Source organism: Vibrio sp. Isolate25 (assembly GCF_022398025.1).
In the GTDB taxonomy this organism is placed as follows: Bacteria; Pseudomonadota; Gammaproteobacteria; order Enterobacterales; family Vibrionaceae; genus Vibrio; species Vibrio coralliilyticus_A.
Window position 1 is genome coordinate 1 of the sequence record NZ_JAKEUT010000021.1, and the last position, 53,151, is coordinate 53,151.

57 protein-coding genes and 1 pseudogene are annotated in these 53,151 nt (G+C 43.5%); 50 read left to right on the top strand and 8 right to left on the bottom strand.

Annotation, left to right across the window (positions count from 1 at the left end; all coding sequences use genetic code 11):
* The 4 genes and pseudogenes from L1D15_RS20805 to L1D15_RS20820 form a co-directional block, all read right to left on the bottom strand.
* A pseudogene (locus L1D15_RS20805) lies at positions 1 to 143 on the bottom strand (IS4 family transposase); the annotation flags it as partial.
* A 123-nt stretch (positions 144 to 266) separates the two neighbouring features.
* Entirely contained in the window at positions 267 to 1,628 is a 1,362-nt protein-coding gene (locus tag L1D15_RS20810; RefSeq protein WP_019276100.1) for an L-serine ammonia-lyase, read from the bottom strand.
* Between the two features lie 94 nt (positions 1,629 to 1,722).
* The gene (locus tag L1D15_RS20815; RefSeq protein ID WP_239876901.1) at positions 1,723 to 2,976 is read right to left on the bottom strand and encodes an aromatic amino acid transport family protein; all 1,254 of its coding nucleotides are present in this window, start codon (positions 2,974 to 2,976) and stop codon (positions 1,723 to 1,725) included.
* Positions 2,977 to 3,266: 290 nt separating this feature from the next.
* Positions 3,267 to 3,920: a CoA pyrophosphatase gene (locus tag L1D15_RS20820; RefSeq protein WP_239868472.1), complete on the bottom strand. Its 654-nt coding sequence runs from the start codon at positions 3,918 to 3,920 to the stop codon at positions 3,267 to 3,269.
* 38 nt (positions 3,921 to 3,958) lie between these two features.
* Between L1D15_RS20820 and L1D15_RS20825 the strand changes: the two genes are divergently transcribed.
* Together L1D15_RS20825 and L1D15_RS20830 are read left to right on the top strand one after the other, a co-directional pair.
* Complete coding sequence (locus L1D15_RS20825; RefSeq protein ID WP_239876902.1) at positions 3,959 to 4,501, top strand: heme NO-binding domain-containing protein; 543 nt, start codon at positions 3,959 to 3,961, stop codon at positions 4,499 to 4,501.
* Between the two features lie 6 nt (positions 4,502 to 4,507).
* Entirely contained in the window at positions 4,508 to 6,202 is a 1,695-nt protein-coding gene (locus L1D15_RS20830) for an ATP-binding protein (protein ID WP_239836587.1), read from the top strand.
* Here the strand turns inward: L1D15_RS20830 and pabB are convergent.
* Positions 6,199 to 7,566 carry an aminodeoxychorismate synthase component I gene (gene pabB, locus L1D15_RS20835; RefSeq protein WP_239876903.1) on the bottom strand — a complete coding sequence of 456 codons (1,368 nt, stop codon included), beginning with the start codon at positions 7,564 to 7,566 and terminating at the stop codon, positions 6,199 to 6,201. The two genes, L1D15_RS20830 and pabB, sit on opposite strands and share 4 nt — an antisense overlap.
* A gap of 205 nt (positions 7,567 to 7,771) precedes the next feature.
* Here pabB and L1D15_RS20840 point away from each other — a divergent pair, with 205 nt between their 5' ends.
* The 8 genes from L1D15_RS20840 to L1D15_RS20875 all read left to right on the top strand — a co-directional run bounded on the left by L1D15_RS20840 (position 7,772) and on the right by L1D15_RS20875 (position 15,453).
* Entirely contained in the window at positions 7,772 to 9,295 is a 1,524-nt protein-coding gene (locus L1D15_RS20840) for a fumarate hydratase (RefSeq protein WP_239836585.1), read from the top strand.
* 111 nt (positions 9,296 to 9,406) lie between these two features.
* On the top strand, positions 9,407 to 9,592 hold the full coding sequence (locus L1D15_RS20845) for a hypothetical protein (RefSeq protein WP_239868477.1): 186 nt from the start codon (positions 9,407 to 9,409) through the stop codon (positions 9,590 to 9,592).
* 123 nt (positions 9,593 to 9,715) lie between these two features.
* Positions 9,716 to 11,092, top strand: a complete 1,377-nt coding sequence (locus L1D15_RS20850) for a YcjX family protein (RefSeq protein ID WP_239876904.1) — start codon at positions 9,716 to 9,718, stop codon at positions 11,090 to 11,092.
* On the top strand, positions 11,089 to 12,138 hold the full coding sequence (locus L1D15_RS20855) for a TIGR01620 family protein (RefSeq protein ID WP_239876905.1): 1,050 nt from the start codon (positions 11,089 to 11,091) through the stop codon (positions 12,136 to 12,138). Before L1D15_RS20850 ends, L1D15_RS20855 begins: the two co-directional genes overlap by 4 nt.
* A gap of 102 nt (positions 12,139 to 12,240) precedes the next feature.
* Positions 12,241 to 13,785 carry a transcriptional regulator TyrR gene (tyrR, locus tag L1D15_RS20860; protein WP_239836580.1) on the top strand — a complete coding sequence of 515 codons (1,545 nt, stop codon included), beginning with the start codon at positions 12,241 to 12,243 and terminating at the stop codon, positions 13,783 to 13,785.
* Positions 13,786 to 14,364 (top strand): ribosomal protein S5-alanine N-acetyltransferase, encoded by a 579-nt coding sequence (gene rimJ / locus L1D15_RS20865; protein ID WP_239876906.1) that lies wholly within the window; start codon positions 13,786 to 13,788, stop codon positions 14,362 to 14,364.
* Positions 14,365 to 14,366: 2 nt separating this feature from the next.
* Positions 14,367 to 14,954, top strand: a complete 588-nt coding sequence (locus tag L1D15_RS20870; RefSeq protein WP_239868489.1) for an HD domain-containing protein — start codon at positions 14,367 to 14,369, stop codon at positions 14,952 to 14,954.
* A 25-nt stretch (positions 14,955 to 14,979) separates the two neighbouring features.
* Complete coding sequence (locus L1D15_RS20875) at positions 14,980 to 15,453, top strand: DUF2947 domain-containing protein (protein WP_239836577.1); 474 nt, start codon at positions 14,980 to 14,982, stop codon at positions 15,451 to 15,453.
* A gap of 35 nt (positions 15,454 to 15,488) precedes the next feature.
* On the opposite strand, the gene L1D15_RS20880 is transcribed toward L1D15_RS20875, so the two are convergent.
* Positions 15,489 to 15,908: a BLUF domain-containing protein gene (locus tag L1D15_RS20880; RefSeq protein WP_239868492.1), complete on the bottom strand. Its 420-nt coding sequence runs from the start codon at positions 15,906 to 15,908 to the stop codon at positions 15,489 to 15,491.
* 121 nt (positions 15,909 to 16,029) lie between these two features.
* Between L1D15_RS20880 and L1D15_RS20885 the strand changes: the two genes are divergently transcribed.
* From L1D15_RS20885 to L1D15_RS20930, 10 genes are all read left to right on the top strand, one after another.
* Positions 16,030 to 17,001 (top strand): GGDEF domain-containing protein, encoded by a 972-nt coding sequence (locus L1D15_RS20885; protein WP_239876907.1) that lies wholly within the window; start codon positions 16,030 to 16,032, stop codon positions 16,999 to 17,001.
* Positions 17,002 to 17,185: 184 nt separating this feature from the next.
* A complete protein-coding gene (locus tag L1D15_RS20890; RefSeq protein ID WP_239836574.1) occupies positions 17,186 to 17,362 on the top strand; it encodes a hypothetical protein in 177 nt (58 codons plus the stop codon).
* Between the two features lie 160 nt (positions 17,363 to 17,522).
* A complete protein-coding gene (gene ribA / locus L1D15_RS20895) occupies positions 17,523 to 18,161 on the top strand; it encodes a GTP cyclohydrolase II (RefSeq protein WP_239876908.1) in 639 nt (212 codons plus the stop codon).
* A gap of 167 nt (positions 18,162 to 18,328) precedes the next feature.
* Positions 18,329 to 19,591: an imelysin family protein gene (locus L1D15_RS20900; protein WP_239876909.1), complete on the top strand. Its 1,263-nt coding sequence runs from the start codon at positions 18,329 to 18,331 to the stop codon at positions 19,589 to 19,591.
* Between the two features lie 115 nt (positions 19,592 to 19,706).
* Positions 19,707 to 21,095 carry a di-heme oxidoredictase family protein gene (locus tag L1D15_RS20905; RefSeq protein ID WP_239876910.1) on the top strand — a complete coding sequence of 463 codons (1,389 nt, stop codon included), beginning with the start codon at positions 19,707 to 19,709 and terminating at the stop codon, positions 21,093 to 21,095.
* Positions 21,096 to 21,104: 9 nt separating this feature from the next.
* Positions 21,105 to 22,136, top strand: coding sequence for an imelysin family protein (locus tag L1D15_RS20910; protein WP_239876911.1), 1,032 nt, complete (start codon positions 21,105 to 21,107; stop codon positions 22,134 to 22,136).
* The gene (locus L1D15_RS20915; protein ID WP_239876912.1) at positions 22,126 to 23,208 is read left to right on the top strand and encodes a DUF1513 domain-containing protein; all 1,083 of its coding nucleotides are present in this window, start codon (positions 22,126 to 22,128) and stop codon (positions 23,206 to 23,208) included. The genes L1D15_RS20910 and L1D15_RS20915 overlap by 11 nt, the downstream gene beginning before the upstream one ends.
* A gap of 109 nt (positions 23,209 to 23,317) precedes the next feature.
* On the top strand, positions 23,318 to 24,871 hold the full coding sequence (locus L1D15_RS20920) for a L,D-transpeptidase family protein (protein WP_239876913.1): 1,554 nt from the start codon (positions 23,318 to 23,320) through the stop codon (positions 24,869 to 24,871).
* Between the two features lie 184 nt (positions 24,872 to 25,055).
* Positions 25,056 to 25,595, top strand: a complete 540-nt coding sequence (locus L1D15_RS20925; RefSeq protein ID WP_239876914.1) for a DUF882 domain-containing protein — start codon at positions 25,056 to 25,058, stop codon at positions 25,593 to 25,595.
* A gap of 82 nt (positions 25,596 to 25,677) precedes the next feature.
* A complete protein-coding gene (locus L1D15_RS20930) occupies positions 25,678 to 26,334 on the top strand; it encodes an MBL fold metallo-hydrolase (protein WP_239868521.1) in 657 nt (218 codons plus the stop codon).
* A 38-nt stretch (positions 26,335 to 26,372) separates the two neighbouring features.
* Here L1D15_RS20930 and L1D15_RS20935 read toward each other — a convergent pair whose 3' ends face one another.
* On the bottom strand, positions 26,373 to 27,044 hold the full coding sequence (locus tag L1D15_RS20935) for a DUF2982 domain-containing protein (protein ID WP_239836565.1): 672 nt from the start codon (positions 27,042 to 27,044) through the stop codon (positions 26,373 to 26,375).
* Positions 27,045 to 27,265: 221 nt separating this feature from the next.
* On the opposite strand from L1D15_RS20935, the gene L1D15_RS20940 reads away from it, so the two are divergent.
* The 10 genes from L1D15_RS20940 to L1D15_RS20985 all read left to right on the top strand — a co-directional run bounded on the left by L1D15_RS20940 (position 27,266) and on the right by L1D15_RS20985 (position 36,523).
* A complete protein-coding gene (locus L1D15_RS20940; RefSeq protein ID WP_239871780.1) occupies positions 27,266 to 27,637 on the top strand; it encodes a MarR family transcriptional regulator in 372 nt (123 codons plus the stop codon).
* Positions 27,638 to 28,070: 433 nt separating this feature from the next.
* Positions 28,071 to 29,162, top strand: a complete 1,092-nt coding sequence (locus tag L1D15_RS20945; protein WP_239836563.1) for a TRAP transporter substrate-binding protein — start codon at positions 28,071 to 28,073, stop codon at positions 29,160 to 29,162.
* A gap of 138 nt (positions 29,163 to 29,300) precedes the next feature.
* Positions 29,301 to 29,840: a TRAP transporter small permease subunit gene (locus L1D15_RS20950; protein WP_006958854.1), complete on the top strand. Its 540-nt coding sequence runs from the start codon at positions 29,301 to 29,303 to the stop codon at positions 29,838 to 29,840.
* 10 nt (positions 29,841 to 29,850) lie between these two features.
* Complete coding sequence (locus L1D15_RS20955; protein WP_239876915.1) at positions 29,851 to 31,134, top strand: TRAP transporter large permease subunit; 1,284 nt, start codon at positions 29,851 to 29,853, stop codon at positions 31,132 to 31,134.
* A 79-nt stretch (positions 31,135 to 31,213) separates the two neighbouring features.
* Positions 31,214 to 32,569, top strand: a complete 1,356-nt coding sequence (locus L1D15_RS20960) for a cache domain-containing protein (protein ID WP_239871786.1) — start codon at positions 31,214 to 31,216, stop codon at positions 32,567 to 32,569.
* The gene (locus tag L1D15_RS20965) at positions 32,562 to 33,200 is read left to right on the top strand and encodes a response regulator transcription factor (protein WP_239876916.1); all 639 of its coding nucleotides are present in this window, start codon (positions 32,562 to 32,564) and stop codon (positions 33,198 to 33,200) included. Before L1D15_RS20960 ends, L1D15_RS20965 begins: the two co-directional genes overlap by 8 nt.
* A gap of 77 nt (positions 33,201 to 33,277) precedes the next feature.
* Positions 33,278 to 33,616 (top strand): DOPA 4,5-dioxygenase family protein, encoded by a 339-nt coding sequence (locus L1D15_RS20970; RefSeq protein WP_239876917.1) that lies wholly within the window; start codon positions 33,278 to 33,280, stop codon positions 33,614 to 33,616.
* A 369-nt stretch (positions 33,617 to 33,985) separates the two neighbouring features.
* The gene (locus tag L1D15_RS20975) at positions 33,986 to 34,462 is read left to right on the top strand and encodes a Dps family protein (protein ID WP_239876918.1); all 477 of its coding nucleotides are present in this window, start codon (positions 33,986 to 33,988) and stop codon (positions 34,460 to 34,462) included.
* A gap of 86 nt (positions 34,463 to 34,548) precedes the next feature.
* Positions 34,549 to 34,773 carry a hypothetical protein gene (locus tag L1D15_RS20980; protein WP_239836558.1) on the top strand — a complete coding sequence of 75 codons (225 nt, stop codon included), beginning with the start codon at positions 34,549 to 34,551 and terminating at the stop codon, positions 34,771 to 34,773.
* A 331-nt stretch (positions 34,774 to 35,104) separates the two neighbouring features.
* Entirely contained in the window at positions 35,105 to 36,523 is a 1,419-nt protein-coding gene (locus tag L1D15_RS20985) for a basic amino acid/polyamine antiporter (protein ID WP_239876919.1), read from the top strand.
* Positions 36,524 to 36,545: 22 nt separating this feature from the next.
* On the opposite strand, the gene rarD is transcribed toward L1D15_RS20985, so the two are convergent.
* Positions 36,546 to 37,436 carry an EamA family transporter RarD gene (rarD, locus tag L1D15_RS20990; RefSeq protein ID WP_239876920.1) on the bottom strand — a complete coding sequence of 297 codons (891 nt, stop codon included), beginning with the start codon at positions 37,434 to 37,436 and terminating at the stop codon, positions 36,546 to 36,548.
* A 298-nt stretch (positions 37,437 to 37,734) separates the two neighbouring features.
* On the opposite strand from rarD, the gene L1D15_RS20995 reads away from it, so the two are divergent.
* From L1D15_RS20995 to L1D15_RS21105, 20 genes are all read left to right on the top strand, one after another.
* The gene (locus L1D15_RS20995; RefSeq protein WP_239876921.1) at positions 37,735 to 38,091 is read left to right on the top strand and encodes a PilZ domain-containing protein; all 357 of its coding nucleotides are present in this window, start codon (positions 37,735 to 37,737) and stop codon (positions 38,089 to 38,091) included.
* A gap of 666 nt (positions 38,092 to 38,757) precedes the next feature.
* Positions 38,758 to 39,009 (top strand): hypothetical protein, encoded by a 252-nt coding sequence (locus tag L1D15_RS21000; RefSeq protein WP_239876922.1) that lies wholly within the window; start codon positions 38,758 to 38,760, stop codon positions 39,007 to 39,009.
* 702 nt (positions 39,010 to 39,711) lie between these two features.
* A complete protein-coding gene (locus tag L1D15_RS21010) occupies positions 39,712 to 39,891 on the top strand; it encodes a hypothetical protein (protein ID WP_239876923.1) in 180 nt (59 codons plus the stop codon).
* Positions 39,892 to 40,656: 765 nt separating this feature from the next.
* Entirely contained in the window at positions 40,657 to 40,899 is a 243-nt protein-coding gene (locus tag L1D15_RS21015; protein WP_239876924.1) for a hypothetical protein, read from the top strand.
* Positions 40,856 to 41,638, top strand: a complete 783-nt coding sequence (locus L1D15_RS21020; RefSeq protein ID WP_239876925.1) for a hypothetical protein — start codon at positions 40,856 to 40,858, stop codon at positions 41,636 to 41,638. The genes L1D15_RS21015 and L1D15_RS21020 overlap by 44 nt, the downstream gene beginning before the upstream one ends.
* 117 nt (positions 41,639 to 41,755) lie before the next feature.
* Entirely contained in the window at positions 41,756 to 42,169 is a 414-nt protein-coding gene (locus L1D15_RS21025; protein WP_239876926.1) for a hypothetical protein, read from the top strand.
* Between the two features lie 397 nt (positions 42,170 to 42,566).
* Positions 42,567 to 42,719: a hypothetical protein gene (locus L1D15_RS21030; RefSeq protein ID WP_239876927.1), complete on the top strand. Its 153-nt coding sequence runs from the start codon at positions 42,567 to 42,569 to the stop codon at positions 42,717 to 42,719.
* A 15-nt stretch (positions 42,720 to 42,734) separates the two neighbouring features.
* A complete protein-coding gene (locus tag L1D15_RS21035) occupies positions 42,735 to 43,472 on the top strand; it encodes an SDR family oxidoreductase (protein ID WP_239876928.1) in 738 nt (245 codons plus the stop codon).
* Positions 43,473 to 43,626: 154 nt separating this feature from the next.
* Positions 43,627 to 44,136, top strand: coding sequence for an SMI1/KNR4 family protein (locus L1D15_RS21045; protein WP_239876930.1), 510 nt, complete (start codon positions 43,627 to 43,629; stop codon positions 44,134 to 44,136).
* 809 nt (positions 44,137 to 44,945) lie between these two features.
* On the top strand, positions 44,946 to 45,215 hold the full coding sequence (locus tag L1D15_RS21050) for a hypothetical protein (protein WP_065780673.1): 270 nt from the start codon (positions 44,946 to 44,948) through the stop codon (positions 45,213 to 45,215).
* Positions 45,216 to 45,508: 293 nt separating this feature from the next.
* Positions 45,509 to 45,736, top strand: coding sequence for a hypothetical protein (locus L1D15_RS21060; RefSeq protein ID WP_065780675.1), 228 nt, complete (start codon positions 45,509 to 45,511; stop codon positions 45,734 to 45,736).
* 659 nt (positions 45,737 to 46,395) lie between these two features.
* Complete coding sequence (locus L1D15_RS21065; protein WP_039952315.1) at positions 46,396 to 46,671, top strand: hypothetical protein; 276 nt, start codon at positions 46,396 to 46,398, stop codon at positions 46,669 to 46,671.
* Between the two features lie 440 nt (positions 46,672 to 47,111).
* Positions 47,112 to 47,270 (top strand): hypothetical protein, encoded by a 159-nt coding sequence (locus tag L1D15_RS21070; RefSeq protein WP_239876932.1) that lies wholly within the window; start codon positions 47,112 to 47,114, stop codon positions 47,268 to 47,270.
* An 8-nt stretch (positions 47,271 to 47,278) separates the two neighbouring features.
* The gene (locus L1D15_RS21075; RefSeq protein ID WP_239876933.1) at positions 47,279 to 47,998 is read left to right on the top strand and encodes an ETEC_3214 domain-containing protein; all 720 of its coding nucleotides are present in this window, start codon (positions 47,279 to 47,281) and stop codon (positions 47,996 to 47,998) included.
* A 608-nt stretch (positions 47,999 to 48,606) separates the two neighbouring features.
* Entirely contained in the window at positions 48,607 to 49,224 is a 618-nt protein-coding gene (locus tag L1D15_RS21080) for a hypothetical protein (protein ID WP_239876934.1), read from the top strand.
* Between the two features lie 126 nt (positions 49,225 to 49,350).
* Positions 49,351 to 49,647, top strand: a complete 297-nt coding sequence (locus tag L1D15_RS21085; RefSeq protein ID WP_239876935.1) for an antibiotic biosynthesis monooxygenase — start codon at positions 49,351 to 49,353, stop codon at positions 49,645 to 49,647.
* Positions 49,648 to 50,758: 1,111 nt separating this feature from the next.
* Entirely contained in the window at positions 50,759 to 51,205 is a 447-nt protein-coding gene (locus L1D15_RS21090; RefSeq protein ID WP_239866743.1) for a hypothetical protein, read from the top strand.
* A 143-nt stretch (positions 51,206 to 51,348) separates the two neighbouring features.
* Complete coding sequence (locus tag L1D15_RS21095; RefSeq protein WP_239876936.1) at positions 51,349 to 51,753, top strand: DUF1801 domain-containing protein; 405 nt, start codon at positions 51,349 to 51,351, stop codon at positions 51,751 to 51,753.
* A 158-nt stretch (positions 51,754 to 51,911) separates the two neighbouring features.
* The gene (locus tag L1D15_RS21100; RefSeq protein ID WP_239876937.1) at positions 51,912 to 52,331 is read left to right on the top strand and encodes a hypothetical protein; all 420 of its coding nucleotides are present in this window, start codon (positions 51,912 to 51,914) and stop codon (positions 52,329 to 52,331) included.
* Between the two features lie 153 nt (positions 52,332 to 52,484).
* Positions 52,485 to 52,880, top strand: coding sequence for a hypothetical protein (locus L1D15_RS21105; RefSeq protein ID WP_239876938.1), 396 nt, complete (start codon positions 52,485 to 52,487; stop codon positions 52,878 to 52,880).
* The last annotated feature ends 271 nt before the right edge of the window (positions 52,881 to 53,151 follow it).

Sequence of the window (53,151 nt, forward strand, 5' to 3'; positions counted from 1 at the left end):
CGTCGACGGATAGTCGCTTTATCGGACAGTGAGGCTGCTTTAGCTACCCACGCATCGGGAATGTGTTCAGAAAAGGTGGTGAGYTGGGCAACATCAACAGGGTTTTCTTCAAGGAAGTCGGCAAAGAAGTGTTGAATAGACATAAAAAATCGGAAACCTATAAACAGATTTCCGATTGTCTCTCATCAGAAGGATCGGTCAACCGATCCTTATCTGATCTACATTGCGGTGAAATACCGGGCTTTGAAATTGGATAAAGAGGCAAATTAGCAAATAACTTTAACGGCTAAACCACCCTGAGACGTTTCGCGGTATTTTGCGTTCATGTCTTTACCTGTTTCTAGCATGGTTTCGATAACCTTATCCAGAGATACAGTCGGAGCCGATGAACGGCGTAGAGCCATACGAGAGGAGTTGATCGATTTCACGGCGGCAATACCGTTACGCTCGATACATGGAACCTGCACCTGACCTGCGACAGGGTCACATGTGAGGCCTAGGTTGTGCTCCATCGCGATTTCAGCAGCCATACAGACTTGCTCAGGGCTACCACCCATAAGCTCAGCAAGACCTGCTGCAGCCATAGAACAAGCAACGCCAACTTCACCCTGACAGCCAACTTCCGCACCTGAAATTGACGCGTTACGCTTGTAAAGGCCACCAATCGCGCCAGAAGCGGCGAAGTAGCGGATGTAATCTTTCTCAGTGACGGTTTGGATAAACTTGTCATAGTAAGCCAATACCGCTGGGATAATGCCACATGCACCGTTCGTTGGAGCCGTAACCACACGGCCACCTGCTGCGTTTTCTTCATTGACGGCGAAAGCAAACATGTTGACCCAGTCTACAACAGCCATTGGGTCGTTCGTCGTTTTCTCAGAAGTCATCAACTGCTGACGAAGAGCCGCAGCACGACGAGGCACGCGCAGTGGACCAGGCAGAATGCCTTCTGTGTTCATACCGCGATCCATACACTCACGCATGGTTTTCCAGATGTTAGCAAAGTAAGTGCGAGACTCTTCTTCAGAGTGCAGTGCGGCCTGGTTCTTCATCACTAGTGTACTGATGGAGAGGCCGCTTTCTTTACACTGGTTTACCAACTCTTCAGCGGTTGTGAATTCGTAAGGTGCTTTAATCGGGTTTTCTTCTTCTTTGCCGAAGTTTTCTTCGTCAACGATGAAACCACCACCGATTGAGTAATAGGTTTTTGAGTACACTTTCTCGTTGTCGATCCAAGCGTGGATCTGCATACCATTTTCGTGCAACTCAAGGTTAGTAGTATGGAAGTTCATACCGCCATCTTTCGGGAACGATACTGTGTGACAGTGCATGCCAACAGGTAGGCGCTCCGTTTCCTCTACACGAGCGATAAAGCCCGGAATAGAGTCGATATCGACTTTCTCAGGAGTATTGCCTGCAAGACCCATGATGATAGCGATATCTGTGTGGTGACCTTTCCCTGTCAGTGATAGCGATCCATAAACGTCAACGGTGATTTTAGTGATGTCGCGCAATTTTCCCATTGAACGTAAATCATCAATAAACTCTTTGCCCGCCTTCATTGGGCCTACAGTGTGCGAACTTGAAGGACCAACACCGATTTTATAGATGTCAAAAACACTAATCATATCGATTTCCTCAAAATAAAGCCTCCCAAGGGGGAGCGGGAGGCTTATTATTATCGTTATATTTTTTGTTTAACCACTTAATTCACTAGTGTGATTAAAGTGCTCCGTAGATTACAGAACTAATTGCCGCAAGACCACAGATAGTTGTGAAAATCTGTACAGGTGCAGAAGTTTTGTACTTCGCCATTGCTGGGACTTTCTGCATTGCGAATACAGGCATTAAGAATAAGATGGCCGCAATCATTGGCGCGCCCATGGTTTCGATCATGCCAAGGATGCTTGGGTTAACAATAGCCACAATCCAAGTGGTGATAACGATGAATAGTAGAGAAGCTTTTTCAATCTTGCTCTTCGGTGCTTCAGAGCGAGATTTGATTAGACCAACAAGACCTTCATGCGCTCCTAGGAAGTGACCAAAGTAGCTAGATGTAATTGCCGCGAATGCTACTAGTGGGCCCATGTAAGAGATCAGTGGTGACTCATGAACGTTTGCTAGGTAAGACAGTACAGAGATGTTTTGTTCTTGCGCCATTGCTAGCTGCTCTGGAGATAGAGACAACACAACAGAGAATACAAAGAACATCACAAAGCCCATCAGCATCATAGCTGCGCCGCCGGTGATAGCATCTGTTTTCTGAACAGCATTTTCACCATATACACGACGTTGCTCTTTAGAGAACTGAGAGATGATTGGGCTGTGATTGAAAGAGAAAACGATGATTGGGATGGCTAGCCAAACGATAGAAGGCATTGCAGACCAGTCCGGTGCGACTTCAACCATTGAGCTGTTCCAGTCAGGAATCAGGTAGAAAGACAGAGCAAGAAGGATGAATACCAGTGGGTATACCATCGCAGATGTCGCTTTCAACATCAGTTCTTTACCGAATACAACGCCTGCAGTCATTGCTGCAATCAGTGCACCAGACAGCAACCAGCGAGGGATGGATTCCATGCCCATTTGGTTGACGAGAAAAGAATCGACTGTGTTTGTAATACCTACACCATAGATAAGAACAATAGGGTAAATAGCAAAGAAATAAGCAAAAGTGATAAGGTTTGCGCCAGCTTTACCGAAATGTTCTTCCACTGTATCAGTGATATCTGCTTCAGGGTTTTTCGCGGAAAGAACGAAACGAGCCAGAGATTTGTGAGCGAACCAAGTCATTGGAGCGGCGATTAAAGCAAGGATAACTAATGGCCAAAAGCCGCCAGCACCTGCTTTGATTGGAAGGAATAGTACACCAGCACCTACAGCAGTACCGAAAAGTGATAGACACCAAGTGAAGTCCTTGTAAGTAAACTTACTAGACGATTGTGCGGCTGAAACCGCCGAATTTGTAATATTCATTTTGTGATACTCATTTTTGGGAACAGGAAATAAGTCGGGTGCAATTTTGCATAAAAATCTTGCACGAAAAATAGATCTAAATCATGAATTGATACGAGTGATAATATGATATGTCAAAAACAGGTTTTTGCTCACGAAAATGATGTGCTACTGGTGATTTATGCTAATTGTTAAGATTAGAAAAACTAATATTGTTGCGATAATGTTTTATGTATGTCGCAAGAAAACGTTTTCTTTATTGATGAATAGTTTAACTAATGTGAGTGAATGTCGGTTGATATTAAGATTTATTAATATTGGTGCATGATATGCTTCTGCATCGCGTGGATAATTTGCGCAGTCATACCCCAAATAAAGTGCTTTTCATAGGATAAGCCAAATACACGATGTGAATGATTCCGGAATTGGAAACGCTCACTGTGCAAGTGTCGTTTATCAAGGACAATTTCCGCTGGCACTTCGAACACTTCATCGACCTCGTTGGTGTCTATAGTTGCTTGGTAATTGGGGGACACAAAAGCAAGAAATGGTGTCACTGTAAACTTACTAATGGTGATGAGCTCTGGCATTTGGCCAAAAATGGAGATTTCATGCTGTGCAATGCCGACTTCCTCATAAGTCTCTCTCAATGCTGTGTCAGCTAGTGAATTGTCCCAGTGTTCATATTTTCCACCTGGAAAGCTGACTTGCCCAGGGTGGTGCTTTAAGTGTTTGGCTCGCTTAGTGAAAATAATGTTCAGGCCGTCGTCTCTTTCAACAAACCCTATAAGTACCGAGGCTTTACGTAAAGAGGCATGGTTAATATGCGCAACTCGCTTTAACGCTTCATGGTGGTAGTCGACAGTTTGTTGTAGCTGGAACTTCTGAATTAATTGGTTTTTATTGAGTTCTGACAACACGTTAGCTCCGTATGTGTATTTGAAAAACTGAACTTTATGATTCATGCTTGAAAGACCATCATATACCAAGGATAGCTCAATATATGAAAGGAATTATCTTCACAGAATTTATGGACTTAGTCGAAGAGAAGTTTGGTCTTGATGCACTTGACCAACTGCTTTCAGATGTTGGCGATGATGGAATTTACACGGCTGTAGGCAGTTACGACCATAAAGCTTTGGTCGCATTGATTGTTCAATTGAGTAAGCAAACTGGTATTTCTGCGGAGGAATTACAGCGCGTATTTGGTCAGTCTGTTTTTGAAAATCTTTACCAATCGTTACCCGAGAGAAGTAGTCTTCAGGGGTGCAAAAACTCGCTGCAATTTATCCGATTAGTGGAAGATTATATTCATATTGAGGTCAAAAAGCTTTATCAGGACGCCAACCCGCCACGCTTTGAATTCATTTCGGAAACGGAAACTGAGATGGTATTTGATTACAAAAGCGCCCGATGTATGTCCCATGTTTGCTTAGGTTTAATTGAGGGATGTGCCCAGCATTTTGATGAATCATTGAATATAGCCATGGAAAACAACAATAAAAGTGGCAATGATGTTAGGTTCAAGGTGACGGTCGTAGGGTAAATGTAGATGAGTAGTCAGTCTGCGTTAGAGCGGAAACTTGCCAGAGAGATTGCTGCGCGCAAGCAAGCAGAGCTGTTATTGGAACAGAAAAGTCTTGAACTTTATGAAGCCAATGAACACCTGAAACTGGTGCTTACTCAGTTAAAAAGGCAGACGCATAAAGACTTACACAAGCTGGCTTTTGAAGAGCAAATCAACGAGACATTAATTCACTTTGGTCGTGCTTTTTTAAGCCGGACACTGGATGATGGTTTGCTTTCGAGTCTTCTTGAGCGCTTAGACTCTTCCTCCGCGCTGACCAAATCTGGTTTGTATATTGTTCCAGATGTCGTATCAACGGTGCACGACAGTCATTTTGGTTGTGTTCAGCGAGAGCATATCGATGCGATCAAACCCTATGCCTATTGGGAAGACGAAAGAGTGTCACTGCCCTTAGAAGTCGATCATCAAGTGGTTGGGGAACTGTCTGTTCTGACAAAAGATCACGATATAGATGCTGAGTTCATTGTGAGTCAGATGCGCCTGGTTGCGGACTTACTTTGCAGTGCCATCAGCCGACAAATCATGTTAACTAGTAACCAAGAAGCCAGAGCGAGGGCTGAGGAATCAGAGAGATCAACGAAAGAATTTGTTGCGATGATCAATCATGAGTTGAGAACACCGCTCAATGGATTACTGGGTAGTGCTGAATTACTGTCCGACACTTCTCTGGATGACGAGCAACGCACTTTGTTGACTAACCTTTCGCATACCGGTGATTTTTTAAGGCACATCATTAACGACATTCTTGATTTCAGCAAAATGAGCGCGGGTATGATGGATCTTATTCCGTCGACGTTTGCTTGGGTCGATCTCAATGAAATGCTTCAGGGAGTGTTCGTTAATAAGGCGAAAGAAAAAGGGGTGCAATTTTCCATTCACTCCTCCTCAGAAGTGCCTGCTCTACTTATTGGTGACTTTGACCGTATTTGCCAAATTCTGATTAACCTTATTGGTAATGCCATCAAATTTACCTCAGTAGGTTCTGTAACTGTCGAAGTCCTGTGGTCTGAAAATAGCTTAAAAGTATCGGTCAAAGATACCGGAATAGGTATCCCTGAGGCTGCGCAGCCGATTCTTTTTGATCCATTTGTTCAAGCCGACAGAACCGCAAAACGCCACTTTGAAGGGACAGGTTTAGGGTTAGCTATTTGCAAAAACCTGATTGATTTAATGGAAGGTGAGATTAACTTTACTAGTCAAAAAGGGGTGGGTACCGAGTTTAAGGTGTCTATTCCCCTCAAAGTTGCAGAGCAAGAGTCAATACCCAACAAAGCCGAAAGTCATACCAACGCTAAGCCACTTGAAAGCCTATCTATTTTGGTAGTGGATGATATCAGAATGAATCAAGTCATCATCAATCAAATGTTGAAAAAATGGTCGATCACGCCTGACATTGCCAACAATGGTGTGGAAGCGATTCAAGCGGCATTAGGAAGCCGTTATGACCTTATCTTTATGGATTGTCGTATGCCAGAAATGGACGGCTTTGAAGCGACCAGCTACTTGCGCGAGCAAGAATTTAAATTGCCAATTATTGCTTTAACGGCTGGGACAACGTTGGAAGAGCGCGAGAAATGCATCCAATGTGGTATGGATGATATTCTCACCAAACCGTATACCGCCAAAGATCTCAAGCTTATGTTGGAAAAATGGGCCTAGCTCTCCAATATCGGAAGAATACGGCAAAGTTTGTCTAACGTTTCCTGATACTCCGCATCGCAACCACTATCCGCGACTAAGCCGCCGCCAGCCCAAACGTATATTTGATGGTTTTCTGCAATGAGCGTACGAATAGTAATACTAGTATCCATGGCTCCATGTCGGCTGATGTAGCCAATGCTCCCGCAGTAGGCACTGCGCCGATGAGGTTCCAACTCTTCAATAATTTCCATGGCCCGAACTTTAGGGGCCCCAGTGATTGAACCACCGGGAAAGCTGGCACGAAGCAAGTCCGCAGGTGAATACTGAGTATCTAATTCTGCTCGTATTGTACTGACAAGATGATGCACTGCGGGAAAGCTTTCAATATCAAACAGTTTTGGTACATGAACAGACCCCGGTTTCGCCACTCGACCTACATCGTTTCTCAACAAGTCGACAATCATCAGGTTTTCTGCTTGATCTTTCTCTGCTAGTGCGAGTTCTTGTGCTGAAGCAGCATCCAACTCAGCATCTTGATGCCTTGGGCGAGTGCCTTTAATTGGTTTTGTTTCGATGAGGCGATCATGGACTTGCAAAAAACGCTCTGGTGAGACGCTAAGAATTGCACCGTGTTCAGTGCGAACGAAAGCCGAAAATGGTCCTTTATTATACGCTTCCAGTTTTTGATATGCTTGCCACTCGCTCCCTAAATACTCTGCCTTAAAGCGCTGGGCGAGGTTAATTTGATAGCAGTCTCCTGAGCGTAAATACTCTTGGACTTGTTCAAAGCGCGCTTGATAACCTTGTTTTGTCATGTTTGACTGCCAAGGACTGATGAGGGCAAATGGCGGCGACTGTTTAGATGATTGAGATAGAAGCCAATCGTAATGGCGCTCGATATTTTCGCCAACGACGAATGCTTGTTTATCTTTATGATCTATCACTACAGCCCATTCATAAACGCCGACGGCCATATCGGGTGTCGAGAGGTCGTGCTCCGCCATTTGTGGCAGCTTTTCAACTCGGCGGCCTAAATCATAGGCAAAGTACCCTAGTACACCGCCAATGAAAGGTAGTTCACCTTTGTATTCTTGGTTTGGTAGCCATTGACTCTGCTGTTGCTCTAAAAGCATGAAAGGGTCTTGGTCAGACTCAAATTGTCCTTCAGGATTCACTATCTTTGTGATGTCACTACAGGTGGTAAGTGTCACCAGCGGATCAGCGACCAAAATGTCGAATCGACTGTCAATGTGGTTTTCGGATGCAGAACGTAACAACATTGCCCATGGCTTGTCCTCAATATGGCTGAAAAGCTGCTTTGAAAGTTCAGCATGGTAATTAATGGGTTTGATTTCTAAGCAATTTGGTGTGTTGTTATTCATTTGTTTAATTTGTGACAAAGAGATCGTTCACTGCATAGCAAGAGAGGAGAACCAAGAGTATCATATTGCCAACTATCGCCGCTACAGTGACGTTTTATAATAAAAAGATAGTGTCAGTCTTCTAAACTTGTGGTGACAAGCAAGAATATAAAACTGGCGTTTATACGGCGGTGTTAAAGGAAGCATAACTATAACGAGGCATGCAATGACGGTAATTCGCAAGCAAGATGTGATCAGCAGTGTCGCTGATGCACTTCAGTATATTTCTTACTATCACCCTCTAGACTTTGTTCAAGCCCTTGAAGAAGCCTACCACAAAGAAGAGAGCCAAGCGGCCAAAGACGCTATTGCTCAGATTCTTATTAACTCTCGAATGTCGGCAGAAGGTCATCGACCTATCTGTCAAGACACTGGAATCGTCACTTGTTTTGTGAATATCGGTATGGCAGTTCAGTGGGACTCTACTGATATGACGGTGCAACAGATGGTCGATGAAGGCGTCCGTCAGGCATACACTAATCCAGACAACCCGCTACGTGCGTCTGTTCTGCTTGACCCAGCAGGTAAACGAATCAATACCAAGGACAATACACCAGCGGTTGTTCATATCAATATGGTACCGGGCAATACAGTTGAAATTCAGATTGCTGCAAAAGGTGGTGGCTCTGAGAACAAAACCAAGATGGTGATGCTTAACCCATCTGATGACGTTGCAGAATGGGTTGAGAAAACACTGCCAACCATGGGGGCAGGCTGGTGCCCACCGGGAATGTTGGGTATAGGTATTGGCGGGACGGCCGAGAAAGCAGCGGTATTGGCGAAAGAGTCTCTGATGGAGCATATTGATATTCAAGAGTTGATCGAACGTGGTCCAGAAAACGCTGAAGAAGAGTTACGTCTTGATATTTTCAATCGTGTCAACAAACTGGGTATCGGTGCACAAGGCCTTGGCGGTTTAACAACTGTGGTCGATGTGAAGATCAAAACAGCGCCAACACACGCCGCTTCTAAGCCAGTGTGCTTGATTCCAAACTGCGCGGCGACACGCCACGTACACTTTACTCTCGATGGCTCAGGCCCTGCGGATCTCACTCCACCTAAACTTGAAGAGTGGCCGGATATCACTTGGGAAGCGGGGGCAAACACACGCCGTGTGAACTTGGACGAAGTAACTCAGCAAGACGTAGAGCAGTGGAAAACGGGTGAAACCGTTCTACTATCAGGAAAAATTCTGACCGGCCGTGATGCCGCGCACAAGCGTATTCAGACTATGCTGCAAAATGGTGAAGGCCTTCCAGAAGGCGTCGATTTTAAAGGCAAGTTTATCTACTACGTCGGTCCTGTCGATGCCGTGGGTGATGAGGCAGTGGGGCCAGCTGGCCCAACAACGTCCACCCGTATGGATAAGTTCACTGATATGATGCTGGAAGAAACAGGCATTATGGGCATGATAGGTAAAGCTGAGCGTGGCCCAGCGACGGTTGAGTCGATCAAAAAGCACAAAGCGGTTTATCTGATGGCAGTTGGTGGTGCGGCTTACCTTGTTGCAAAAGCCATCAAAAAAGCACGCGTTGTGGCATTTGAAGACCTAGGTATGGAAGCGATTTACGAGTTTGAAGTCGAAGATATGCCTGTCACGGTTGCGGTTGACTCGAATGGTGCCAATGCACACCAAATCGGCCCGGATACTTGGAAAGTGAAAATCCAAGAAATGGAATCTCAAGCCTAAGGCTGATGAGAAATAGCTGAATTACATAGCAAATATTTGATAAAAGGTGCAGAAGATAATGCACCTTTTTTTATATACTGCTTTTTATGTTGGAGAACCTCAGGAGCATTCATGCCTCGATTTATTCAAATCCTACAGCTGGTTATTGCCGCAGTGATCGGTGTATTTGTCGGCTACGATCTTATTCTGCATGGGATCAGCATATTTGATCAGAAGTACGTCACCATTACTTGCGCGTTGTTTGTTTTACTGGAAATAGCTTTATTCGTGATCTACAAGTTGATAGAAGATGACTAAAAGTACCTCCCATCTACGCTGAAAATAACTAAGCCTCTGATTATTATCAGAGGTTTTTTATTCATCTTTCATTAAGATTACAATGATTAGGATGGATATGTGTTCAAAACAAAGAGACTGTCAATGAAGAGCATTACTCAGGAAGTGAATGATTTTATTAATCGAAGCGTTGATTCCCATGTGCGAGTCGCCGTAACGGGCTTATCACGTGCGGGTAAGACTGCATTTATCAGCTCGTTGGTCAATCAGCTGCTGCACACTTCTACTCATGACAACCTTCCGTTAATGGCAGCAGCTCGTGATAAGCGCTTAGTGGGCGCGAAACGAGAGCCTCAAGCAAACATGATGGTACCTCGATTTGCGTATGATGACGCTATGGAACACGTATTTTCTGAACGGCCAAAATGGCCTGAACCGACACGTGATGTAAGTGAGATTCGTCTTGCGGTCAAATACCGACCAACTCGTAAAACGAAAAAACTGTTTGGCAGTACTTCAACGTTGCACATCGATATTATTGACTATCCAGGTGAGTGGTTACTCGATCTTCCATTACTCGACATGGACTTCCATCAATGGTCTCAAACACAATTTGCTGCGCTTAAAGGCCTACGCGGAGAATTAGCGCAAGGTTGGTTAAACCAACTTGACCAACTCAATCTATCGGGCGAGTTGGATGAGAAGCAGCTTGAACAAATCGCTCAAAGCTATACCCAGTATTTGCATGATTGCAAAAATGGGGGATTGCATTGGGTACAGCCGGGAAGATTTGTCTTGCCAGGTGAGCTTGAAGGAGCCCCCGTGCTGCAGTTTTTTCCTTGTCGTTTCGAACAAGAGGACAAAGCCAGCAAAGACTCCAATTTAGCCATGCTAAAAGCGCGGTATCAGGAGTATCAGCAAAAGGTTGTGAAAGCGTTTTACAAGCATCACTTTTCGACATTTGACCGTCAAATTGTATTAGTTGATTGCTTACAACCATTGAACGCCGGTTACGAATCTTTCCATGATATGCGCCATGCAATTGAGCAGATCATGCACAGCTTCCGCTATGGCAGAAGCAATATGTTAAAGAGATTATTTGCCCCGAGAATCGATAAGATATTGTTCGCGGCGACTAAGGCCGATCATGTCACGCCAGAGCAGCATCCAAATCTAGTTTCTTTATTGCAGCAGATGGTACATCCCGCTTGGCAAACGGCGTCTTATGAGAACATCGAAATGAGTTGTATCTCCATGGCGTCTATTCAGGCAACTAAAACAGGTTTCATCAATCGTGGTACTGAATCGGTTCCGGCAATTCAGGGCATAAATCTTGATGAACAACCACTTACAATCTTTCCTGGCGAAGTTCCAAAAAAACTGCCTCAGAAGAGTTTCTGGCAAAACGAAGGATTCGAATTTATTGCTTTCCGGCCACTCCCTAGCTCGGTAGATGATCCTCTGCCCCATATTCGTATTGATAAAGCGCTGGAATACCTGATTGGAGACAAGCTGAAATGACCGATTCTCAAAATGCAAAGCTAAAGCAAAAGCAAGTCTTCACTCAAACATTGGATCAAGAGCCTGTGGGGAGCGACCCAGACTTGACCTCCCAAATGCAGTTTGAAGAACAAGAAACCTTTATACCAACGGCAATCAGCTCAGAAGAAAAACAAAGCGAGGCTGAAGATAAGCTGGAACAGGTGATTCGACCCAAATCAGGACGTCGATGGTTAGCGAGCGGGTTACTTACGGCGTTTTCTGGCTTGGTTGGTTGGCAAGCAATTGACAGTATTATTACGTCTGTTCAAAGTTCTGATTGGCTAGCGCTTGGCTGGGCTGGTTTTATGTCGACCTTGGCAGCGTTAGGAGTCGGGGCAATTGGTAAGGAGCTGTGGAAGCTTAAAACGTTACGTCATCACTTTTCTATTCAAGAGCAGAGTGAAGCCTTGATAGAAGCCAACAGCGTTGGGCAAGGTAAAGCGTTTTGTGAAGACATCGCTAAGCAAAGTGGTATCTGGGCTGAATCTCCGAGCTATGACCGTTGGCTACATAGTGTTAATGACTCCCACAGTGATGCCGAAGTACTGGATATGTATGATGCGATGGTGGTGAGTGAACAAGACAAGAAAGCAACCAAAATCGTCACTCAGCATGCAACGGAATCAGCGGCTTTAGTGGCAATAAGCCCACTGGCTATTGCCGACATGTTGCTGGTGGCATGGCGTAACTTCAAAATGATAGATAACGTGGCTGGGGTGTATGGGGTCGAGCTGGGTTATTGGTCGAGACTAAAGTTGTTTAAAGCGACCTTGATCAATATGGCGGCTGCAGGTGCCAGTGAACTTGCGGTTGACGCCAGTATGGATTTGATGTCGATGGATCTTGCTGGAAAAGTATCGGCCAGAGCAGGTCAGGGGCTGGGCGTTGGTATACTGACAGCAAGATTGGGCATCAAAGCGATGGCGCTGCTGAGACCAACTCCGTGGCACCAAGACAGGAGAGTCAAACTCGGGGCGATAAGAAAGCAGATCGTTGAAAAAATCGCCGCCATTACAATCAAATAGTGTGAATGTGAAGCAAGTGATGTTGGTTTGCTTGACGAGGATCTAGGCTTAGGGGAAACTACTGTCAACTTTTCCTGACACCTCAGACTAGGGATATAATCAGTGCGTTTAGAAGTGACATGTGAAGACAGATTAGGGCTCACTCGTGAGCTACTCGATATTCTGGCTTCTAAAAATATTGATTTACGAGGGATCGAAATCGACATTACAGGCATTATCTACCTGAACTGTCCTGATATTGATTTTGATACTTTTAGTGAACTCATGGCCGAGATACGTCGAATTTCGGGAGTAAGAGACGTACGCAAGATTCAGTTCATGCCTATGGAAAGGCATAACACGGAACTCATTTCTCTATTGAACAACCTTCCTGAGCCAGTTTTGGCGATTGATTTAAAGGGCAATGTTGACATGGCGAACCATGCTGCATTGAGCTTGTTTAGTTGTGAAGAAGAGGAAATGATTGGCCACCAGATAAGCACTCTACTGCCGAGCTTTAACTTTTCTAAATGGGCTGAAGGTAAAATTACTCGCCAACGCGAAAACATTGTGATTAGTGGCCTCGACTACAGCATGGAGATCATGCCGGTCTATATTACCGATGAATCGAATGAGTCGATTCTCGCCAGTACGGTAATGATCATCCGCTCTTCGCAAGAAAAATCCGCCCTAGAAGACTCATTACCTCTGCACAATAATTTGGGGTTCGAGCATTTTGTAGGTGTGTCAAATCGGCACAAGGCTCTGATAAGCCAAGCAAAAAAACTTTCTATGCTTGACCAGCCTTTATTGATTCAAGGGGAGACTGGGACAGGTAAAGAGATGCTGGCCAGAGCGTGTCATAACCGATCACATCGTGCGGCTTCTCCTTTCTTGGTACTAAGCTGTGCCTCTATGCCGGACGATGTGGCAGAAACGGAATTATTTGGTCATGCGCCAGGCTCGTTTAATCATGAACAGGGCCATAAGGGGATTTTTGAGCAAGCTGATGGGGGCACGGTTTTCTTAGATGAAATCGGTGAGATGAGCCCGCATCTGCAAATTAAATTACTACGCCTATTGCAGGATGGTACTTTCCGTCGTGTCGGTGCTGAGCAGGAAATTCATGTTGATGTGCGAGTGATTGCTTCTACTCGACATAACCTTGCGGATCTTGCCGAGTCTAAGTCTTTCCGTGAAGATCTTTTCTACCGTCTTAACGTTTTGACGCTCAATATCCCAGCTCTGCGTGAACGTTCCAATGATATTGGCCCTTTATTGGACTTGTTCGTTGTGAAATACGTTAAACAGCTTGGTATCAAGAAACCAGATATTGATGAAACCTTGGTGGATCAGTTAGTTAACTACCAGTGGCCAGGTAATATGCGTCAGTTAGAGAATATGGTACTTAGAGCGTTGACAGAGCTGGATTCCGACACTCTCACTATTGACCTATTCCACCTTCCTCAGCTTGAAAGCCCAACGGCCAGCGGGCCCACAATCAATTTGGATGGATCGCTGGATGAGATAATGAAAGATTATGAATCTCAGGTTCTTGAGCGCCTTTATCAGTCTTTCCCATCAAGTCGGAAGCTAGCGAAGCGTCTCAATGTTTCTCACACTTCAGTGGCCAACAAATTACGTGAATACGGAATAAGAAAAAACTAAATGGAACGAATCAGCACTCCCCAGCAGGTATTTGAGCAGGATGGGGATATTATCCTGCGTACTGCTGAACCCACTGACGGTCAGCTAATTTCCGATTACTTCATTGCCAATCGAGAGCACCTCAAGCAATGGGAGCCAAGAAGGGAAGAGGCTTTCTTTTCGGAATCAGGTTGGACCCAGCGTTTGATTAAGCTCAATGAGCTGCATCGTATGGGCTTAGGTTATTACCTCATCATCATTGATAGTGAGTCAGGAGCAATGCTCGGTACGGTGTCGTTTAGCAATATTTCACGCTTTCCTTTTCATGCCTGCAATCTTGGTTACTCACTTGGTGAGAGCGCTCAGGGTCGAGGAGTCATGACACGGGCATTGAAGATGGCCGTGAACTACATGTTTAACATCCAGAATATTCATCGGATTATGGCGGGTTACATGCCGCGCAACCATCGTAGCGAGGCAGTGCTTGACCGTCTTGGTTTTAAACGAGAAGGTTTTGCGCAGGATTACCTATTGATTGATGGAAAATGGGAAGACCATAACCTAACCTCTTTGATTAACCCGGATTGGAAAGAAGGCTGAGCATGAGTCGATTAGAGCAACAACTGGCTTTATTGATGGAGCTGGATCAACTGAAATCGGTTTTGAGACGTACTCGAGTCAAAAGTGCGGAGGGGCGTCTTGAAAACAGTGCGGAACATAGCTGGCACGTTGCTTTGATGGCAATTTTAATGGAAGAACATGCTAATGAGCCGGTGAATATTGCGCGCGTCGTTAAGATGCTGTTATTGCACGACATAGTGGAAATTGATGCTGGCGATACTTTTGTATACGACGTTGCGGCATCGCAAGTTCAGCAAGAGAAAGAGCTTGCCGCTGCAAAGCGATTGTTTGCGATGTTACCAAAAGAGCAAGGACAAGAACTGCTTGATCTTTGGCTAGAGTTTGAGCGAGCAGAATCGGCAGATGCCAAATTTGGTAAAGCTTTGGATAGGCTCATTCCTATGCTGCTTAATTACCACAATAATGGTCAGAGCTGGCTTGAACACGGAGTAACCCGTGAACAGGCGCTGACAGTGAATAGAAAAATAGAATATGGCTCAGAAGCTTTATGGGATAAAGCACAGAAAATCATTGAAGAAGCCACCCAAAAAGGCTGGCTCAAAGCTTAAATGAATGCCATTACGAGGAAAATGAATGTCGTATCTCACTTTGGATGAATACCAAAGAAAATGGATTTTCACTCATCAATCTATGCCTGTGCCAGTACAGGACCTAGAGCAAATAAAACCCATGACGCAGGCTCGTGCTGCGCAGCTTTGGAAAGATAATATTAGTGCTCAAAGCCCAGACTCAGAGCGTTTAAGCTCGGGTGATTGGCCAATGAAAGAGTCCAGTTGGAAAGATAATGTGAACTGGATGGCGGCCTGGGAGTCGGATGAAGAAGCATTGCCCGAGGGAGTTGCAGAATTCATTGACTGGCAAGACGATGTTACGGTTTATTTTTGCTACGAAAAGTACAATGTTATTGAAACCAAGTGGAGTGTATTTAAGAAGCACTGGAAAAACTTTTTGTTTTACGATGATGGGCCTATTCTTATTGGCCGTAGACGTAAAGAGGCCTTGTGGTTTGATTCAGAAGGTAATGTAAAACTTGGGCATCGAGACTAGACAAAGCAGCCAATTGGCTGCTTTGTTTTTATTCGCTAAACAACCGTGACTACATTACGTAGATCAAGCAAAAGTTTATGAGCACTGCTGCCAGACAAACTGTATGGTTCAAACTTTGAGTTGGTTGAATACTTAAGGTGGATGGGCATGGTTGCGTTGACTTCTGGGATATACCCCATACTCCATTCACTGCATTCTCGTTCAGTGACTTCGGAGTAGTCCAGCAATAGAATATTCTCATGTCGTGGATCATTAAGGATCTGATGGTAGATTTTATTAACTTGTGCCCTTGAACCCTCAAGACATTGCAAAAAGTAATTGCGATTGAACAAAAGTAAGCCTGTCACATCAATGAGGGAATTGTTTTTCCTTGCCACATCAAGAATGTTTTGAATGTCTGATTCAGTCACTCCCTTAGCGATGGTACTGGTGTAAACCAACCTGACTAGGAACATAGTCTTCTCCTTGTGATTGCGCGTTTGCTTCCTTGAATCTTTATTATATGCAATAAAACTCATTTATTTTTATTAACGTCTATAATGAATTTAATTAATGAAGTCTGGTTAGGTTTGATTGATGGAAGATAAGATTCTGAACTCTGTTGTCGAAATCACTGAGCAAAGAAATTCTTTATCTCTTGGCCACTGCCTCGTTGCCACCTTATTAGAAATGATGCCCATTGAATCAATTCGTCTTGTTCATTATTTATCGAGTACTTCTATTGTGGTTGCGAGTGTTTATCGACATGGTGAGAGTAATGACTACCAATGGGCATATGATCAAGCCCCTGAGCAATGTTATAGCCACGAGCATAGTCATAGTGTGCTGACTATTAACCAACTCAATAACACTCAGTATGTTTGTCAGTGCCCGATCCCTATTTCTGAGCAGAGTTCAGCGTTGTTAGAGATAAAAACCACTTCGGACCCATCTCAATTTGAACTTCTTATCGATGGCTTTTCAAAGATTTATCGCAATTACTTAATTGTATTACATGAGAGTGAGCGGGATAAATTAACTGGGTTACTCAATCGGAAAACATTAGAAGAAAGGTTGTCTCATAGCTTTAATTTGGCCTCTGGCCATGAAGCGGATGAGCAGGCATGGGTTGCGATAATTGATCTTGATCTGTTTAAGTGCATCAACGATACCTACGGGCACATGATTGGAGATGAAGTGCTACTGATGTTCTCTCAACAACTACAGAACTTCTTTTCAGAGCAAGTTCAGTTATTTCGCTTCGGTGGTGAGGAATTTGTCTTACTGCTGCCTCCTCAGGAAAAACAGCAAGTGATCAATGAACTTGATCGCTTTCGTCGACATATAGAGGCATTCCGCTTCCCACGAGTTAATAGTATGACATTCAGCTGCGGTGTATGTGCGATCTCTCGGCATGAGTACTTGCCGACGATTTTAGGTCATGCGGATACTGCATTGTACAGTGCGAAGGAGAATGGGCGTAACCGAATTGAGTGTTATGAAGATCTCATCTTAGGAAGAGCAGGGCCGAATGATGATGATCATTTGGATTACGTAGAGCTCTTTTAAAAGATCAAATTTGATCAAGTAATATGCTGAATTATAAAGATATAGCTAGCAAATAAAATGTGATTTATTACTCAAAATTAGCTCATACCTTTGCGCAATTTATGTAATTTGCTATCATTTTTGAGACAAATGGTTTGAGTCACCAATTTATATCGGTTTATAGAAAGAGACTTAGGGAATAGTAGTGGATACAAATATCTCTCAATTACGCAAAGATTTTTATGCTCAAATAAGCTCATTACAGGCTTACTCTTTGCCGCAGACTAAGCCCACTCTTTCTCTATTGACCGAAGAAGAACTTCAAGTGCTTGAAGCTTTGTGGATTGAACTTTCTGTTTGGAAGAAAAAACAGAATCACTAACGACCCTACTCACCCAGTTTTATAAATAACCTCACGAATGAAATTCGCTGAGGTTTTTTATTGCCTCAAAATTAAATTGTTATATTATAACAAAAAGTGATCTGACCATTGATTTATCGGGTATCAATCCCCATAGTTAGTCACATAAGAGATTTCTAAAATGATAGAAATAGAAGATAGCAAGATTCAAGTGAGTAGGGATATGGCGGAAGTTAGAGCCAGAGTAGATTTTAAAGTCGGTAAAAACAGTGACATAGAAGCTGAGCTTCTTTCGTTTAAAGGACTGAAGACCGACAAGGAACACGTAGCCGTCATTTTCAAACAAGCCGATAAGACCCAGTCCAGCCCTTTAGTTCGCTTACATTCAGAGTGTCTGACAGGCGACGTGTTCCATTCTTCTCGATGTGACTGCGGTGAGCAATTGGATGAAACCATCAATAAGATGGGAGAGTCTGGTGGCATTATTCTTTACCTTCGCCAAGAAGGCCGTGGTATTGGCTTATATAATAAGATTGACGCATATAAGCTACAAAGCCAAGGCATGAACACTTATGAAGCCAATAATCATCTAGGATTTGGTGATGACTTGCGTGATTTCACCGAAGCCGCGCAGATGCTCAAAGCATTAAGCGTTGATAAGATCCGTCTAATCACTAATAACCCGAAAAAGATCCGTGAATTGAAAGAGCACGGCATCGAAATTGAAGACACTGTCAATACTTCAGCGCATGTCAAAGAAGGCAACGAAGGATACCTTCAAGCCAAAGTCTCGCATGGTAAGCACGATCTAAAGCTGTAACCCGTTGAATACCCTATGTTGATAAAAGCCTCACTTTTGTGAGGCTTTTTTGTATAACCCTTGCAAAAAAAATGTAAGTTTGTATTATCTGCGCCTATAAGTGTAAATGAGAATAATTAGCACTTATTATGCAGAATAATTATTAAGCTCAACAAGGATGCTTTTCAATGAATGTAAAATCACTTTTAGCGCGCTCTGTTGCAACTTCTCTCGTTCTTGCTAGCAGTTCTGTTTTTGCAGCGAACGTGACGAAAGAGCAAGTGGTAGAACACTACGCAGATGTTGCTCACGCAGTATTTGCCGATGCACTAACAACTGCTAAGACACTAGACCAATCTATCGAATCTTTCCTTGCTGCTCCATCTGAAGCCAAGCTTGCTGAAGTAAAACAAGCTTGGCTTGACTCTCGCGTACCGTACCAACAGTCTGAAGTATTCCGTTTTGGTAACGCGGTTGTTGATGATTGGGAAGGCCAACTAAACGCATGGCCTCTTGATGAAGGCCTTATCGACTACGTATCTACTGATTACCAGTATGAGCTAGGTAACGAAGGCGCGAGCGCAAATATCGTTGCAAATAAGCAGCTAACGATTGGTGCAACTAAACTTGACGTTGCACAGCTGACTCCAGAAGCGATTGCTGATCTGAACGAGGTGGGCGGCTCTGAAGCTAACGTTGCATCTGGTTACCACGCGATTGAATTCCTGCTATGGGGTCAAGACCTAAACGGTACTAACGCTGGTGCTGGTGAGCGTGCTTACACTGACTTTGTTGTTGGTAAAGGTTGTACTAACGGCAACTGTGACCGTCGTGGTGAGTACCTAAAAGCTGCTGCTGACCTACTGGTTCAAGATTTACAGTGGATGGAGAAACAGTGGTCTTCAGATGTAAAAGGTAACTACCGTGAAGAACTTCTCAACGACTCTGCGGACAACGGCCTTCGCAAAATGCTATTCGGCATGGGTTCTCTATCTCTAGGTGAGCTTGCTGGTGAACGTATGAAAGTCGCTCTAGAAGCAAACTCTACTGAAGATGAGCATGATTGTTTCTCTGACAACACGCATAACTCTCACTACTACAACGAGCAGGGTATCTACAACGTATACACTGGTCTGTATAAACGTGAAGACGGTACGCTTCTATCTGGTCCTAGCATCGCAGATCTTGTAGCGCAGAAAGATAAAGCAGCAGCGGAAGAGATCCAGAAGCAGTTCGACGTAACACTATCTCAAGTAGGTCAACTTGTCACTTCTGCTGAAAAGAACGGTCAGTACTTTGACCAGCTAATTGCAGCAGGTAACGCGCAAGGTAACGCACTAGTAAACGAGACAATCATGTCTCTAGTTGCTCAGACTTCATCTATCGAACGTGCGGCAAAAATCGTTGGTATCAACAGCCTGAACCCTGATACAGCTGACCACGAATTCTAAAAACAATTAATTAATTTTAAGGGCTCTTAGTGAGCCCTTTTGCTGTTTATATAACCACACTTTTAATGAGAATATTTCTTAACAAAGTGTTGGTCTTTACCCGAGAACTATTGGTATGAAGTTGTATAAAAAGTCCATATTAGCCTCTCTAATACTGGTGAGTGCTTCTGTTTCTGGTTATGAAATGAAATCTGGCGGCGGTACCGCGGTTAAGAAAGAGGGTGCCAATGCATACTCTTTGCCGGCTGGAAACCTGCCAATGTCCAAGCGACTGGATTTCAGTGTTGGTAACAGTTTTTTCCGTAACCCATGGGTACAAGCACCGGCTTCTACCGATGCCCGTGACGGCTTAGGGCCTCTTTTTAATACCAATGGTTGTCAAAACTGCCATATTAAAGATGGTCGTGGCCACCCACCAGGAGAAGGGGACATTCATGCCGTTTCCATGCTAGTGCGTTTGAGTATTCCTGCGATGACACCAGAGCAGAAAAAAGCTTTCATCAAAGATGGTGTGATCCCTGAACCAACGTATGGTGGTCAGCTACAAGACTTTTCACTTCAGGATCAAACTCCTGAAGGACAGATCAACATTACATACACAGATGTACCAGTGACCTTTACCGATGGTACAAAAGTGGTGCTACGTAAACCAAACCTCAAAATTATAGATTTAGGTTATGGCGAGATGCACCCAGATACCCAATTTTCTGCACGCGTTGCTCCGCCAATGATTGGCTTGGGGCTATTAGAAAGTATTTCTGATGAAACGCTGCAAACTTGGGCAGATGAAAATGATGCTAATGGCGATGGTATCTCAGGTAAGGTGAACAAAGTTTGGGATGTACAGAAGAATGATTTCTCCATTGGTCGCTTTGGCTGGAAATCTGGGCAACCCACGCTGATGCAACAAAATGCTGCGGCATTTAACGGTGATGTTGGCCTGACCAGCAACCTGTTCCCGAATGAAAACTGCACGTCAAAGCAATCTATTTGTGCTGAATTACCAAACGGTGGAGCTCCCGAAGTAAGCGACAACATTCTCGATTTCGTTGAATTCTATTCTCAGCACTTAGCCGTACCGATTCGTCGTAATATGAATGATCCGCAAGTTAAGCTTGGGCAGAAGTTATTTGCCAAAGCAGGGTGTGATAGCTGCCATAAGAGCGAAGCGAGAACCATGAAGCGAGAAGGCCTACCGGCTTTGTCGAATCAGAAAATTCATCCTTACACCGATTTACTGCTTCATGATATGGGTGAAGGACTTGCAGATAACAGGCCTGAGTATTTGGCGAATGGACGTGAATGGCGAACTGCGCCATTATGGGGCATCGGTTACACCGAAGAAGTCAACGGCCATACTTATTTCCTTCATGATGGCCGAGCACGTAACCTGATGGAAGCGGTGTTGTGGCATGGTGGTGAAGCTGAGCCCGCGAAACAAACCGTTCTCAAGTTCAATCAAAAAGAGCGCGATGCATTGATCGCTTTCTTGAATTCATTGTAAGGAATCACGATGAAGATCTTTTCTTTATCAGCACTGGCTGCCTCGATGATGCTACTGGCTGGCTGTCAGTCAACCAGCAGCACAATGCCAGTCGCCCAGAAAACCTCTCATCTTAGTCAGGGTGTTTACCAAGTTGAGTTTGCCGCTGCGCACACTTTTTCAAATCAAGCTGACAAGCTGGCCGCTCAAATGTCAGCTTATTGTGCGGACGAGACGGAATTGGAGTCACTGAAGTCACAATGGCATCAAACCATGGTTGCTTGGATGGCACTACAAGGGCAGGAAAGGGGGCCTGAAAAGGCGCTTGAGCAGAGCTGGAATATTCAGTTTTGGCCAGACAAGAAAAATACGACGGGTCGCAAGATGACTGCACTTACGGGCCAAAGCAAGACTTGGACGCAAGCGCAAATTTCACAGCAGAGCGTGACGGTTCAAGGTTTAGGCTCGGTAGAATGGCTGTTGTATGACCAAGCCTCTTCTTTGAGTTCATCACAAGCTATCTGCCAAACCGGTATTGCAATCGCAGAGAACATTGCCGCGAATGCTGAGACCATTGCTATGGCATGGGAGACTAACCCTTGGGTTGAGCTGGATGAAAAAGCATGGATGTCCGAGTACATTTCTCTTCTTTCTAATCAGCTTGAATACAGCATGAAAAAGATGAGTCGTCCTTTAGCGAACTTCGGTAAACCAAGACCGTATTTCGCTGAGTCTTGGCGATCAGAAACTTCCATGCAGAATCTCAAAGCTAACATTGAAGCGATGCAGGCGTTGTACTTAGCGGGCGGAAATGGGCTGGATAAACTGCTCCGTGAGCGTGGAAAAGTACAACTTGCTGACAGCATTGCTCAGCAGTTTGATACTGCACTGGAAACGTGGCCGACCGATGAAAGCTTGTTTGACATGCTGCAGACAAAAGAGGGTTATCGCAAAGCCTACGCTCAATACAATAAGCTGGAGCAGTTGAAGTATCTTATCCACGAAGAAGTGGCGATTGAACTTGGTGTCGTAATAGGGTTTAACGCAACTGATGGTGACTGATAACACAAGAAGAAACCTTCTCAAGGCAGCGCTGTTTGGCGCTGCTGCGCCTTTGCTGCCTTTCGGTTGCGCGAGCACGTCCGAGACATTGGGTCAGCCGTCACTGATCGGTTGCTCCTTATATGGTCGAGACAAGTACTCTGCGGTGGTCGCAGATGAGTTTGGTCACCCGATAAGACAAGTTCCTCTTCCTGCAAGAGGGCATGGAGTCGCAACAAACGCGAAACTTAATCATGCGGTGGCGTTTGCTCGTCGTCCAGGTACATTTTTCGTAGTTTTTGACTATGTGACTGGCGAAGTGATCAAATCCTCAGCCGCCCATTCCAATCGTCACTATTATGGTCATGGCGTGTATTCAAACGACGGTAAGTGGCTGTATGCAACAGAAGGTGAGCGTGGTACCAGCCGAGGCATTATTGGTGTTTACGATGTGCTGTCTGGTTATGACAAGGTAGCAGAGTTTACCAATTTTGGCCTTGGGCCTCATGAAGTGATTGCCATGCCAGATGGTACTCTAGCAATTGGTGTTGGCGGTGTTCATACCAATGGCCGACAGCCGCTTAACATTGCAACCATGAAGCCCAGCTTGAGCTACCTTAACTCCAATGGTGAACTGACAGAGCAGGTGGCTTTGCCAGATAACCATTTGAGTATTCGTCATCTCGCACATGATGGTGACAAAACTGTCCTGTGCGGTCAGCAGTACCGTGGTGAGCCTTATGAGTCCCCGTCTCTTTTGGCAATGCATACTCAAGGTGGTCAAATGATCCCGCTGGAAGGGGAACCTGAACAGTGGGCAAGATTTAATCATTACATCGCGAGTATTGCGGCAACCGATGAGTGGATCTTAGCCACATCACCTCGCGGAAACTGCTATGGAATCTGGTCTAAGCAAACCAGAAAAATGGTTGAATTAGCCTCATTGCCAGACGCTTCGGGTGTCGTCGTTCAGAATGGTTTTTTTCGAGTTAGCTCGGGGGCTGGCGGCGTGATCACGCAATATTCACCTGAAGAGAAGAAAAAAATTCAGTCAGGAATTCAATGGGATAACCACTGGTCGATGATTTCTTAGCCTACTTCATTGTAAAGCTTGGGAAAATTAATATTCTCATCAACATTTCATCCTAGCCTCTTATTTCTCTGCCATACTTTGATCTCGGGCGATTAGATTGGAGAGTAAGATGGCTAGACTTAACCCCCTTCTATTACTGCTGATAATTATTCCTATACCAACGTGGGCCAGTAGCTATTTTGAGCGTATTGGGTGGTTGGAGCCTGACAGTCATGTCCTAAGAGTTTTACAGTATTCGAGAGATGTTGAGCAGATTTATCAGAGCAATCACAATCAACTGATTTGGTTTGACCTGCAACAGAGCTCTCGCCTTGAGTTCCAGCTTGAAATCATTACCAGTGCTGGTTTTAGCCCCCTTTTTGCACGCCAGCTAAGATATCTTGAATATTATCGGAAAAGCAATCGTTGGCATGAGTATGACTTGCTTGCCACGGACACCTTACTTCTTTATATCAGTTATGCTGAGCAAGCCAAGCTGCTTGGCTATGACTGGTTTTTCGAGTCTAAGCTGTATAAGCCCTTACCGAGATTGAGCCAGACCAATTTGATCGCTGTCGCAGTGGCGGTCGAACATCAGCAGTTAAGCGAGCTGATCGAAGTGTATACGCCTGATAGTGATGACTACCAGCAGCTGATAGATAGTTACCTGCACGTTGTAAAGTTTGAAGAATTGAACCTCCCTGAATACCACCAGCGAGGATTAAGAGAAATCGGTGATAAGCTTGAAAACCGCGAAGTGTTGTTAGTCAGAATGGAGATGGTCGATGTTGATTTGTCGGGAGTTCGACGTGATGTCGGCTGGTACGATGCTACCTTAGAAGCCGCAGTAAAGCAGTTCCAGCGCCTTCATGGTTTAATCGGTGATGGCATTATCGGCCCCGATACGATTCGCTGGCTTAATACTAGCCCGAGTGAACGCTTATCCATTTTGGCACTCAATGCTGAGCGCAGTCGATTGTGGCCGATTGAGCGTGACACCATCATTGTGGTGAACGTTCCGGGCTTTGAAATGAAATATTGGTACTCAGGTCAAGCTGTGTTTCAGTCCAAAGTCGTTGTAGGGCGTAAAGGCAGACCAACACCGATGATGACGACTAAGCTGGACTCACTGATCCTTAATCCTACTTGGAACGTGCCTTGGAAAATTATGGTTGAAGATATTATTCCTAAGGTAAAAGAAGACCCTGAGTATTTGGTTAAGCAAAATATTAAGATTGTGCCTAAGTGGGGATCAAAAGAGTTGATTAACCCAGAGGATATTGATTGGCAGAATATGCGTCCCAGTGCATTTCCTTATCGAATGACGCAGCTTTCAGGAAACAACAATGCGCTCGGCCTATACAAGTTCAATACCCCTAATCGACGTGCTATCTACCTGCACGATACACCAAGTAAGAATTTGTTTGACGAAGCAAGCCGGGCATTTAGCTCAGGTTGCATTCGGGTTGAGCACGCGGATCAGTTTGCCACTCGGCTACTTGAGACCCAAGGGCTGGATATGTCGACGCTGGACGAAGAAGAGTTGGCGGCAAACAAATCGATTCCACTCAAACAGTGGGTGCCGGTGCATATCATCTACCAAACAGCCTGGTCAGAGGGCGGCAAAGTGCATTACAGGGACGATATATACCGCTGGGATCGTTTCAGTTACGGCAAAGGGTGAACCTGACCAAAAAATCACATTTTCTCCCAACAAACTTTTTTATTAATAAGGTCAAGTACTAAGTAAATTTCGATGCTCAAGATCTCTTCGTGAGCACAGTTTATGCATTTGCACTTCATTTTAGAGTTAGGTAGTGTCGCCGTTCGACACGTTTCCATCAACGATTTTATGAAGGCTGTTCACCGTGGATTTTTCTCGTAGAGATTTTATTAAGTTAGCTGGTAGTGGTTTAATTGTAGCCAGCTGCGCTCCTTCTCTTGCTTTCACCGCTCACCCAGACCAACCTCGCGCTCTGGCATTTAGTAACCTCCATACTGGGGAAGAGCTGGAATCTTGCTACTTCGATGGCCGAGTCTATGTGGCGAATGAGTTGAGTCGAATAGATAATATCTGTCGAGACTTTCGCCGCAATGAAGTCCATAAGATGGATAAGTATCTTTTTGATCAAATCTCGCTGATTCAATCTCAACTTGGAGTCGATGCAGAAGTGCAGATCATTTCTGGCTACCGCTCTCCCGCTACCAACGCTGCGCTGCGCTCTAAGTCAAACGGTGTGGCTAAGAAGAGCTACCACATGTTGGGACAGGCGATTGATTTTCGACTCGATGGCGTCAATTTGAAAAGGGTTCGTGATGCTGCGATTGAGCTTCAAGCGGGTGGAGTCGGTTATTATCCGAGAAGCAACTTTGTGCACATTGATACTGGGCCTGTACGTCGTTGGTAAGTACGTTTGCGTAAGACAAGGTTGTCAAAGACCTTACCAAATGTCATAGTTTCGCCAGTTTAGATATTCGTAAGGTTTCAATATGTCTCTGAAGTACCAAGTCGTTCCCGTTACCTCTTTTTCGCAAAACTGCTCCATCGTATGGTGTGATGAAACTATGCAAGGCGTAGTGGTTGATCCCGGTGGGGATGTAAAGCAATTGGCTGCGTTGATCAAAGAGTTAGGGGTTAAGGTGACAAACTTGGTTCTGACACATGGTCATTTGGATCATGTTGGTGGTACTGAACCTTTGTCCGCTGAACTTGGTGGTGTAGAGATTGTCGGTCCACACAAAGATGACAATTTCTGGCTTCAGGGCTTAGCAGGGCAGAGCCAGATGTTTGGTTTTCCATTGACCGAAGCATTCGAACCGCAAAAGTGGTTGAATGATGGCGATACCGTAGAGTTTGGTAATCAAGTTCTCAATGTCTATCACACACCGGGTCACACACCGGGTCATGTGGTGTTATTCAGTAAAGAAGCTAAATTGGCCTTTGTTGGTGATGTGTTATTTAACGGTTCAGTTGGACGTACGGACTTTCCTAAAGGCGATTTCGATACTCTGATTCACTCGATTAAAACCAAACTTTGGCCTCTAGGTAATGACGTTCGGTTTGTACCTGGCCATGGTCCAGAGTCGACATTTGGCAGAGAACGCGCTTCCAACCCATTTGTGGCTGATGAGATGCCACTTTATTAATCACTGAAAAGGTCGCCTCGCGCGACCTTTTGTTATTCTTAACCTTCTTCAGGCTCTGCAGCCGCAAGATATCGCCTTGCAAGCCCGACAAACTCTTCAGCCGATCGATCCAAGTCATGAGCAGAAATGAATATATCGTAATCAAAGTAGTTTCTCTGGTATCGCATGCGATTAGCGAGCATCGCTTGTAAACCTGAATACTCTTCTCCTGTTGAGTTCTTGTAAGGTTGGGAGTCCAAAACGATGTCTTCAAACTGAATGCCCTGTTGACTTTGCTTGGCACCGAGATACAGCAGCGCTCTTTGGCTGAGAAGGATTTCTGTGGCGATTCGAGGGCAGATGCTATCGAGATAAGGGGAGTAGTGTTTGAGTTTAATGCCAATCCAAGGCAAAGGTTGTTGCCAGCCTTCTTGATCATAGTGGCAGATGCCAATTTTGCTGACGTTATTCCATTTCACTACCCAACCTCCTTTGAACAAGTGCTGCTGAAAATGTGTAGCCGTCAACGTGTAGGAAACTGTGCCTTTAAGAATCATCAGGTAGCCAAAACCAACCAGCGATAAAATTACCACCAGCGTTAAAAGGGCTTGTTGAAAGTCTGGTGAAAACATAACAAGAGAAATCATTATAATAGATGCGATAGTCGCAATGATTTTGGCTAACGGTGAAGAAAGCCGGATAGGTTGATTGGTAAGATGCAACGTCTGCATTTACGACTCCCTAGCAATGACCCAAACCTCTGTTTATATATTCAGTAGTTATGAAAAGGATCATAATCAGCACTGATTAAATTGTAGTCTGATGACAGCATATCACGCATTTTTGCTCGATAAAGCCCCTTATACTCTGTAAATAGCCACAAAATTTTGGTATAAATCGCGCTTCAAATTTTCACCACTGCTCCGTATGCAGTGAAATGGAGAGAAACTCGATGAGACTTGCTCATAAGCGTAAAGTGCAGATGAAATTGCAAAAACGCGTTAAGGCGACAGTTGCAAACGTAGAAGCAACTAAGAAAGCTAAGCCTGTAGTTGAGAAAAAAGTAGCTGTAGCATCAGCAGCGGAGAAAGTTGTTGCGACTAAAGAAGTTAGCGTTGCACTGACTCCTAAACAACAACAAGTGTTAGATATTGTTGTTGCCAATGCAGAAGGCATTAACCCGAAAGGCATTGGTCTTGCCGCGGGCCAAGAAGAAGCCAAAGCTGCTTCATGGGCGACGGGCGCGTTGAAAAAACTGCTAGAAGAAAACCTAGTGGCAAAAGAGCAGCTAGCAGGTAACAAAGTTATCTATAAAGCCCTTTAATTCATACTGTTATAGCGCTCTTTTGAACAGCAGAGCACTCTGTTGTTGAGAACGAATAGAAGTGCCCCGACTTTAATGTCGGGGCGCTGTTATTTTGAGAATAATATCTGGTCAGTTATCGCTATATCTATCAATATTTAACATTTGTCACATTTATAAAAAATCCCCACCTATCCGTATCACGTATCGTTGTCTACGTATTATTGAAATAAACTCATATTTTGCCTCTATGTAATAGATTGATTGTTAATGATTAAAAATCTTTATTGCACTTTGGCCTACGTATAAATACGTAATTAACAAGTCAAATAGCAAACGACATTGTTAATTTTTCTCCGTGTTCACGCTTATTTCTAAAACTGATTAGATGAACCACTCTTTGCTTGAGTAAAAAGTAGCTGGAAAGTTGCTGAATCTAACAAAGGACGTGAACATGAGTCTAATCAGACAATCTTTGAAACGAGTACTGAAAGGTACGGCTATGGCAGCAGTACTAGCTGTTGCTGCGACATCAGTGAATGCTGCTGAAAAAGTGTACCGCTTGAAGCTGGCGGAAACTTGGGGGCCAAACTTCCCAATCTTTGGTGACGCAACCAAAAACATGGCGAAGATGGCGGAAGAAATGTCTAATGGCCGCCTTCAGATTCGAATCGACTCTGCAAATAAGCACAAAGCACCACTGGGCGTGTTTGACATGGTGAAATCGGGCCAGTATGACATGGGGCACTCTGCGTCTTACTACTGGAAAGGTAAAGTGCCTAATACGCTTTATTTCACCTCGATGCCTTTTGGTATGCTGCCGACAGAGCAGTACGCTTGGTTCTATTACGGTGGTGGTATGGAGTTAATGGAGAAAGTCTATTCACCTCATAACCTGATGTCTTTCCCTGGAGGTAACACTGATACTCAGATGGGGGGGTGGTTCCAGAAAGAAATCAACTCGGTTGATGACCTAAAAGGTCTGAAAATGCGTATCCCTGGATTTGCCGGTGAGATTTTGGCGGAGCTGGGTGCAAAACCAACCAACATCGCACCGGGTGAGCTATATACCTCGCTTGAGCGCCGCACTATCGATGCACTTGAGTGGGTAGGGCCATCACTTGACCTACGTATGGGTTTCCACAAGATTGCACCTTACTACTACACAGGTTGGCATGAGCCAGGTACAGAGCTGCAATTCCTGATCAATAAGCGCACTTGGAACCGTCTGCCTGACGATCTGAAAGCGATTCTTCAGGTTGCCATGAAAACTGCGGCTTACGATATGTACACTCAGTCTAAACACGAAAGTGGTAAGAACTGGGCGTCAATCAAGTCCGAATATCCAAATGTGCAGGTGAAAAACTTCCCAGCGGAAGTCATGACAGCACTTCGCGAAGCTAACGAGCGTCTGCTTAAAGAACATGCTGACAAAGATGAAATGGCAAAAGAGATCCAAGCGTCTCAGGCTGCTTACATCGAGCAAGTTCGTCCTTGGTCTGACATCTCGCACCGCGCATACCTGAACAGTCAGGCACAACAATAATCATAAAAATTCGTTGCCAGTTTGATTGAGCTGGCAACGAGAAGCCCAAGAAAACTCTCTTATAATTTGAAGAGTCTATAACAAAGTTCCGCAGGTTTCGGCCAAGCGGAGTTATTTCAAAGTTCCATGGAGTAGGGAATGAGAAATCTAATCTATATAGAGCGCATCTTTAATCGCTTCGGTGATTTCCTAGGATGGCTGTCGAGTATCCTGTTTATCTTATTGCTCGCAAATGTCGTTTACGATGTGGTGATGCGCTACGTGTTTAATGATGTTTCCATTGCATTTCAGGAAATGGAGTGGCACTTGTTCTCTGCCGTATTCCTATTGGGTGTTCCTTATGCCATTAAAGCGGGTGGCCATGTCAGGGTAGACCTTTTTTACGAGCGCTTGTCTCATCGAGCTCAGGCGATCATTGATTTAATCGGTACCATCGTTTTTCTTTTTCCGTTTTGCCTGCTGGTGGCTTGGTACGGCGTTGATTTCGCTAAAGAGAGTTTTGCCCTAGGTGAAACGTCTGGTGATCCCGGTGGCTTACCCTATCGCTGGGTAATTAAAGCCATGATTCCATTGTCGTTTATGTTTATGGCAATAAGTGGTGTTGGATTACTGCTTCATTCTCTCAATAAGATTTTTAACCCGCATTTAATTTACGCCAACTCAACAGAGCAAAAGTAAGGAGACAAAAATGGTCGGTATTGTAATGTTTTTTGTTGCCTTGTTTGCTTTGCTGCTTGGCTTCCCAGTTGCGTTCACCTTTGGTGGTATTGCACTGATCTTCGGCGTCTGGGCCGAAGGCATGGATATGTTTGCTTTCATGCCATATCGTATCCAATCCATCATGGAAAACACGGTATTGATGGCAGTGCCATTGTTCGTTTTCATGGGTTTGGTTCTGCAAAAAACACGTTTAGCGGAACAGCTGCTTGAATCCATGGGTAAGCTGTTTGGTGGTGTGCGCGGTGGTATCGCGATTTCTACCGTTTTAGTGGGCGCTTTGCTGGCGGCTTCTACAGGCGTTGTTGGAGCCTCCGTTGTAGCAATGGGGCTTATCTCTCTGCCGGTTATGCTTAAGTACAACTATGATAAAGGGTTAGCGTGCGGAACGATTTGTGCCTCAGGTACGTTAGGTCAAATCATTCCACCGTCTATCGTGTTAATCCTTCTTGGCGATGTGTTAGGTGTTCCCGTTGGGGATTTGTTTCAGGCAGCGGTTTGGCCGGGTCTCGTTTTAGTTGGCGCTTACGTTCTCTATATTCTGATTTACGCCAAACTCAATCCAGAAGCTGCGCAGCCCATTCCTCGTGATGAATCGGTAAGCCGTAAGCAGGAAGTCATCACTGCGCTTAAAGCTGTGATCCCGCCACTTGCGCTTATCGTAGTGGTACTTGGTTCCATCTTTGCTGGTGTTGCGACGCCAACAGAATCCGCTGCGCTTGGTGGCGCTGGTGCGATAGTTCTGTCTCTGCTTTACAAGCAATTCAGCTGGAACATGGTGTATGAAGCGTCGAAAGAGACGGTCAAAGTAACCGCTATGGTGTTTGCGATTCTGCTCGGTGCCACAGCGTTCTCTATGGCATTTACTTACACGGGTGGTGACTACCTGGTTGAAGAGTGGATGCTACAAATACCGGGCGAGAAATGGGGCTTCCTGATCATCACTATGTTGGTGATTCTGGTTCTGGGCTTCTTCATCGACTTTGTGGAAATCTGTTTTATCATCGTTCCAATCATCGCACCCGTTGCCGAGATTATGGGTATAAACATGACTTGGTTTGCGATCTTGATTGCGATGAACCTGCAGACCTCCTTCTTGACCCCACCATTTGGTTTCAGCCTGTTTTATCTCAAAGGTGTAGCACCGAAAGGGGTGACGACCCGAGATATATATCGAGGTGTGATGCCATTCATCGGTATTCAGATCCTCGTGCTGACGTCACTGTTAGTCTTCCCTGGATTCTATGGAATGTGATCGACTGATTACAGAAATGTAACAACTCTTGCTAAAGTAAAGCTGCTCGTATGGGCAGCTTTTTAGTATGGGAGAAGGAATGCCTCTAAAAGCTAAGTTGATTTTGTTGAGCTTGTTGCCGCTGTTGTTAGTGATGGCGCTGACAAGTTGGATCGCTATCTACCAAACCAAAACGCTGGGTGACAAAGAAGTGAAAATCTTCCATTCCAGCCTCATTAAGTCCAAAGAATCGGCGCTCAAGGATCTGGTTGATTTGGCCTTTGATGCCATTGAGCACATCTATAACGATCCTAATATCGAAGAGCATCAGGCAAAGGAGCAGGTCAAAGCGATCATCAGTCGTCTGCAATATGGAACTGATGGCTACTTCTTTGTTTACGACAAGAACGGGACCAATCTGGTTCACCCAATTATGCCTGAACTGGTGGGTCAAAACCTACTACACATTCAGGATGAAAACGGTAACCACTTAATAGAGTCTTTACTTGCGCAGGCAAAGTCCGGTGGTGGTTTTCATCAGTATTTGTGGCAAAAACCATCGACTGGAGAAAGCGTTCCTAAACTGAGTTACGCGGCTTGGTTAAGCAAGTGGAATTGGATGATCGGTACGGGCTTGTACATTGAAGATGTCACTGAAGAAGTGGCAAACCTCCAATTGGCGGTCAACGATAATATCGAGACGACCTTCTTTTCACTCATTGTGATTGTAGTGGTGACCGTCGCGGTGATTCTGGTTTTGACATTAGCGGTCAATTTACATGAGCATCGACTGGCGGATAAGAGCTTAAAAGAGCTGGCGCATAAAACTGTGATGTTTCAGGAAGATGAGAAAAAGCACCTAGCGAGGGAGCTTCACGATGGTATTAACCAGCTTCTGATCTCAAGCAAATGTCACTTGGAGTTGCTTGGCACCAAACTTGATGACGAAACACAAAAGCAGCATCTAGCTAAGTCGCAGAATTCTCTCATGACAGCGATTAATGAAGTTCGACATATTTCGCATCAGTTAAGGCCTAGTGCGCTGGATGATATCGGCCTTGAGGCTGCGATGACGACTTTGCTGACGGACTTTAAAGCGCATTCTGGCGTCGATGTTGAGGCCTCATTGTCAACCAGTCAGAGCAGGCTAAAATCAGAGGTAGCGACCACGCTTTACCGGGTAGCGCAGGAGTCGCTGACTAATATAGAGAAGCACTCTCAAGCGAAGCAGGTGACGGTAATCCTGCAGCAATTGGGCGATATGCTTCAACTGATCATACGTGATGATGGTGTTGGGTTTGATGTAGGCTCAACGCTAAGAAAGTCGGGCATTGGTTTACGCAATATGCGTGAGCGAGTAGAGTTCTTAGGTGGCGATTTTGAGCTTGAAAGCGAACCAGGGTTTGGTACAGAGATTACCGTACTGTTGAAATTAGATGGACTAGTTTATGGATAAACCGATCACAGTGGTGATAGTCGACGATCATCAGGTCGTCTTAGATGGATTTATCGCTCGGCTCCAACTGGAACCAGAAATTGAGGTGATTGGCTCGGCCAGCAATGGTCTAGAGGCGATTGAAAAGGTTAAGGAGCTAACGCCAGACGTTGTGTTGATGGATGTGAGTATGCCATTAATGAACGGTATCGATGCCACGCGTCTAATCAAGGAAGAGCTGCCAGAGATTAAGGTTTTGATGCTGACCATGCATGATAACCGCGAATACATCATGAAGGTGATGCAGGCTGGCGCGGTTGGTTACATGCTGAAAGAGATTTGTGCCCGTCGGATGGTGCAGGCGATTAAAACGGTCTATCAAGGCTCGACCTATTTTTGCGAATCCGTGACACAGACTTTGTTTTCTCAAGAAGTGATTCCCTCTGCGCAAAAACCTAACCCTCTCAGTCGACGCGAGGAAGCCGTTCTTAAATTGGTTGCGGAAGGAAACAGTAGTAAGAAAATCGCCGCTTTGCTGAGTATTAGTTACCGCACCGTGGAAACCCATCGGCAAAACATCAAGCAGAAGCTAGATATACACAGCACTGCAGAGCTTGCCAAATATGCTGTCGAACAAGGGCTATTGGGTTAGCGACCGCATCAGCATTCACAAGTTAACTAAATAACGTGGCAGGATCGTGTATCCGAACACGTTCAATGAAGATTATTATGACTTATCCAAAAAATATCCATCAAGATTACCATGCACATGTCTATTTTGACGCCAACAGCAACGATTTCGCTTCTGACTTGAGGGATCAAATCAGTCGTGAATTTGACTTGTCTGTCGGGCGATTTAATCAGAAACTGGTTGGCCCTCATACCATGTGGAGCTTTTCTGTGACGTTTACGGCGGATGACTTTGATGTTTTAATCCCTTGGTTAGATAAATCCCGTGGGGAGTTACCGGTTTTGGTTCACGCATTGACGGGTAATGACCTCAAAGATCATACCGAATTTGCTTATTGGTTGGGCAAACCTGTTGAGTTGGATCTCTCTTCGCTTTAGTGGATATACCTTTCATTCAATACCCTAGTACAACAAGCGTGCCGTAAACTCATTGTGTACATTAAGGAACAGAAATGAGAGCTATCATTTCTGTCATTCCTACTATTTCAACTCTCTCGCGGTTAAAGTGCTCTTTTACCCGCACAAGCCCCCATTTAGCAATTATCTTCATATTTGCACTACAGCTTCAGAGTAACGCTAGTTCACTTCTACAGAGAGTAGAGGCTGCTCACTATGAGACTAAGCATTTATAGGAATTACCTATTAAATCTATAGAAACGAACGTTTTTAACTATCTATTAGGAGTGAGTATAGTTAAATCATTGAAAGGCAACAGCCAAAAACATTGATTGTGATGAGGAATGTACTATGACAAACCAAGTTAACTTAATTGGCCTAAACAACGAAAAATCACAAGTACTGGCGACCGAGTTGAATGCGTTGTTAGCGCACTATCAAGTGCTTTATATGAACACCCGCGGTTATCACTGGAACATCAAAGGTCAGCAATTCTTTGAACTGCATTTGAAATTTGAAGAGATCTACACCGATCTTCAAACCAAAATTGATGAGCTAGCAGAGCGTATTCTGACTATTGGCTCAGCGCCAGACCACAGTTTTAGCCAGTATTTAGCAAAGAGTGGCATTGAAGAACACCAAAATGCGACAACAGGTAAAGAATGTGTGAGAGGTCTTGTTCATGGTTTTAGCACGTTACTGACTCAGCAACGCGCGATTTTAAACCAAGCAGAAGAAGCAGAAGATGAAGGTACGGCAGCCCTGATGGGAGACTATATTCGAGAGCAAGAAAAGCTGATGTGGATGCTTAACGCCTATTTGCAGTAAAATAACTGTTCAAATAGACAGTGTTTTCTTGAGATATTAGTGAGGTTATCTATACTGTATATAAACACAGAGTCTGGAGGTGAGTTATGTTGTGGGAAACCCTTGAACGTGTTAATCGCCTGCGTCAGGAGGCGCTTAACAACCCAGAATTTATTCGATCGGCAAAAGCACATGAAAAGGCTTTGGAGTCACAGGATGTACACCACACAGGGACTTCAAGGAGTTCGACTAAGTCTAAGAAAGAAAAGGCTTTGTCGGACATTTACCAGCAGTCAGACTTCGGATTTGACCCGTCCGGCTCGCATCACTAACCCAGTATAAAGCAGGGCTCTTTAGGTCCTGCTTTTGTCTTCTTTTATTCCCCAAGCGACCTTTTCTTTTTAAAGTGCAATTTGCTATTTTTCGGACCTTTTATTGAGGTTGTGGGCTGTTTTATTGCTATTTTTGTGGTTTTAAATTCTAATTATATTTTAATTACTGGAATTAAATATTAAGATTTGGATTTGGTTTGATCGGCAGCAATGAAGTGTCTGATTATTCGCTTTTCTTTGCGATAGAAGTCACAACCACTCTGCCTCTTATTGCAGTTTCTCCGTAATATGACCATTTCCGAAACCATTGAATTTATAATCCGGAACAACAATGAATAACAAACTTGGGTTGAGCTCTCTCACTGCGATCGTCATTGGTTCAATGATCGGTGCAGGCGTATTTAGCTTGCCACAAAACATGGCTTCTGTTGCAAGCCCTGCGGCAGTCATGATTGGCTGGGCGATTACTGGTATTGGCATGGTCTTTCTTGCATTCTCATTCCAAAAGCTGGCTTCTCATAAACCTCAGATTGAAAGCGGGGTGTTTGGTTATGCAAAAGAAGGCTTTGGAGATTTTGTCGGCTTCTGCTCTGCATGGGGTTACTGGCTAAGTGCGATGTTGGCCAACGTTTCTTATCTGGTTATTGTGTTTAGTACCTTAGGCATGCTGTTTGACACACCTGACAACATGATCTTTGGCCAGGGTAATACTTGGGTATCTATTTTAGGTGCATCCATGCTTTTGTGGATGGTACATGCATTAGTCCTACGTGGTGTGCAAACGGCCGCTTTGATTAATATGGTAACGACTTACGCGAAGCTTGTACCGCTGGTGGTGTTTATACTCTGTGCAATGTTTGCGTTTAGCTGGGACACATTTACGATTGACTTCAGTGGTCTCCATTTTGGTGATGCGCATACGCTATGGGATCAAGTAAAAAGTACTATGCTAGTGACAGTTTGGGTGTTCATTGGTATTGAAGGTGCGGTGGTAGTATCCAGTCGGGCTCGTAACCGAAAAGATATTGGACGTGCAACAATATTGGGGCTGCTGACTGCCTTATCTATCTATGTGTTGGTGACTTTGCTCTCTATGGGAGTCATTAAGCCAACAGAGTTGGCGCACTATCAAAACCCGTCAATGGCAAAAGTGCTGACTCATATTCTCGGGCCATGGGGTCAATACATAATCAGTATCGGCTTGCTCGTGTCTGTGTGTGGTGCATTCTTGAGTTGGACGGTTTTAGCTTCAGAAGCACCTTATCTGTGTGCAAAAGAGAAAATGTTCCCGGCCAGTTATGCGAAGTTGAATAAAGCTGGTAGCCCGGTAAAGCCGCTAACCTTGACCAATATTTGGGTTCAGATCTCTCTGATTTTGGTGATGTTTGCAGGCAGCACGTACGATACCTTGTTGATCATTGCTTCTGAAATGATCTTAGTACCATATTTTTTGGTCGGTGCCTACGTACTTAAATTAGCGATAACACAAAAAAGCCGAGGTAGCTTACTTGCTGTGGGTATTGGCGCTACGTTATATGGTCTGTGGCTACTGTATGCATCTGGGCTCAATTACCTACTTCTTTCGGCGATTCTTTATGTGCCGGGTCTGTATTTTTACATTCAGGCCAAGAAAGAGCAGGGGATCAACCCGTTTGAAGGTAAAGAGAAACTCGGTGCTAGTGTGTTGAGTGTAGCTGCTGTTTTGGCAGTCGGATTGCTTTGGCAAGGTACGCTTCATCTTTCATTTTAAAAAATCCCCCGGAGGGGGGATTTTATGAGCGTTTCAGTACCATTCGGTTTTTGGCACTTTCTGCAATGGTGAAAAGCAAACCGGTCCATATCAGGCTGAAGCTGATTAGTTTGACTTCATCAAAGATTTCACCAAAGAGATATATTGCTAATAGAAATTGAATTGACGGTTCAATGTATTGCATTAATCCGACCGTTGACATACTGGTCCAACGAATCGCTAAAGAGTAAAACAACAAAGGAACGAGGGTTGCAGGAGCTGAGCCAATATAAAGCGCAAAGATTGACCAGCCTGAGTTAAGTGATTCAGTACCAATAGTGAGTTCTTTGAAAGTGAGATAGCCAAGTGCAAAGGGCAGCAACACTAAGGCTTCGACCAACAGGCATGTGCTCCATTCGTATTGAATCTTCTTTTTACACCAACCATACAGTGTAAAGAAAATGGCCATAGTCAGTGCAATAACAGGTATTTGCCCATATTGCATGACTTGATAACTTAATCCTGCCGTCGCTAATACTAATGCCACTTTTTTGCCAAGTGAGAGTTTTTCACCTAACACGAATACCCCCAAGGCTGTCATTGTTAGTGGACTGATGAAAAAGCCTAAACTGGCATCAATCACGCGATCATTTGTCATCGCCCATGTGAATGCACACCAAGAAATTGACATTAGAGTGCTGCCCAATAGTGTGATGACTAAAGAGCGGTGATCACTAAAAATAGCTGTAAAATTAGGCCACTTTTTTGTGACAAACAGCACGATCAGTATACCAAAGGGTACAGAGGCAACTAGTCGAACGGTGAGTAACTCGTCCAAAGCCGCATTAGGCAAATATTGATAATAGAGTGGTAACAATCCCCATAAAAGGAATGAAAGAGCAGCCATCCAGTTACCAGTACGTTCTTGTGACATGGAATACACCTAGCGATTTTGATGCGTGCAATGTATGAGCAAAAACTCGTATTGTAAAGAGATTTGTTATGATTGGGGTTTTTGATTTTACTTGTTTGAAATCAAATGCTTATGATTATATGTTGCGGGCTGAATAGTATGCTAAGAGATCACAGGCTCACAACTAGCAGCTAAAGATTTTCTTTTGATAGCCGACAATTATATTATCTTAAAATTAGATTTATCTGGTTGACCCTAGAATCACCAGAAAGATAAGACTCTTCGGGACGTTATCACTCGAAGTTATAGGAGAAAGTTAATGAGTGATTTTGAACAAAAGCGTAAATTTTATCGATTGAAGTACCCAAGAAGAGCAAGGCCTTCAGTACGTATTTCTAACGAACTGTTTCACGTCACCGAAGTGTCTGAGGGTGGTATCCGAGTGGTAAAAAATACCTTTACCAATTGGTACAAAGGGTTAGCAATGTCTGGGACGATTCATTTGCACAACAACAAGCAAGTGACCTTTGAGGGCAATGTGCTACGATTCGACCAAAATGAGGTAATTGTTAAGCTCAGAAAAGGTCCATCTTTTAAGAATATGGTTGAAGAGCAGCGCCATATTCGCCAGAAGTACCCAGCGTATTTCTCTCGTCCAACGACTGAAGTGGCTTAACGAGCTTCATCTCCTATAGCGAAGCAAATAGTGAAACCGCCGCATAAACTATGCGGCGGTTTTGTATCTGACATCTGGAAGAACAAAGAATTGAATAACAAAAGTGATCATACACACGATGACGCTCATTTATGTTTGTGACAAATGATAAGTAATTTTAAAATTCAATAAGTTACAAAAAGTAATTAAGAGATACTGCGCAGTCAAAATACGCACGCGCATTTTGTTTTACGGTTTTTCTAGCGTTTTCTGTATAGGAATCAGAGAGGTTCATCGAAAATCGGGTGTTTAAAACCGAGCTCGCGCAGTATACAAATGTTAGGTTGCTTTAGGCTAGTACGGTTTTTGGTTTAGCGCTCAGCCACTTCGAATCCTTTTGTTGTCGCTAGTGTCAGTGGTTATGTGGCTCGAACTTTTTCAGGTGAAAGCTTTCTTCAATTAGCTAACTCTGGCTTGAATGACTATAAGTGTTTTCTGTTTTTCAGTGCTCCTGCCCAAGTTTATTCATTGAAGCTCGTTATCTCAATGTGGTTAGCTTTTTTGCTTCAGTGAGCCACCGCAAAAATGGTGACGTGGCTGTTATTCAGCTTGGCGGTTGTTGCGGTGTATTTAGCTTTGGTGTTTCATGGGTTAGTCCTATAGTTCAAGCGAGCATAGATACTTGTAATGAGCATACCTAACAATCAGCTCAAGACGGACAACCAACGCTTGGCGGTTTTGTGTCTAGTTGGGTATCGTGTTTACGGTGGTTTATCTGAGTTTTGTGGTATGGTTGGTTGCCGCTTAGCAAGGGCGTTAGGTTGCTTTAAAGCTGTACGGTTTTTAGTTTGGTGCTCAGCCACTTCGAATCTTTCTTTGTCGCGAACTTCAGTGTCCATGTGGCTCGAACATTTTCAGGTGAAGGTTTCATTCAACTGACAAGCTTTGATGTTAGTGACTGAGTGTTTTTGGTTTTCAGTGCCCTGTGCAAGTTTATTCATTGGAAGTTCGTTATTTCAATCTGGTTGTTTTTTTTGCTTCAGAGAACCACCGCAAAAATGGTGACGTGGCTGTTATTCAGCTTCGGTGGTTATTGCGGTGCAGTTGGCTTTGGTGCTTCATGGGTTAGTCCTATAGCTCAAGCTAGCTAAAGTGTTCGTAATGAGCATACCTAACCATCCGCTCAAGACGGACAACCAACGCTTGGCGATTTTGTGTCTGGTTGGGTGTAGTGTTTAGGGTGGTTTGCTGTAGTTTTGTGGTATCGTTGGTAGCCGCTTAGCAAGGGCGTTAGGTTGCTTTGGGGTTGTACGGCTTTTTAGTTTAGCGCTCAGCCACTTCGAATCCTTTTGTTGTCGCTAGTGTCAGTGGTCATGTGGCTCGAACATTTTTAGGTGAAAGTTTCTTCAACTGTCCAGCTTTGACGTTAGTGGCTGAGGATTTGCTGCTTTAAGTGCTCTTGGTCAAGTTTGTTCGTTGAAAGTTCGCTATCTCCATCCGGTTGGTTTTTTGCTTCAGTGAGACACCGCAAAAAAAAACAGTGACGTGGTTATTATCCAGCTTTGGTGGTGATTTGCGGTTCAGTTGGCCTTGGTGTTTCATGGGTGAGTCCTATAGCTTAAGCGAACATAGATGCTCGTAATGAGCATACCTAACAATCAGCTCAAGACGGACAACCAACGCTTAGCGGTTTTGTATCTGGTTGTGCTCAGTGTTTACGGTGGTTTGTTTGAGTTTTGTGTTATTGTTGGTAGCCGCTTAGCAAGGGCGTTAGGTGTACTTCGAAAAGTAGGTTTATCTCTCATTTATGTTATGAGTTAAGGTTCATAATGTTTGTGCTTCTTGTGAAGCAATAAACAAAACAAAAGAAAGAGTATATTTATGACGCCATATAAAAACCTTAACGGAAATTCGAATGTAGAAGCCTACGAAATTGCTGCAGACTCCATAACAGTCAAATTTAAGTCAGGCACATGGAGGCATTACTTGTATTCAAATCAAAAGCCGGGAGCGCAAACAGTCCAACGGATGAAGTCCTTAGCAGAGCAAGGATATGGGTTAAACTCATATATAGCGAAAGAAGTAAAAACTAACTTTGAACGTAAGTGGTAAGACACCTAACAAAGCATTTAAGAGTGATTCCCAACGCTTGGCATTTTTCATTCCATCGTTGGGTTTCGCGTTTACGGTGGTATGGTTAAGTTTTGTGGTAGCGTTGCTCACACCTTAATGCGGCGTTAGGTTGCTTTACGTTTGCACTGTTTTTTAGTTTGGCAGTCAGCCACTTCAATAATCTTGTTTGTCGCTAATCTCAGCGGTCATGTGGCTCGAACTTTTTTCAGGTGAAAGTTTCATTCAACTGGTAAGCTTTGACGTTAGTGGCTGAGGACTTTCCGTTTTAAGTGCTCTTGCCCAAGTCTATTCATTGGTAGTTAGTTATCTTAATTTGGTTAGCTTTCTTGCTTCAGCGAACCACCGCAAAAATAGTGACGTGGTTGTTATTCAGCTTCGGTGGGGATTGCGGTGCAGTTGGCCTTGGTGTTTCATGGCTTAGTCCTATAGCTTAAGCGAGCAAAAGCGTTTGTAATGAGCATACCTAACAATCCGCTCAAGACGGACAACCAACGCTTGGCGGCTTTGGGTCTGGTTGGGTATCGTGTTTACGGTGGTTTGTCTGAGTTTTGTAGTATCGTTGGTAGCCGCTTAGCAAGGGCGTTATGCTTCCCATTCAATTTTTGGAGTAATTATGTACAGTTGGATTCCCGCTTTAACGACAACATCACTGTTGGGAGTAGCTATTTTCTTATCCAAAAACTGGCTTTTAACTAGGTTAAAAGGCTCTATTGCTCATGAATATAATGAGCAATTAGAAAATGTACAGTCAGAGCTTAGAAAGTCGGAAGAGAGCTACAAGTCACAGCTTAAAAAGCAAGAGCAGCGTATAGAAGCTCTTCAGAATGGAGTATTAGTGCAGGTTACGTCTAGGTACGCAACGCTGTATGATCGACAACTAAAAGCGGTAGAGCTGCTTTGGAAATCAGTCGTTGATTTAGGTGGAGCTAAATCTGCTGTGTCTACAATGGCAACTGTAAATTATGAGAATGCAATTAATGCGACTGCTCAAGACAACAAGGCTCGCACATTTTTTGATGTCATGTGCCAATATGATCAGGATAGCATTGGTGCAGCAATGCAAGAAGCTAATAGGCAGCGCCCATTTGTGTCGGTGGTTACGTGGGCATATTATGCCGCATATCAATCTATTTTATCCTATTCAGTATTACAGGTATCACTATTAAAAAATGGTGTGGGCAAAGATCTTACTTGTAGCAAAAATATGTTGAAGCTGGTCACTTTAGCTTTACCTCATCAAGCCGAGTACGTTGAAAATCATGGTGTTGCAGGTTGTTACTTCCTATTAGATGAACTTGAGCAACTTCTACTTAGCTCATTCAACTCTATGTTGGATGGTAGTGAATTCGATTCAAAAACACTCGAAAAAGCAGCTCAGATTACTGCTCAAGCAGAATCTTTGTTTAAGGAATCAAGCAAAAAGCTCGAAGCATAACAAAGCATTTAAGAGTGATTCGCAACGCTTGGCAGTTTCGCTTCGCTCAAGTATAGCCAAGCGCCGCTCACACCTTAATGCGGCGTTAGTTGGTTCAGTACAGGGAACGAAAAAGTAATGTATAAACAAACGGAAGTTAACAAGATACTGATAGTCATCCTTTCTATTCTCAGTGCAATTATAGTTTTAACATCGAATCACATTGGCAGTATGCTCATAGCGTTGACAGTTAATCTTGTAATCGGTGCATTGTTTTACTCGATGTCTGTTGAGGTAAGTGGTAATAAAGTGTGCTGGTATTTTGGTTTTGGCTTCCTTCGAAAGGAAGTCGAAGTTTCAAGTATTGTAGATATTTCGTCTTATGAAACGGAATGGTATCAAGGCATTGGAGTTCGTTTGCTAAAAGATGGCTGGTTATACAATGTCTCAATAGGTAAGGCTTTGAAATTAAAGATGTCTAATGGCAAAAATATTTACCTAGGGTGCAAAGACGCTGAATGTCTTCAGCGTGCGTTGGAGTCCACCAACTAACAAAGCATTTAAGAGTGATTCGCAACGCTTGGCGGTTTCGCTTCGCTCAAGTATAGCCAAGCGCTGCTCACACCTTAATGCGGCGTTAGGTTGCTTTAGGCGAGTACGGTTTTTGGTTTTTTAATCAGCCACTTCAATAATCTTGTTTGTCGCGAATTTCAGCAGCTATGTGGCTCTAGCTTTTTCGGGCGAAAGTTTAATCTGGCAAGCTTTGCCGTCAGTGGCTGAGTCTATTCATTGGTAGTTTGTTCTATCAACTAGGTTAGCTTTTGGGCTTCAGCGAACCACCGCTAAAATAGTGGCGTGGTTGTTATTCAGCCTCGGTGGTTATTGCGGTGCAGTTGGCTTTGGTGTTTCATGGGTTAGTCCTATAGCACCAGCGAGCAAAGCGTTCGTAATGAGCATACCTAACCATCCGCTCAAGACGGACAACCAACGTCTGGCGGTTTTGTGTCTGGTTATGTTTAGTGTTTACGGTGGTTTGTCTGAGTTTTGTGGTATTGTTGGTAGCCGCTTAGCAAGGGCGTTAGCCGTCAAAGCACATAAATAGGAAAGGAGTCCTAAATTGAAAATTGCGTTAGTCACTGGTGGTTCAAAAGGTATCGGTTTGTATTCAGTTCTTCGGCTCGTGAGGCAGGGATATAAAGTTGTTACGTGCTCACGTTCGAAGGAGATTTGGCTTGATGTTATGCAAAAATATCCAGAATTAAAATCTGTTGATTACCAGTCGGTTGATATTGCGGATGAGCAACAATTAGACGGTTTATTTGCTCATATTGCAGACCACTACGGGAAATTGGATGTAGCGGTCAACAACGCTTCTCCGGCTCTTGCTTCTAGAGGCTATCTGCCTCAAGTCGATGTACCACTTCTCAAAGAAACACTTCATGTGGACTTTTTGTGCCAAGCCTTGTGTTTGAGGTCTGAATTGAAACTAATGGAAGCTGGTGCATCCATAGTAAATGTAAGTTCTGTTAATGGTCTTAGGCCAACACCCAATGCATCAATGTATAGTGCTGCTAAGCACGCCCTTGAGGGGCTAACGAGATCAGTTGCCCTAGAAAGTATCAAATCTGGAATTCGAATCAATGCGGTTGCTCCTGGTGTAACGTGGACTCCCAGATGGGAAGAAAGGCAACTTGAAAACTCTAATATCCGCGCTGATGTTTCTGACGTAGTACCTATCAATCGTTTTGGGGAAATCGACGAAATCGTCAATGCAATTGAGTTTTTATTATCAGATAAAGCCAGCTATATAGTTGGTCACACGTTAGTAGTTGATGGTGGGCTATCGTTGGCATGAGCGGCTAACAAACAATTTAAGAGTGATTCAGCACGCTTGGCATTTTTGGTTTGGGTTGAGTTCGGTGTTTACGGTGGTAAAGTTGAGTGCCGTGGTCGCGTGCTTCACACCTTAATTGGGCGTTAGGCGTTGTCCAAAAAGTATGGGAGATAAGATGGATAGAACTTTTCCAGATCAATTGAAAAAACTGCACTCAATAGAAATTGACTACGCGGACGGTGAGGGAATTGATTTTGAACCATATGATGATTTCTATTCGCAAGAGGAAACATCAGAATGGATTAAAGCATGGACTGGTAATTCTTCACTCAATGGGCATGAATATTTAATTTTTGGTCAAGATGGTTCTGGCGGTTACGCTGCTTTTTGGCTGGTCGCCAATGTCGAAGATCTTTTGCAACAGCCTATTGTTTTCTTTGGCTCTGAAGGTGAAGTTGGGGTGGTTGCACAAAATTTTGGAGACTATGTTTGGTTGTTTGCACATGGTCTTGGGCCATACGAGGCTGTTGCTTATCCTGACTTGAAGCGCCCCCTAAATAGTAAGTTTCTGCACTTTGCTCAGGAGGTTGCCCCGTCAAATGAAAGCTCAGTGTCTAAAATCATAAGTGTGGCCAAATCAAAGTACCCTAACTTTGAGCAAATGATTGACGAACTTTGCCAGTAAGCCAAGCGCCTAACAAGCAATTTAAGAGGGATTCTCAACGCTTGGCACTTTTGCTTCTACTTCAAATTTAGTGTTTACGGTGCAATGTGTTAGGTTGGGTGCTGGCGTTGTTCACCCCTTAATTGGGCGTTAGGTTGCTTTAAGATTATACGGTTTTTAGTTTGGTGCTCAGCCACTTCGAATCTTTCTTTGTCGTGAGTTTCAGTGGCCATGTGGCTCGAACTTTTTCAGGTGAAGGTTTCATTCACTGGCAAGCTTTGAGGTTAGTGGCTGAGTGCTTTCTGTTTTTAAGTGCGTTTGGTCAAGTTTGTTCGTTGCAAGTTCGTTATCTCAATTTGGTTAGCTTTCTTGCTTCAGCGATCCACCGCAAAAAACGGTGACGTGGCTATTATCCAGCTTTGGTGGTTGTTGCGGTGTATTTAGCTTTGGTGTTTCATGGCTTAGTCCTATAGCTCAAGCTAGAAAAGGTGTTCGTAATGAGCATACCTAACCATTAGCTCAAGACGGACAACCAACGCCTAGCGGTTTTGTGTCTNAGAAAAGGTGTTCGTAATGAGCATACCTAACCATTAGCTCAAGACGGACAACCAACGCCTAGCGGTTTTGTGTCTGGCTGAGTATCGTGTTTACGGTGGTTTGTTTGAGTTTTGTGGTATTGTTGGTAGCCGCTTAGCAAGGGCGTTATGTTTTACCCTCAAACTCTCTCAATAATCATTAATTGGAATATTATGTATATACAATGTATTCCAATCTTTTCGTTTGTGGTAGTATCTCGTTCATTACTGAACACTTCTATATGAGATACTGCAATGAATATGGAAAACAAAGATACTAGCGAGAAAGAGTGGGGCTCTAGCGAAAAGTCTGAGGCACCACGTATCGTCAAAGGTGATTACCACCCTAAAAAAGACCCTCTGTTATTTCGTTACGCTATGATCACATTGTCGATGATTGGCTTCGTGGGTGTATTAAGTTACGCCGCCCTTGCTGTTATGGATAAGCCGATCCCAACAGAGCTAAACTCAGCCACAATGCTAGCTCTTGGTGCATTAAGTGGCTTATTGATGCGAAAAGAATAATTTTGGTATCGCCCTCTTTGAGGGCGATAATAAGGTATTACTAACTAACAAGTGTTATAAGAGTGATTCGCAACGCATGGCATTTTTACTATGCGTTGAGTTTAGTGTTTAAGGTGGTATACAGAGACTTCGGTATTGCGTTGTTCACACCTTAATGCGGCGTTAGTTAGATTGATTTCCAACACTTGGCGTTATTAGGACAAGGTTGGGTCTGTGTTAAGGCACATTAGTTTGGGTTTGGTGACTGGCGTAGTTCACCCCTTAACTAGGCGTTAGAGAGATGAGGAAAAGAGATGACTACATCTAAGTTAAATAAAGTAAGTATGAATCTTACTCAAAGAGATATCGATAATGCTGCATATCTTCTCGATGTGTTGAATGAAAGAACCCAAGCTGGTGTTGTAAGTAAATCGTTGGCACTGACAAAAGATATAGTTGAATTACTAAACGCAAACTCAAAATTGTTAGTAGAAGATCCCAACGGAAAGATTCATGAAATAAAGATAGTTGGGTTAAAGTAAAACATAACAAACTGTTTAAGAGTGATTCGGTACGCTTGGCATTTGCAGCTTGCTTTGAATTTTGTGTTTACAGCACAAAATATAAGCTTGGTCATTGCGTACCTCACACCTTAACAGGGCGTTATGTGACTTTTATTTTAACTTGGATATCGAGAATGATTAGAAAATTTGTATTGCTTACGACTCTTCTGACTAGCATTCCAGTTTGTGCTACTAGTCTTAAATGCAATGGAAAGATTACTCATGCGTATATAGATGCGAATAACAACTTAATGATCCATGGTGACTGGAGAAAAGACTATACAAGGCTTTGTCAAACTGATGGAGGTAGTGGTGTCGATACTGTGACTTGCTCTTTATGGTTTTCTTTAGCGGTGAGCTCAATGACTCATGACAAACAGGTTGTTGTTAGTTACCGAGGAGATAGTGTAGATTCGATGAGTTGTGCAACTATTCCAACCTATGACTTATCACCAAACCCTCATTATTTACTCTTAGTTAAATAGTGTCTAACACCTTCAAAAATGAGGGGTTATTTAATTCGTGCACATAACAAAGCATTTAAGAGTGATTCGCAACGCTTGGCGTTTTTCGCTTCGCTCAAGTATAGCCAAGCGTCGCTCACACCTTAATGCGGCGTTATATATTCTAGGGCTTTTATGAAATTTAGAAACGATTATGGCGTGTTTGTGTGCACGCATGTATTTGAGAAAACTAGACCAGTGCTCTTTTCTGTAAGAGATTTTGATGGAGACTGGCAGTTTCTGTGTGGTATTGACGGTTGCGTCGAAAGCGGTCGCCCCCATCATATTGGTGTGGGGCACCTAGTGGCAGAGGATGCAACCATTAATGATTTGACGGCACTGGAACCAGGTACCTGTGCAAGGCGTTCTGCTTTAGGTTCACAATGGGTGGTCGGTAAACTAGAAGAATGAATATATAACAAAGCATTTAAGAGTGATTCGCAACGCTTGGCGTTTTCGCTTCGCTCAAATATAGCCAAGCGTCGCTCACACCTTAATGCGGCGTTAGGTTGTTTTTAGGTTGTACGGTTTTTAGTTTGGCAGTCAGCCACTTCGAATCTTTCTTTGTCGCGAACTTCAGTGGCCATGTAGCTCGAAGATTTTCATGTGAAAGTTTCATTCAACTGGCAAGTTTTGACGTTAGTGATTGAGTGTTTTCTGTTTTTAAGTGCTCTTGTCCAAGTTTATTTATTGAAATTACGCTCTCTCAATTTGGTTAGCTTTTTGGCTTCAGCGAACCACCGCAAAAATAGTGATGTGGTAGCTATTCAGCTTGGGTGGTGATTGCGGTGCAGTTGGCTTTGGTGTTTCATGGGTTAGTCCTATAGCTTAAGCGAGCAAAAGCATTCGTAATGAGCATACCTAACAATCAGCTTAAGACGGACAACCAACGCTTGGCGGTTTTGTGTCTGGTTGGGTATCGTGTTTACGGTGGGTTGTTTGAGTTTTGTGGTATTGTTGGTTGCCGCTTAGTAAGGGCGTTAGCATCCTTTGAGTGTATCAATGAATAGAGGGAAAAATGAGCCATAGTTCTCAGTCGTTCTACAGGAAGTACAAAGCTGAAATCATAGCGTTTGTATTGGGCATATTAGCCATAATTGGTTATATGAATGATGTTAGTGATTTTTATAATAATTACATTAAGCAGAAGCGAGCCGAAGATGGGTTGACGTTACTCAATACAGGAGTATCGATTCAGCATGTAACTAGCGTTTTTGGCGCACCAATCATTGAAAATCAGCGTAAGGAAGCTACAGAGTATATATATTCATTTAAGAACTTCTATTTGCAAGTTAACTTTGATAGGGGAAACGAAGTTTTTTTCTTTGCTGTGACATCAAAAAATAAAGAGTTTAAACCTATAATACCTTATATGTCACGCTCATTAGGTCAAACATTTTTCGATATCTCTGAGCATTACGATACTAATTTTGCAACAATGAGTTCAAAGTTTTATGCATATGATGAGAGTATATATTTAGGTAACCCCGGCAATTATCGAAATATATATTTGGCATATAATCCTGCTGGGGTCGATTATGAAGGGAATGATGAATATATTGACCTTGAGCATATGCCTAACCCTTCTAGAGAAGTTTCACAAACCTATCGTAAAGGCGCGAAGCCGAACACTTTTGGGGTTGGAGAAGTGCATGGTTCAACTGATGGAAGAGAAACAAGTTTTGGTATAGGTATTGAGTACTTTAGTTCAAGGGACTTGCCAGAGCATAGATACTAAACAAATGCTAACAAACAATTTAAGAGGGATTCACAACGCTCGGTATTTTTGTTTCGACTTCAAATTTAGTGTTTATGGCACAATGCTTTAGGCTTGGGGGGAGGCGTTGTTCACCCCTTAATTGGGCGTTATGTTTGCTCGATTGTTAGCAATTTATATAGAGGTCTTAGTGAATTTCATAAAATTATCGATGTTATGCTTTATAAGTGTATTTGTTTTTCAATTAATAGCACTTACAACGTTCCCTAGTGTAATTGAGCAGTATGAATGGATTTCGTGGGTAGAAGTTGTGCTCTTGAGCGTTGGTGTTTTTGGCCTCTGGCTTTCTCCAGCGGTGGTTGCATTTCGTGCCAGAGAGGTTCGACACCGATTTTTAATAATTTTTTTGTCGTTGAGCCTTCCTATTGTAGGTGGCTTTATAGGTTATTTTATTCTCAAAGGAGAGATAAAGCATCTTCAAGAAACATAACAAACTGCTTAAGACGGACAGCCAACGCTCGGCGACTTTATATTTGGTTGAGTTAAGTGTTTAAGGTGGGCTGTTTGAGTTTTATGGTATTGTTGGCAGCCGCTTAGCAGGGCGTTATGTTTTCTCTTGGAGTCTCAATATGTTAGATACCTTATTCCCTCATATAGGTGAGTTAGTACTAGAGAAAATTTTGAAAGAGCAGCCTGAATTGGTTGTAAATAAATTAGGAATTGAAGTTGAGCAACTGGTCTCTGTACATCGGCAGTTGCCGCTATATTTCCCTGAATCAGATGTCATGTTTGATGGATTTTCGACGATTGATTTAGCTATTGAGTTAAAAGGCGGTATTGTATTGCCAATCGAAGTAAAACTTGGAAAAACAGGCTTAGCTAAAGCAAGTGTTGATAAAATGCTTTCTGATTGTTCTATTTCATCTCACACATCAGAGAGACGAATTTCAGGGAAGGTATTTTCTATACTTAACCGCAACTATGATACGAAATTGAAGTTAGCTATTGGTGAGTCAGTTCTATCTACAAAGATTGATGGACGCACTCTTCAACTAAGTGAGAGCTGGGGTATTATTGCAAGATCAAAGATAATAAGCTCATGGGAAAAATTACCGCCAAATTTCAATGGTTTGCAGATCTATCTTTCTGTTAATGAAATTTGTTGTGATTATGGTGAAGCCAATTTCAATAAAGTTGTTACGGAAATTCTGTCGGGTGTTAACTTTTATGATGAGTGGCTTGGTTAAAAACATAACAAAGCATTTAAGAGTGATTCCTTACGCTTGCCGGTTTCGCTTCGCTCACAGTATGGCAAGCGTGCGTCACACCTTAATGCGGCGTTATGTGCTTCAGGCCTTTGAAAGGGAAGTTTTATGTTTCGAGTTGTCTATGAATGGCGTGTGCCAGTTGAGAAAATGGATGAGTTTCAAGATGTCTGGCGCTCGGCGACAGAATCAATCCATGATTCAGTTGAAGGTGCGCTCGGTAGCTTTATGCTTCGCTCCTATGACGTACCTGAAAAGGTTCTGACCATTGCTAAGTGGAACACGCGTGAAGATTGGGAGTGGTTTTGGGGAAATCGTAACCCAGAAAAAATGCGACAGATGCGTAAAATTGCTGAACGTGTTTCGGTTGAAGCATTCGACGAAATAGAAGACAGAACTAAATAGCGGAAGCGGCACATAACAAAGCATTCAAGAGTGATTCGCAACGCTTGGCATTTTTAATTCCATAGTTGAGTATAGTGTTTACGGTGGTAAGGTTAAGTTTTGTGGTTGCGTCACTCACACCTTAATGCGGCGTTAGGTTGCTTTAAGCTTGTACGGTTTTTTAGTTTGGCGTTCAGCCACTTCGAATCCTTTTATTGTCGCTAGTTTCAGCGGTCATGTGGCTCGAACTTATTCAGGTGAAGGTTTCATTCAAATGGTCAGCTTTGACGTTAGTGATTGAGTGTTTTCTATTTTTAAGTGCTCCTGCCCAAGTTTATTCATTGGAAGCTCGTTATCTCAATTTGGTTAGCTTTTTTGCTTCAGTGAACCACCGCAAAAAATAGTGATGTGGTTACTATTCAGCCTCGGTGGTGATTGCGGTGCAGTTGGCTTTGGTGTTTTATGGGTGAGTCCTATAGTTCAAGCTAGCTTAGGTGTTCGTAATGAGCATACCTAACAATCTACTTAAGACGGACAACCAACGCCTGGCGGTTTTGTATTTGGTTGAGTCTAGTGCTTACGGTGGTTTGCTGTAGTTTTGTGATATCGTTGGTAGCCGCTTAGCAAGGGCGTTATGGTGCAGCAAGATTTAGTTCTTATTTGGCTTGTTGGTTCAGCTTTCGCTGTACGTTTCTAGGTACCTCTTGCTTGCTCACTTGGTTCAAAGTTTTAATCTCTGGTGAAAAGCCGCTTTGAGTTTTCCAAGAAGGCTAATCTGCCGTTTAGGTTCTAATGCCAAGTGACTTGGGTACAGCGGCAATTAGCTCGACTTTGGTTTTAGCGGGGCGGTCCTTCTTTGTTTCAGTTGGCCGTATCGTTGTTGTTAGGTTTCCTCTTTGAGCATCATTGGGTTGCTGCATACTGGTTTGTTGTGTTTAGTGGTCACAATAAGCCCATGCTTTGCGGTAAGTGTGTTGGTTGTCTTAGGTTTCCATAACCAAGCGTTCAATCGGACAGCCAACGCTTGGCAGTTTTGGTTCACAGTTTGGTATTAGTGTTTATGTCACAATGGGCTAAGTTCATGGTAGCGTTGTCTGCCCATTAACGCGGCGTTAAATGTCTCACGGAAGTAATGATGAAAGTAGTACGATCAAAGGTCGCTGGTTTTGTAATGTTGGCTTGCACAGCTTCCTTACAAGCAAAAGAGCGTTTGTCTTTTGATGAATGGAAAGAGAATAAAAGGTTATACCAAACTCAAGCTATAGGAGCCTGGGATTGTGAACAGTTATCAAATAAAACAAATCAACTAGTAATTGAAGTAGAGGATAATCAGGCTACTTTATTCTTATCGAGTAAAAAAGTAACGTATGAGAATGGAGAAATATCTCGTGAGAGAAAGTTTTTTTCCGGACAAAAAACGAAAGTAGTGGGTTATGATCTGGTTGATGGTAAGACTGTCAAAAAAGAAATGAGTTTCGATCATATTAATTTTGACTATTCATTGCACATTTTAAGTTATCAACTGCTTGCAAGTCGCGAGGGGAAAGAATTTCTAAATTTCAAATGTGTACGCAGGTAAAGACATTTAACAAGGCGCTTAAGACGGACTGCAAACGCGTGGCGGTTTTAGTTCAAATTGGTTTATGTGTTTACGGTGGTTATTTGGGTTTAGTGGAGCGTTTGCAGCCACTTAGCTTAGCGTTATGTGAATAGGAGGTTCCAATGAACAAGGTAGTCAAAGCTCGCTTCGATGAATATCCGGAAAATGTTCGCCTTAGGTTAGAGGAATTGAGAAATCTAGTCTTTCAAATCGCATCTGAATTGGAGTTGGGTGAAATCAATGAATCTCTAAAATGGGGTGAACCAAGCTACAGCGTAAAAACAGGCAGTCCCCTAAGAATGGATTGGAAATTGAAGTCCCCCAATAATTATTACTTGTTCTTTAACTGCCAAACTAAGTTAGTTGATACATTTCGGGAATTGTATGGTGCAGTTCTGGAGTTTCAGGGAAACAGAGCAATAGTTCTGTCCTTATCGAAACCGTTGCCAGAAACAGCAATCAAGTCCTGTTTAGAGTTAGCTTTAACCTATCAGCAGCGTAAAAATTTTCCTCTGTTGGGTGCTTGAAATAATTCACATAACAAAGCGTTTAAGGGGGATTCCCAACGCTCGGCATTTTGGGTTTGATTCAGCTTTAGTGATTACGGCACAATTATTTAGGTTAGGTGGTCTGCGTTGCTCACCCCTTAACGCGGCGTTATGTGCTATCAGATCAAGGTTTAAATATGAGTACAGAAAAAGATTGGGTTGATATTACAGCCGCGCTTTTGACTCCTGTAATTGCAATAATTGGTGTTGTAATTGCGGGTTTGCAATGGCGCTTGGGTAGCTCAAAGTTCAAGTATGATGTTTTCGAAAAACGCTACAAGGTATTCGAAGCAACTCAGCGATATATTGGGCACATTATTGCAACTGCTGAAGTTGACGAAATTGAGCGAGTTAACTTTTTAAGGGACACAAAAGTTGCCTTTGCAATATACGACTCGAAAGTAACCGATTACCTAAAGCTAATACATGAAAAGTCATTGGAGCTCAGACTTCATCAGTCGAAAAATGACCATGACAAAGAGAGCAAAGTTTTAGTGTGGTTTACTAAACAGCTTGAAAATCACAAAGAGCAATTTGAAAAGCAGTTAAAAATTTAACTACGCACATAACAAGCAATTTAAGAGGGATTCACAACGCTCGGCATTTTTGTTTCTACTTCAAATTTAGTGTTTATGGCACAATGCTTTAGGTTTGGGTGGAGGCGTTGTTCACCCCTTAATTGGGCGTTATAAAACTAGGTGAGAAATGACGTGAATGAATACATTATTTTAGAAAAAGATGATATCTCAATTGCGGTAGATATCGTTGACGATTACGCTGGTGATCAAATCAGAGGATTACAGCAGGATGGTTTCGCTGTTGTCTGTGAAAGCACTAAAGCTCACACAAAAGACAAAGCATTAAAACTCTGGTCCGAAACAAAAAAATATAATACAGAACAATTGCGTTTCAAAAGAGTGCGCGGAGAAGCAACTCTAGATTGGGAAACACTGAAAAATGTTGGTGGTGTTCAGAAGTCATATAGAACAAAAGTTCCCGGTGGTTGGTTGGTATCTGTTCAAAATTACAATCCTAACGGTATAGGTTGTGGTGTTACTTTTTTACCTGATCCTGAGCATTTGTGGGATGGGAGCTCGTTAAAGTAGTACGCTTAAAAGTTTTATAACAAGCAATTTAAGAGGGATTCTCAACGCTTGGCATTTTTGCTTCTATTTCAAATTTAGTGTTTAAGGCACAATGCTTTAGGTTGGGTGGGGCGTTGTTCACCCCTTAATTGGGCGTTATGTGCTTTTCGGGAAAGGTTAGATGGAAGAAGATAAAAAGTTGGTTGCTGCGATTTGTGGTGACGGGGCTGAGTACTTTGTAGCGTCTCAAATCATGCTTAATCTGAGGCTGTTAGTAAGTATCGCTCCTACA

Bases quoted from the DNA above. Each gene is read 5' to 3' on its own strand.
- L1D15_RS20940 (WP_239871780.1), top strand. From the start codon at position 27,266: ATGAGACTTGCTCATAAGCGTAAAGTGCAGATGAAATTGCAAAAACGC.
- L1D15_RS20910 (WP_239876911.1), top strand. From the start codon at position 21,105: ATGAAGATCTTTTCTTTATCAGCACTGGCTGCCTCGATGATGCTACTG.
- L1D15_RS21090 (WP_239866743.1), top strand. From the start codon at position 50,759: ATGATGAAAGTAGTACGATCAAAGGTCGCTGGTTTTGTAATGTTGGCT.
- L1D15_RS20810 (WP_019276100.1), bottom strand. From the start codon at position 1,628: ATGATTAGTGTTTTTGACATCTATAAAATCGGTGTTGGTCCTTCAAGT.
- L1D15_RS21080 (WP_239876934.1), top strand. From the start codon at position 48,607: ATGTTAGATACCTTATTCCCTCATATAGGTGAGTTAGTACTAGAGAAA.
- rarD (WP_239876920.1), bottom strand. From the start codon at position 37,436: ATGTCACAAGAACGTACTGGTAACTGGATGGCTGCTCTTTCATTCCTT.
- L1D15_RS20970 (WP_239876917.1), top strand. From the start codon at position 33,278: ATGACTTATCCAAAAAATATCCATCAAGATTACCATGCACATGTCTAT.
- L1D15_RS21025 (WP_239876926.1), top strand. From the start codon at position 41,756: ATGTATAAACAAACGGAAGTTAACAAGATACTGATAGTCATCCTTTCT.
- L1D15_RS20880 (WP_239868492.1), bottom strand. From the start codon at position 15,908: ATGTTCCTAGTCAGGTTGGTTTACACCAGTACCATCGCTAAGGGAGTG.
- L1D15_RS21060 (WP_065780675.1), top strand. From the start codon at position 45,509: ATGACTACATCTAAGTTAAATAAAGTAAGTATGAATCTTACTCAAAGA.
- L1D15_RS20830 (WP_239836587.1), top strand. From the start codon at position 4,508: ATGAGTAGTCAGTCTGCGTTAGAGCGGAAACTTGCCAGAGAGATTGCT.
- L1D15_RS20965 (WP_239876916.1), top strand. From the start codon at position 32,562: ATGGATAAACCGATCACAGTGGTGATAGTCGACGATCATCAGGTCGTC.
- L1D15_RS20950 (WP_006958854.1), top strand. From the start codon at position 29,301: ATGAGAAATCTAATCTATATAGAGCGCATCTTTAATCGCTTCGGTGAT.
- L1D15_RS20915 (WP_239876912.1), top strand. From the start codon at position 22,126: ATGGTGACTGATAACACAAGAAGAAACCTTCTCAAGGCAGCGCTGTTT.
- L1D15_RS20840 (WP_239836585.1), top strand. From the start codon at position 7,772: ATGACGGTAATTCGCAAGCAAGATGTGATCAGCAGTGTCGCTGATGCA.
- L1D15_RS20955 (WP_239876915.1), top strand. From the start codon at position 29,851: ATGGTCGGTATTGTAATGTTTTTTGTTGCCTTGTTTGCTTTGCTGCTT.
- L1D15_RS20885 (WP_239876907.1), top strand. From the start codon at position 16,030: ATGGAAGATAAGATTCTGAACTCTGTTGTCGAAATCACTGAGCAAAGA.
- pabB (WP_239876903.1), bottom strand. From the start codon at position 7,566: ATGAATAACAACACACCAAATTGCTTAGAAATCAAACCCATTAATTAC.
- L1D15_RS20930 (WP_239868521.1), top strand. From the start codon at position 25,678: ATGTCTCTGAAGTACCAAGTCGTTCCCGTTACCTCTTTTTCGCAAAAC.
- L1D15_RS20825 (WP_239876902.1), top strand. From the start codon at position 3,959: ATGAAAGGAATTATCTTCACAGAATTTATGGACTTAGTCGAAGAGAAG.
- L1D15_RS21000 (WP_239876922.1), top strand. From the start codon at position 38,758: ATGAGCATACCTAACAATCAGCTCAAGACGGACAACCAACGCTTGGCG.
- L1D15_RS20845 (WP_239868477.1), top strand. From the start codon at position 9,407: ATGCCTCGATTTATTCAAATCCTACAGCTGGTTATTGCCGCAGTGATC.
- L1D15_RS21095 (WP_239876936.1), top strand. From the start codon at position 51,349: ATGAACAAGGTAGTCAAAGCTCGCTTCGATGAATATCCGGAAAATGTT.
- L1D15_RS21010 (WP_239876923.1), top strand. From the start codon at position 39,712: ATGAGCATACCTAACAATCAGCTCAAGACGGACAACCAACGCTTAGCG.
- L1D15_RS20980 (WP_239836558.1), top strand. From the start codon at position 34,549: ATGTTGTGGGAAACCCTTGAACGTGTTAATCGCCTGCGTCAGGAGGCG.
- L1D15_RS21085 (WP_239876935.1), top strand. From the start codon at position 49,351: ATGTTTCGAGTTGTCTATGAATGGCGTGTGCCAGTTGAGAAAATGGAT.
- L1D15_RS21065 (WP_039952315.1), top strand. From the start codon at position 46,396: ATGAAATTTAGAAACGATTATGGCGTGTTTGTGTGCACGCATGTATTT.
- L1D15_RS21100 (WP_239876937.1), top strand. From the start codon at position 51,912: ATGAGTACAGAAAAAGATTGGGTTGATATTACAGCCGCGCTTTTGACT.
- L1D15_RS20985 (WP_239876919.1), top strand. From the start codon at position 35,105: ATGAATAACAAACTTGGGTTGAGCTCTCTCACTGCGATCGTCATTGGT.
- L1D15_RS20935 (WP_239836565.1), bottom strand. From the start codon at position 27,044: ATGCAGACGTTGCATCTTACCAATCAACCTATCCGGCTTTCTTCACCG.
- L1D15_RS20900 (WP_239876909.1), top strand. From the start codon at position 18,329: ATGAATGTAAAATCACTTTTAGCGCGCTCTGTTGCAACTTCTCTCGTT.
- L1D15_RS20870 (WP_239868489.1), top strand. From the start codon at position 14,367: ATGAGTCGATTAGAGCAACAACTGGCTTTATTGATGGAGCTGGATCAA.
- L1D15_RS20960 (WP_239871786.1), top strand. From the start codon at position 31,214: ATGCCTCTAAAAGCTAAGTTGATTTTGTTGAGCTTGTTGCCGCTGTTG.
- L1D15_RS21015 (WP_239876924.1), top strand. From the start codon at position 40,657: ATGAGCATACCTAACAATCCGCTCAAGACGGACAACCAACGCTTGGCG.
- L1D15_RS20905 (WP_239876910.1), top strand. From the start codon at position 19,707: ATGAAGTTGTATAAAAAGTCCATATTAGCCTCTCTAATACTGGTGAGT.
- L1D15_RS20820 (WP_239868472.1), bottom strand. From the start codon at position 3,920: ATGAATCATAAAGTTCAGTTTTTCAAATACACATACGGAGCTAACGTG.
- L1D15_RS21030 (WP_239876927.1), top strand. From the start codon at position 42,567: ATGAGCATACCTAACCATCCGCTCAAGACGGACAACCAACGTCTGGCG.
- L1D15_RS21050 (WP_065780673.1), top strand. From the start codon at position 44,946: ATGAATATGGAAAACAAAGATACTAGCGAGAAAGAGTGGGGCTCTAGC.
- L1D15_RS20995 (WP_239876921.1), top strand. From the start codon at position 37,735: ATGAGTGATTTTGAACAAAAGCGTAAATTTTATCGATTGAAGTACCCA.
- L1D15_RS20945 (WP_239836563.1), top strand. From the start codon at position 28,071: ATGAGTCTAATCAGACAATCTTTGAAACGAGTACTGAAAGGTACGGCT.
- L1D15_RS21075 (WP_239876933.1), top strand. From the start codon at position 47,279: ATGAGCCATAGTTCTCAGTCGTTCTACAGGAAGTACAAAGCTGAAATC.
- L1D15_RS21045 (WP_239876930.1), top strand. From the start codon at position 43,627: ATGGATAGAACTTTTCCAGATCAATTGAAAAAACTGCACTCAATAGAA.
- L1D15_RS20850 (WP_239876904.1), top strand. From the start codon at position 9,716: ATGAAGAGCATTACTCAGGAAGTGAATGATTTTATTAATCGAAGCGTT.
- ribA (WP_239876908.1), top strand. From the start codon at position 17,523: ATGATAGAAATAGAAGATAGCAAGATTCAAGTGAGTAGGGATATGGCG.
- L1D15_RS20815 (WP_239876901.1), bottom strand. From the start codon at position 2,976: ATGAATATTACAAATTCGGCGGTTTCAGCCGCACAATCGTCTAGTAAG.
- L1D15_RS20920 (WP_239876913.1), top strand. From the start codon at position 23,318: ATGGCTAGACTTAACCCCCTTCTATTACTGCTGATAATTATTCCTATA.
- rimJ (WP_239876906.1), top strand. From the start codon at position 13,786: ATGGAACGAATCAGCACTCCCCAGCAGGTATTTGAGCAGGATGGGGAT.
- L1D15_RS20855 (WP_239876905.1), top strand. From the start codon at position 11,089: ATGACCGATTCTCAAAATGCAAAGCTAAAGCAAAAGCAAGTCTTCACT.
- L1D15_RS21070 (WP_239876932.1), top strand. From the start codon at position 47,112: ATGAGCATACCTAACAATCAGCTTAAGACGGACAACCAACGCTTGGCG.
- L1D15_RS20975 (WP_239876918.1), top strand. From the start codon at position 33,986: ATGACAAACCAAGTTAACTTAATTGGCCTAAACAACGAAAAATCACAA.
- L1D15_RS20875 (WP_239836577.1), top strand. From the start codon at position 14,980: ATGTCGTATCTCACTTTGGATGAATACCAAAGAAAATGGATTTTCACT.